The 57,522-nt window shown below is 72.9% G+C and carries 46 protein-coding genes (2 of these 46 running past the window's edge); 24 read left to right on the top strand and 22 right to left on the bottom strand.

Translation table 11 applies throughout. The features are described from left to right. On the bottom strand, window positions 1-1,815 hold the 5' portion of the coding sequence (locus tag ACGF07_RS03025; RefSeq protein WP_392894843.1) for a hypothetical protein. It extends 1,002 nt beyond the left edge of the window; the window shows 1,815 of its 2,817 coding nt (coding positions 1-1,815); its start codon is at window positions 1,813-1,815; the stop codon falls past the left edge of the window. Further along, the gene (locus ACGF07_RS03020) at window positions 1,812-5,255 is read right to left on the bottom strand and encodes an FtsX-like permease family protein (protein ID WP_392894841.1); all 3,444 of its coding nucleotides are present in this window, start codon (window positions 5,253-5,255) and stop codon (window positions 1,812-1,814) included. The genes ACGF07_RS03025 and ACGF07_RS03020 overlap by 4 nt, the downstream gene beginning before the upstream one ends. A gap of 402 nt (window positions 5,256-5,657) precedes the next feature. Between ACGF07_RS03020 and ACGF07_RS03015 the strand changes: the two genes are divergently transcribed. Further along, window positions 5,658-6,395, top strand: coding sequence for an ABC transporter ATP-binding protein (locus ACGF07_RS03015; RefSeq protein ID WP_392894839.1), 738 nt, complete (start codon window positions 5,658-5,660; stop codon window positions 6,393-6,395). A gap of 717 nt (window positions 6,396-7,112) precedes the next feature. Here the strand turns inward: ACGF07_RS03015 and ACGF07_RS03010 are convergent. Then, a complete protein-coding gene (locus tag ACGF07_RS03010; protein ID WP_392894838.1) occupies window positions 7,113-8,735 on the bottom strand; it encodes an alpha/beta hydrolase in 1,623 nt (540 codons plus the stop codon). Window positions 8,736-8,984: 249 nt separating this feature from the next. Further along, on the bottom strand, window positions 8,985-9,317 hold the full coding sequence (locus ACGF07_RS03005; RefSeq protein WP_350736167.1) for a hypothetical protein: 333 nt from the start codon (window positions 9,315-9,317) through the stop codon (window positions 8,985-8,987). Between the two features lie 128 nt (window positions 9,318-9,445). On the opposite strand from ACGF07_RS03005, the gene ACGF07_RS03000 reads away from it, so the two are divergent. After that, on the top strand, window positions 9,446-10,174 hold the full coding sequence (locus tag ACGF07_RS03000) for a TetR/AcrR family transcriptional regulator C-terminal domain-containing protein (protein ID WP_392894836.1): 729 nt from the start codon (window positions 9,446-9,448) through the stop codon (window positions 10,172-10,174). Window positions 10,175-10,384: 210 nt separating this feature from the next. Here ACGF07_RS03000 and ACGF07_RS02995 read toward each other — a convergent pair whose 3' ends face one another. Both ACGF07_RS02995 and ACGF07_RS02990 read right to left on the bottom strand, forming a co-directional pair. After that, window positions 10,385-11,017 (bottom strand): MBL fold metallo-hydrolase, encoded by a 633-nt coding sequence (locus tag ACGF07_RS02995; protein WP_392894835.1) that lies wholly within the window; start codon window positions 11,015-11,017, stop codon window positions 10,385-10,387. A 314-nt stretch (window positions 11,018-11,331) separates the two neighbouring features. After that, complete coding sequence (locus ACGF07_RS02990) at window positions 11,332-11,895, bottom strand: hypothetical protein (protein ID WP_392894833.1); 564 nt, start codon at window positions 11,893-11,895, stop codon at window positions 11,332-11,334. Window positions 11,896-12,212: 317 nt separating this feature from the next. On the opposite strand from ACGF07_RS02990, the gene ACGF07_RS02985 reads away from it, so the two are divergent. After that, window positions 12,213-12,572: a hypothetical protein gene (locus ACGF07_RS02985; RefSeq protein ID WP_392894831.1), complete on the top strand. Its 360-nt coding sequence runs from the start codon at window positions 12,213-12,215 to the stop codon at window positions 12,570-12,572. Window positions 12,573-13,180: 608 nt separating this feature from the next. Here ACGF07_RS02985 and ACGF07_RS02980 read toward each other — a convergent pair. Then, window positions 13,181-13,825, bottom strand: a complete 645-nt coding sequence (locus tag ACGF07_RS02980; RefSeq protein ID WP_392894829.1) for a TetR/AcrR family transcriptional regulator — start codon at window positions 13,823-13,825, stop codon at window positions 13,181-13,183. Window positions 13,826-14,159: 334 nt separating this feature from the next. On the opposite strand from ACGF07_RS02980, the gene ACGF07_RS02975 reads away from it, so the two are divergent. The 6 genes from ACGF07_RS02975 (at window position 14,160) to ACGF07_RS02950 (ending at window position 25,124) form a co-directional block, all read left to right on the top strand. After that, window positions 14,160-15,410: an FAD-dependent monooxygenase gene (locus ACGF07_RS02975; RefSeq protein ID WP_392894827.1), complete on the top strand. Its 1,251-nt coding sequence runs from the start codon at window positions 14,160-14,162 to the stop codon at window positions 15,408-15,410. Window positions 15,411-15,838: 428 nt separating this feature from the next. Continuing rightward, complete coding sequence (locus tag ACGF07_RS02970; protein ID WP_392894825.1) at window positions 15,839-19,930, top strand: Pls/PosA family non-ribosomal peptide synthetase; 4,092 nt, start codon at window positions 15,839-15,841, stop codon at window positions 19,928-19,930. 149 nt (window positions 19,931-20,079) lie between these two features. Beyond that, window positions 20,080-21,465 carry a M1 family metallopeptidase gene (locus tag ACGF07_RS02965; protein ID WP_392894824.1) on the top strand — a complete coding sequence of 462 codons (1,386 nt, stop codon included), beginning with the start codon at window positions 20,080-20,082 and terminating at the stop codon, window positions 21,463-21,465. A 103-nt stretch (window positions 21,466-21,568) separates the two neighbouring features. Beyond that, complete coding sequence (locus tag ACGF07_RS02960; protein ID WP_392895527.1) at window positions 21,569-22,990, top strand: serine hydrolase domain-containing protein; 1,422 nt, start codon at window positions 21,569-21,571, stop codon at window positions 22,988-22,990. A gap of 335 nt (window positions 22,991-23,325) precedes the next feature. Next, entirely contained in the window at window positions 23,326-24,156 is an 831-nt protein-coding gene (locus tag ACGF07_RS02955) for a GNAT family N-acetyltransferase (protein WP_392894823.1), read from the top strand. Beyond that, window positions 24,153-25,124, top strand: a complete 972-nt coding sequence (locus ACGF07_RS02950) for a lysophospholipid acyltransferase family protein (RefSeq protein ID WP_392894821.1) — start codon at window positions 24,153-24,155, stop codon at window positions 25,122-25,124. The genes ACGF07_RS02955 and ACGF07_RS02950 overlap by 4 nt, the downstream gene beginning before the upstream one ends. Window positions 25,125-25,356: 232 nt before the next feature. Here the strand turns inward: ACGF07_RS02950 and ACGF07_RS02945 are convergent, their stop codons facing one another. Together ACGF07_RS02945 and ACGF07_RS02940 are read right to left on the bottom strand one after the other, a co-directional pair. Beyond that, entirely contained in the window at window positions 25,357-26,136 is a 780-nt protein-coding gene (locus ACGF07_RS02945) for an SDR family oxidoreductase (protein ID WP_392894819.1), read from the bottom strand. 328 nt (window positions 26,137-26,464) lie between these two features. Further along, complete coding sequence (locus tag ACGF07_RS02940; RefSeq protein WP_392895525.1) at window positions 26,465-27,385, bottom strand: NADP-dependent oxidoreductase; 921 nt, start codon at window positions 27,383-27,385, stop codon at window positions 26,465-26,467. Window positions 27,386-27,467: 82 nt separating this feature from the next. Here ACGF07_RS02940 and ACGF07_RS02935 point away from each other — a divergent pair, with 82 nt between their 5' ends. Together ACGF07_RS02935 and ACGF07_RS02930 are read left to right on the top strand one after the other, a co-directional pair. After that, complete coding sequence (locus ACGF07_RS02935; RefSeq protein ID WP_392894817.1) at window positions 27,468-28,037, top strand: TetR family transcriptional regulator; 570 nt, start codon at window positions 27,468-27,470, stop codon at window positions 28,035-28,037. Window positions 28,038-28,268: 231 nt separating this feature from the next. After that, complete coding sequence (locus ACGF07_RS02930) at window positions 28,269-29,120, top strand: ribosome-inactivating family protein (protein ID WP_392894815.1); 852 nt, start codon at window positions 28,269-28,271, stop codon at window positions 29,118-29,120. A 367-nt stretch (window positions 29,121-29,487) separates the two neighbouring features. On the opposite strand, the gene ACGF07_RS02925 is transcribed toward ACGF07_RS02930, so the two are convergent. Next, complete coding sequence (locus tag ACGF07_RS02925) at window positions 29,488-30,234, bottom strand: MBL fold metallo-hydrolase (protein WP_392894814.1); 747 nt, start codon at window positions 30,232-30,234, stop codon at window positions 29,488-29,490. Next, window positions 30,231-31,211, bottom strand: coding sequence for a saccharopine dehydrogenase NADP-binding domain-containing protein (locus ACGF07_RS02920; protein WP_392894812.1), 981 nt, complete (start codon window positions 31,209-31,211; stop codon window positions 30,231-30,233). Before ACGF07_RS02920 ends, ACGF07_RS02925 begins: the two co-directional genes overlap by 4 nt. Before the next feature lie 243 nt (window positions 31,212-31,454). Here ACGF07_RS02920 and ACGF07_RS02915 point away from each other — a divergent pair, with 243 nt between their 5' ends. After that, window positions 31,455-31,934, top strand: a complete 480-nt coding sequence (locus tag ACGF07_RS02915; RefSeq protein ID WP_392894810.1) for a MarR family winged helix-turn-helix transcriptional regulator — start codon at window positions 31,455-31,457, stop codon at window positions 31,932-31,934. 455 nt (window positions 31,935-32,389) lie between these two features. Here the strand turns inward: ACGF07_RS02915 and ACGF07_RS02910 are convergent, their stop codons facing one another. Beyond that, window positions 32,390-32,890, bottom strand: a complete 501-nt coding sequence (locus ACGF07_RS02910; RefSeq protein ID WP_392894809.1) for a hypothetical protein — start codon at window positions 32,888-32,890, stop codon at window positions 32,390-32,392. 454 nt (window positions 32,891-33,344) lie between these two features. Here ACGF07_RS02910 and pip point away from each other — a divergent pair, with 454 nt between their 5' ends. Continuing rightward, on the top strand, window positions 33,345-34,307 hold the full coding sequence (gene pip, locus ACGF07_RS02905; RefSeq protein ID WP_392894807.1) for a prolyl aminopeptidase: 963 nt from the start codon (window positions 33,345-33,347) through the stop codon (window positions 34,305-34,307). Window positions 34,308-34,468: 161 nt separating this feature from the next. Here pip and ACGF07_RS02900 read toward each other — a convergent pair whose 3' ends face one another. The 3 genes from ACGF07_RS02900 to ACGF07_RS02890 form a co-directional block, all read right to left on the bottom strand. Then, on the bottom strand, window positions 34,469-35,017 hold the full coding sequence (locus tag ACGF07_RS02900; RefSeq protein WP_350736226.1) for a PaaI family thioesterase: 549 nt from the start codon (window positions 35,015-35,017) through the stop codon (window positions 34,469-34,471). 77 nt (window positions 35,018-35,094) lie between these two features. Continuing rightward, entirely contained in the window at window positions 35,095-35,988 is an 894-nt protein-coding gene (gene mca / locus ACGF07_RS02895; protein ID WP_392894806.1) for a mycothiol conjugate amidase Mca, read from the bottom strand. Between the two features lie 121 nt (window positions 35,989-36,109). Then, the gene (locus tag ACGF07_RS02890; protein WP_392894804.1) at window positions 36,110-37,483 is read right to left on the bottom strand and encodes an MDR family MFS transporter; all 1,374 of its coding nucleotides are present in this window, start codon (window positions 37,481-37,483) and stop codon (window positions 36,110-36,112) included. Between the two features lie 288 nt (window positions 37,484-37,771). On the opposite strand from ACGF07_RS02890, the gene ACGF07_RS02885 reads away from it, so the two are divergent. From ACGF07_RS02885 to ACGF07_RS02870, 4 genes are all read left to right on the top strand, one after another. Continuing rightward, the gene (locus tag ACGF07_RS02885) at window positions 37,772-38,419 is read left to right on the top strand and encodes a TetR/AcrR family transcriptional regulator (RefSeq protein ID WP_392894802.1); all 648 of its coding nucleotides are present in this window, start codon (window positions 37,772-37,774) and stop codon (window positions 38,417-38,419) included. A gap of 146 nt (window positions 38,420-38,565) precedes the next feature. Beyond that, complete coding sequence (locus tag ACGF07_RS02880) at window positions 38,566-39,246, top strand: DUF6445 family protein (protein ID WP_392894800.1); 681 nt, start codon at window positions 38,566-38,568, stop codon at window positions 39,244-39,246. 124 nt (window positions 39,247-39,370) lie between these two features. Continuing rightward, window positions 39,371-40,345 carry an N-acetylmuramic acid 6-phosphate etherase gene (murQ, locus tag ACGF07_RS02875; protein WP_392894798.1) on the top strand — a complete coding sequence of 325 codons (975 nt, stop codon included), beginning with the start codon at window positions 39,371-39,373 and terminating at the stop codon, window positions 40,343-40,345. A gap of 332 nt (window positions 40,346-40,677) precedes the next feature. Beyond that, a complete protein-coding gene (locus ACGF07_RS02870; protein WP_392894796.1) occupies window positions 40,678-41,508 on the top strand; it encodes an MBL fold metallo-hydrolase in 831 nt (276 codons plus the stop codon). A 232-nt stretch (window positions 41,509-41,740) separates the two neighbouring features. Here the strand turns inward: ACGF07_RS02870 and ACGF07_RS02865 are convergent, their stop codons facing one another. Together ACGF07_RS02865 and ACGF07_RS02860 are read right to left on the bottom strand one after the other, a co-directional pair. Beyond that, on the bottom strand, window positions 41,741-42,253 hold the full coding sequence (locus tag ACGF07_RS02865) for an isochorismatase family protein (protein ID WP_392894795.1): 513 nt from the start codon (window positions 42,251-42,253) through the stop codon (window positions 41,741-41,743). A gap of 5 nt (window positions 42,254-42,258) precedes the next feature. Beyond that, window positions 42,259-42,945: a TetR/AcrR family transcriptional regulator C-terminal domain-containing protein gene (locus ACGF07_RS02860; RefSeq protein WP_392894793.1), complete on the bottom strand. Its 687-nt coding sequence runs from the start codon at window positions 42,943-42,945 to the stop codon at window positions 42,259-42,261. Between the two features lie 185 nt (window positions 42,946-43,130). Here ACGF07_RS02860 and ACGF07_RS02855 point away from each other — a divergent pair, with 185 nt between their 5' ends. Continuing rightward, window positions 43,131-44,426 carry an MFS transporter gene (locus ACGF07_RS02855; RefSeq protein ID WP_392894791.1) on the top strand — a complete coding sequence of 432 codons (1,296 nt, stop codon included), beginning with the start codon at window positions 43,131-43,133 and terminating at the stop codon, window positions 44,424-44,426. A gap of 328 nt (window positions 44,427-44,754) precedes the next feature. On the opposite strand, the gene ACGF07_RS02850 is transcribed toward ACGF07_RS02855, so the two are convergent. Then, window positions 44,755-45,450, bottom strand: a complete 696-nt coding sequence (locus ACGF07_RS02850; protein ID WP_392894789.1) for an NADPH-dependent F420 reductase — start codon at window positions 45,448-45,450, stop codon at window positions 44,755-44,757. A gap of 74 nt (window positions 45,451-45,524) precedes the next feature. Between ACGF07_RS02850 and ACGF07_RS02845 the strand changes: the two genes are divergently transcribed. Continuing rightward, window positions 45,525-45,905 carry a winged helix-turn-helix transcriptional regulator gene (locus ACGF07_RS02845; protein ID WP_392894788.1) on the top strand — a complete coding sequence of 127 codons (381 nt, stop codon included), beginning with the start codon at window positions 45,525-45,527 and terminating at the stop codon, window positions 45,903-45,905. Between the two features lie 111 nt (window positions 45,906-46,016). Here ACGF07_RS02845 and ACGF07_RS02840 read toward each other — a convergent pair whose 3' ends face one another. Continuing rightward, window positions 46,017-46,781, bottom strand: a complete 765-nt coding sequence (locus tag ACGF07_RS02840; protein ID WP_392894786.1) for a class I SAM-dependent methyltransferase — start codon at window positions 46,779-46,781, stop codon at window positions 46,017-46,019. A gap of 446 nt (window positions 46,782-47,227) precedes the next feature. Between ACGF07_RS02840 and ACGF07_RS02835 the strand changes: the two genes are divergently transcribed. The 3 genes from ACGF07_RS02835 to ACGF07_RS02825 all read left to right on the top strand — a co-directional run bounded on the left by ACGF07_RS02835 (window position 47,228) and on the right by ACGF07_RS02825 (window position 50,777). Further along, complete coding sequence (locus ACGF07_RS02835) at window positions 47,228-47,986, top strand: ASCH domain-containing protein (RefSeq protein ID WP_392894784.1); 759 nt, start codon at window positions 47,228-47,230, stop codon at window positions 47,984-47,986. Between the two features lie 308 nt (window positions 47,987-48,294). Beyond that, window positions 48,295-49,965, top strand: coding sequence for a TolB family protein (locus tag ACGF07_RS02830; protein ID WP_392894782.1), 1,671 nt, complete (start codon window positions 48,295-48,297; stop codon window positions 49,963-49,965). A gap of 227 nt (window positions 49,966-50,192) precedes the next feature. Beyond that, window positions 50,193-50,777, top strand: coding sequence for a hypothetical protein (locus ACGF07_RS02825; protein ID WP_392894780.1), 585 nt, complete (start codon window positions 50,193-50,195; stop codon window positions 50,775-50,777). Between the two features lie 33 nt (window positions 50,778-50,810). Here the strand turns inward: ACGF07_RS02825 and ACGF07_RS02820 are convergent, their stop codons facing one another. Further along, window positions 50,811-52,421: a glutamate synthase subunit beta gene (locus tag ACGF07_RS02820; RefSeq protein WP_392894778.1), complete on the bottom strand. Its 1,611-nt coding sequence runs from the start codon at window positions 52,419-52,421 to the stop codon at window positions 50,811-50,813. 165 nt (window positions 52,422-52,586) lie between these two features. On the opposite strand from ACGF07_RS02820, the gene ACGF07_RS02815 reads away from it, so the two are divergent. Both ACGF07_RS02815 and ACGF07_RS02810 read left to right on the top strand, forming a co-directional pair. Beyond that, window positions 52,587-53,267, top strand: coding sequence for a response regulator transcription factor (locus ACGF07_RS02815; protein ID WP_350736272.1), 681 nt, complete (start codon window positions 52,587-52,589; stop codon window positions 53,265-53,267). Next, complete coding sequence (locus ACGF07_RS02810; protein ID WP_350736275.1) at window positions 53,264-54,649, top strand: ATP-binding protein; 1,386 nt, start codon at window positions 53,264-53,266, stop codon at window positions 54,647-54,649. Before ACGF07_RS02815 ends, ACGF07_RS02810 begins: the two co-directional genes overlap by 4 nt. Window positions 54,650-54,907: 258 nt before the next feature. Here ACGF07_RS02810 and efeB read toward each other — a convergent pair whose 3' ends face one another. Next, window positions 54,908-56,281, bottom strand: a complete 1,374-nt coding sequence (gene efeB, locus ACGF07_RS02805; RefSeq protein ID WP_392894775.1) for an iron uptake transporter deferrochelatase/peroxidase subunit — start codon at window positions 56,279-56,281, stop codon at window positions 54,908-54,910. Next, a protein-coding gene (efeU, locus tag ACGF07_RS02800; protein ID WP_392894773.1) for an iron uptake transporter permease EfeU crosses the window boundary here: on the bottom strand, window positions 56,281-57,522 show its 3' portion. The gene runs 930 nt beyond the window's last position; 1,242 of the gene's 2,172 nt are visible here — the last part of the coding sequence; its start codon lies beyond the right edge, outside the window — the gene reads right to left on this strand; it ends in the stop codon at window positions 56,281-56,283. The genes efeB and efeU overlap by 1 nt, the downstream gene beginning before the upstream one ends.

The raw sequence follows: 57,522 nt of genomic DNA, 5'->3' as shown, positions 1-57,522 counted from the left end.
GGCCCCGGTCGCGGCCCGGACGCCCGGCAGCCCGGCGGCGGCCTTGGTGAACGCCTCGGTCAGGCTGGCGTACTGAGGGAGGGAGACGGCGACGTCCCCACCCGTGGCGATGCGTGCGGCGCGGGTCCGGACGTGGTCGACCGTGTCGAGCACGGTGGCGCCGAAACCCGTCGTGGTGACGGCTATCAGCAGGGCGAGCAGCGGCAGGGCGGAGGGCCGGCGGCGGCTCGAGGCGTCGCGGGCCGCCCGGGCCAGGCCGAGGAAGCCGATCAGGCCGCGCCCGCGCCTCGCGACGGCGGCCAGCCAACCGACCACCACCGGCTCGATCCGTGCCAGCAGCAGCCCGCCGGTGACGGCGAGCAGCAGGGGGGCGGCGATCAGCAGCGGATCCGATCCTGCGTCCGTCACTCCGACGCCTCGGCGGCGGACCTCGGCGACCGCCGCCGCGGTGACGGCCAGGACGACGAGCTCACCGACGATCCGGCGCCAGCCCCCGGCCCCCCGGCGGCGTGGCCGCAGCAGGGCGGCGCGGGCGGGGAAGGCCAGCAGGGCCAGCAGGGTCGCGGCGAGCGCCGCCAGGACCGCGTGGCCCCACCGGGGGGTGGGCAGCAGCACCAGCGCGAGGACCGTGCCGACGACGGCCGCGGGCAGGACGGTGGCGGCGCCTTCGCCGAGCAGCCGCGCCAGCACCCCGGTGCGGGAGCCACCGCGGGCCCGCAGCAGGCGGATCTCGGCGGTGCGCCGGTCGGTGGTGAGGGCGGCGGCCAGGCACAGCACCACGGTGCCCACTCCCGCGACACCGGCCGGTCCGATCGCGCTCAGCGGCAGTGATGCCCGGTAGCGGTCGTCGGCACGGCTGAGGATGTCGGGCAGGTTCGAGCTGGTGTGCAGGTCGGAGCGGCCGGTCGCGGAGGCCAGGGCCGTGGCGCCGGGGCCGGCGAGGAACGAGCTGACGGCGCTGCGGGTCCGGTCGAGGCGGTCCGCGCGCAGGGAGGCGGGGTCGACGGGAAGCCGCCAGAAGTCCTCGCCGCCGGCGCCCCAGCGGGCCAGCGCCGGCAGGCTTCCGCCGTCGACGAAACCGCTGGTGGCCCAGTGCTCGTGCTGCGGATCGGGCTGGAGGCAGGCGCGGGCCGGGCAACCGAGGTCGTCCCAGAACGGGTCCTGGGGCTCGTTGACGCGGTAGAACCCGACCACCACGGTGCTCCGCCAGGTGCCCTCTCCCAGGGTGCCGTTGTCGACGACGTCGCCGAGTTCGACGTGGAGGGTCTCGGCGGCCTTCTTGCTCAGGACGATCGGCAGCGGGCCGTCGGGAGGGGCGGGGGTCGGCCAGGTGCCGTCGGTCAGGGTGGCCCGGGCGGTCAGGTCGCTCAGGTAGTAGAGGGTGAGGAGGGAGGGGTCGCCGGAGATCCGGGCGTACCCCGGATTGAACATGCCGCGCGGGTTCAGGGCCCGGGCGCCGGTGGCCAGGCCCGACGGAGCGAGCGTCAGCTCCCGGCCGACCTCCGCGGTGAGCTTCTGCCGCACGGCGTCGAGGTCGGCGGCTGTCCCGGCGCCACCGGTCCGGGCGGTGGAGTGCAGGCTGGTCGGGTTGAGGCCCTTGTGGCGCACGAAGTCCTGGAGGGCGGCGTCCGCGCCGCGGTCCTGGAGCCGGGGGAAGGCCGCGGCCAGGAACACGGTGACGAGAGCGAGGGCCGCGGTGAGCAGGGCGGCCAGCGGCATCGCACGCAGTCTGGTCCGGACCCAGGGCGCCGGGCGGTGGCCGGGTGCCGGGGCGGGCGTGGGCGTGGGCGCGGTGGTCCCGGCCTTGGTGGTCACATCTCCTCCACGTGGCGCAGCCGGGAGGCCACGTCTCGACGACGGCGTCCGATGAGGAAGGCCGCCAGCAGCGGGACGACGGCGATCGCGGCCGTGAACAGCACCGCCTGGCCGGCCGGCAGCTCGATCCGGGCTCCGGGCACCGGTCGTCCGGCAGCGGGGGTCAGGACGACGAACGGCACGATCAGATGGACGAGCAGGGTGCCGAGCCCGATGCCCACGGCTGCGCCGAGCCCTACCAGCAGCGCCTGTTCGGCGGCCACGGTGCGGGTGACCTGTTTGCGGGGCGCGCCGAGGGCGAGCAGCAGGGCGGAGTCCCGGGCGCGCTCGTGGGCGGAACCGGCCACGGCGGCGGCGAAGCCGATCGCGGCGAGCACCGCGGTGACGATCGCGATGGCCATCAGCGCGGTCTGCGGGGCGGCGCCCACCGGGTCGCTGAGCAGGCCTTCGGAGACCTCGTCGGCGAGCTGGACGTCCTGGGAGCCGGGGGCCGACCGCAGCACGGCCGCGGCCCGGGCCGGAGTCGGGTCCCCCGGTCCGGTGGCGGGTAGCCACCACTCGGCGCGGCTGGGCAGGGAGCGGCCCTGGGCGGCCAGCAGGCGCGCGGTCGTGTCGAGGTCGATGACGAGCGCGTTCCGTCCTGCCACCGGGAGGGCCTCGACCACCCCGGTGATCGTGACCGGGAGGACGGTGCCGTCGAAGGGCACCTGCACGGTGTCGCCGACCGACGCGCCGACGAGTTCGAGGTAGCCGCGGGCGGCGACACCGGAGACGGCGGTCGGCGCGGTCGCCCCGGCGGGGCCGAGGACGGCCCGGTAGCTGCTTCCGATGCCGCCCGCCATGCGGTAGTCGACGGCGAACAGCCGCTCGGCGTCGACCGGTTCGGGGCTGACGGTGGCGATCGGCCCGGTCGTGGCGCCGAGTGCCGGGGCGTCGACCACGGTTCCCTTCCAGGACAGGCCGGTCGGCGGCGGGACGGCGGTCGCGGGACCGTCGGCGGTGTCCGACACGGCCAGTCGGCGGACGGTCACCTCCCCGCCGGCCCGGGCACCGAAGGAGACGGTGGCCCCCACCAGGGTCAGTGGCGCGGCGGCGGAGCCGGTCGGGGCGTCGACCAGCGCGCTCAGGGGAGCCGAGGCGCGCAGCTCGCCGTTGAGCGGAAGGTCGGTGAAGGGGGCCTTGTGGACGTAGCCGAAGCGGTCCCGCAGCAGCAGCGTCACTTCCGGCGCGGACGGGATCGACGGCGATCCGAACGCCGGACGGCCGAACTCCTGGCGGACGGACAGGTCGGCGTCGATCCGCCTCGGGCGGCCGGGCAGCGGGAGCCCGGCCTGCGCGCCGGTCGGTGCCGACTGGGCGAGCGGGCGGAACAGTTCGCCGGCGGTGTGCCCGCCGAGCAGGTCGCTGCGGATCGGGAGGCGGTCGGCGAGGGCGGCGGTGTCCACGGCCAGCAGCTGGCCCGTACCGGTGGGCAGCGACTGTTCCTCGCGGACGACCGGGATCAGCCGATCGCCGCCGGGCAGGGCCGCGAACCGGCCGCCCTGCCCCATCACGGAACCGTGCACGGCGCTGATCCGCAGGCCGCCGCCGGTGCTGAAGGCCGCCTGGTCCCGCTGGGAGGCGGTCCAGGTGGCGTGTTGGCCGATGGCGAGCACCCCGGTGGCCACGGCCAGGACGAGCAGCAGCACCGGGCCGGCGGCCCGGGCGGGTTGACGGGCCAGCTGCCAGCCGACCAGCGCCGGGCCGAGGCCGCGTCCCCGGGCCGCCACCCGGGCGCCCAGCTTGGCGGCGAGCGGCAGCAGGCGCAGCACCACCAGGGTGCCCGCGCACAGGGCCAGGGTGGGGGTGGCGACCAGCAGCAGGTCGACGCCCAGTCGGCCGGAGGAGTCGGCGGACAGCCCGCCGCCGTACTGGTCGAGTTGCTGGTAGGCGAGCGCGGCCAGGCCGAGCACGGCGAGGTCGCCGCCGTTGCGGGCGATGCCGGAGACGAGGGCCTGGCGCCGGCCGCCCCCGATGTGCAGGGCGGCGCCGGCTCCGCGCAGCAGGCTCGGCGCGGTGGCGAGCAGGATGCAGGCGAGGGAGCAGAGCACGGCCACCGGCCAGAGCCCCCAGCCGATGCCGGTGTCCATGGCCACCTGGTGGGACCGGCCGAGGCCGGCCAGGACGCGGACCAGGAAGGGGGTGAGCAGGGGCGCGAACGCCGCGGCGGGGAGGGCGAGCAGCACCAGTTCCAGGGCGGTCAGGCCACCGAGCCGGAGGCCGGAGGCGCCACGGGCGGCGAGTAGTTCGTTCTCGCGTTCCTGGCGGCCCGAGATCAGCCGGGCGACCAGCATCAGGGCCGCTGCGGCGAGTACCGCCAGTTGGAGGGCGCCGATCAGCAGGGTGGACCGGGCGACCACCAGGCCGGCCGACAACTCGCGCACGACCTCGGGGAGTTCGGTCGTCGCCGTGAGCGACGAGCTCTTCCGCAGGTCCTCACCCAGTCCCCCGGCGCGGTTGCCGATGGCTTCCACGGCGGCCTGGTCGACGCCCGCGAAGTCGGCGTCGAGCAGCCACCCGCGGCTGCTCTGCAGCAGGCCTCCCACGGTGAAGGCGCTCTGGTCGACCATCATCGGGCCGAGCGTGGTGAAGCCGCCGGTCGCGACCTCCCGGCCGCCGACCGGGTCGATCCGCCAGTACGGGTCGGCGGGGTCGGCGGCGCGGTAGGCCCCGGCGATCCGGACGGTGAGCGGCTTGCCGTCGATCCGGTCGGTGAGTTGGACGTCGACGGGCAACGCCTGCTCGTTCAGGCCCAGTCGGGTCAGCACGGCCCGGGGAACGGCGACCTCCGGGGCGGTGGACCGGACCGGTCCGGCGGCGACGCCCGGCCAGGCACCGGCGATCAGCCGGACCCGGCTGCGGTCGAGGTCGGCGAGGACCGTCAGGTCGACCTTGGCCCCGGGGGCCTGACCGCCCGGCCCGGCGGCGCCGGGGGTATTGGCGGAGCCAGCGCCGGGGGAAGCGGCAGAGCTACCGGCGGGGGCAGTGGCGGAGGTACCGGCGGGGGCAGTGGCGGAGGTACCGGCGGGGGCGCCGGCCGCGGTGGCCGAAGCGGCCTCGCCGGCCGGAGCGGCTGAGGCTCCGGGGGCCGGGAGGCCGTAGGAACGGCTGCGCAGGAGGCTGTCGGTGTGCACGGGCAGAGCGCCGAAGAGCTGCTGCCGGTAGGCGGCGACTGCTTCCTCGTCCTTGGTCCGCTGGTCCAGCCCGTGCTCGGCGGTCACCACCACCGCGGTCCGGGCGTGGCCGGGGCCCTGGAGCGCCTGCCGCAGACCGGCCTGACCGACCCCGCTGTTGAAGGTCACCAAGGCGGTCAGGACCGCCGTGGTGATCAGCACCGTCAGCAGGACGGCGGCAGCCAGCGGCAGTCGCCCGCGCAGTCTGCGCACGACGAAGCCGAGCATCGAATTCCTCCCCCGGTGGCGTCCCAGCCGTGTCCCGGCCCGCCCCATCGACCCGGTCCAGGCACGAAACGGCCACAGACGGACACCCCACGGGCACACCGGTGCAGTGATCACCGGCAACGGCTCGCCGGATAGCGGACGATGCTGTCAGATTCGATCCAGAAACGGAAGGGACTTGCGCGAATCAAGTAACCAATGAGCAAATTCCATGTATTGGTAGCATCCCCGTCCCGGAGTGCCGCCTTGAATGCCATGAACACTTCACAATTTCAGCTTCGCCCACTCCTTTGACCAGGGGATTCCGCCTTCTCGCACCTCCTGCCCGGACACCTGAGCCCGAGCAGCCACCGCACCCGTCGACCCGGACCGAACCGGGTAGCCACGCCCACAGGGGGATGCCGAATGACGCAGCACCAGGCCGACACCGCAACCGCCACGCCCGCCGGGCCGATGGTGTCCGTGACCGAACTCCGGCGCAGCTTCGGCTCCGGCGAACGGGCCGTCCACGCGCTGCGCGGCGTCAGCTTCTCGATCGAGCGCGGTGAACTCACCGCGCTGAAGGGCCGATCGGGCTCCGGCAAGACCACCCTGCTCAACCTCGTCGGTGGCCTGGACGACCCGACCGCCGGCGCCATCGCCCTGGACGGCATCGACCTCTCCGGGCTGGACGAGGACGGCCGCCTCGCCCTGCGCCGCGAGCGGCTCGGCTTCGTCTTCCAGTCCTTCGGGCTGATCCCGATGCTCACCGCCGCCGAGAACGTCGGCATACCGATGCGTCTTCGCAAGGTGCCGGCCGCCGAGCGCGAGGAGCGCGCGCACACCCTGCTGGCCCTGGTCGGCCTCGCCGACCACGCCAACCAGCGCCCCGGCGAGCTCTCCGGCGGCCAGCAGCAGCGCGTCGCCATCGCCCGCGCACTGGCCAACGACCCCGGCCTGATCATCGCCGACGAACCCACCGGCCAACTGGACTCGGAGACCGGCCGCTCGATCATGGAGCTGCTGCGCGCGGTGGTCCGCAGCGAGGGCGTCACAGTACTGGTGGCGACGCACGACCCGACGCTGATGGAGCTCGCCGACCGGGTGATCGAGCTCCGTGACGGCCGGATCGTCGAGCCGGAGTCGGCGGACCGGGCGGCATAGCGCCGGTTGGGCGGATGCGGGTGAGGTGGGTGCCCCGGGCCATGCACGGCGACAGGCGCACTGCGACAGGTGCATTGGGACAGGTGCATTGGCACAGGCGCATTGGCACAGGCGCATTGGCACAGGTCCACCGGGCCCGACGCGGTGAGCCAGTCGCGGCGCGCCGGATGCCGTGCCCACCATCACCTGAACACGATGGAACACCTCCTCCCCGCCCCGACGGGCCGTGGCCTGCCGCAGTCATGAGTAGTTGCCCGGAAGCTCTGACCCACCGTCCGGTAGCGGGGATCGCCCGGCAGGATCGTGCGCCCGGAGAATTCGTGTCGCATGGCTGTCCTCCACTTCCCAGGTTCGAGAGAGTCCGGCGAGCCGCACGCTAACACGGGCATCCAGCTGTGTGAATTCATTGACGAATTAGTGTGACAGTACGCCATTTCCTCGGGCATGGGAGATCCGTGGAGAACTCCCCGCGAGTCGATTGTCAGTGGCATCGGATACGGTCCTCGACGACTCAGCAGAATCCGCTCCGCAGGAGATTCGATGACGATCCTCTGTCGCATTTTCCGCACGATCCCGGGCACCGGCCCGGAAGCACGGGCACGGTGGTCGACACGACTGTGGTGGCCGGCCCGGTGGTCGACACGACTGTGGTGGCCGGCAGGGCCACCGGCCACCACAGCCCCGGCCTCAACGGCCGGGCGTACGAGGGGTGATCCCTCAGACCGCCGGGAAGATCTCCGCGTCCGGCTTCAGCAGCTGCCCGGGCTGCGGCGCGGTGCCGTCCACCAGGTAGCGGGTGACGAGGGCGTTCAGCGCCTTGCTGCGGCCGACCGCACAGTGCTCGATGGCGTCGACGCTGACCAGCACGGCGTTGCCCAGCTCCTGCTGCATCCGCTGGGCGAACTTGTACTGGGTCGCCGGGTCGTAGAGGTTGCCGATCACCATCACGGTGTTGGAGGTCTTCTTGTTCCACGGGCCGCTGAAGCGCTCGGCGTCCCGGGCCGGCGCCGGCCAGCTCGCGCAGGCGGGCGCGTCGAAGGCCTGGTAGCGACCGAAGGTCGGGGAGTCCTTCTCCCAGGCCCGGGCGGCGTTGGCGAACACCCGGTCGTTGGACGGGTACGGCTTGTCCTGGCAGTTGACACCCATGTAGGAGTCGTCGGCCGTGTACTCGGAGTCGGCCGGGGCCTCGCGCAGCGCACGCGGGACGTTCACCGCGAGCTGGTTGGCCTCGTCGTCCGGGACGTTCGCCTTCGGGGCGAGCAGAGCGGTCGCGGCCGGCTTCTGCATCACCTGGTAGGTGGCCTGCAGCGACTTCGCCAGCGGAGCCAGCTTGGCCTGCGAGTACAGGGCGCTGGCCACCTCACTGGTGAAGCTGCTCAGGGTCACCTGGGTCCCGTTCGACAGCGTGATCGGGCTGGTCCGCAGGTGGTCGCGGAGCGCATCGAACTTGGCGCGGGTGTCACCGTCGCCGAAGGCGCAACGCGGGGCGCCGGCCGCCTGGCAGCGCTTCAGGAACTCGTCCAGGGCCAGCTCGAAGCCGCCTGCCCGCTGGCGGTCGTACTCGAGGCCGTTGTGCAGGCGCAGATTGGGGTCGACGTTGCCGTCGATGATGATCGCCCGCACCTTGTTCGGGTACATGTTCGCGTAGGTCGAGCCGATCAGGGTGCCGTAGGAGAAACCGGCGAAGGTGAGCTGGGAGTCACCGACGGCCCGGCGCATCCGGTCGAGGTCGCGCACCACGTTGATGGTCGACATGTGCTCGATCAGCGGGCCGGCGTTCTTGCTGCAGGCGTCGGTGTAGTCCTGGTCCGCGTCCAGGGTCTCGTCGACCTCGGCCTTGGTCACCGGCACGCCGACCATGCGGTTGTTGACCGCGTCCGCTTCTTCCTGGGTCTTGAAGCACTTCAGCGGGTTGCTCCGGGCCACGCCCCGGGGGTCGAAGCCGACCAGGTCGAACTTGGACTGCACCTCGGCGCCGAACCGGGTGGTGGTCGCCCACAGGTATCCGCTGCCGCCCGGGCCGCCCGGGTTGAGGAACAGCGAGCCGATCCTCTTCGACGGGTCGCTCGCCCGCCGCCGCATCATGGCGATGCCGATCTTCTCACCCGACGGGTTGTCGTAGTCCAGCGGCACCGGGTAGACGGCACAGTCGTAGATGCCGGGGTCCGGCTTGCTCGGGTCCGGGTTGCACGGCTTCCAGTCGACGGGGTCGACCTTCGCCTCGGCGGCCGCGGCACCTGGCGCCGGATCGAAAGGCGCGGCCGACGCGGCGACGGCGGTACCGGTGACAAGGGCGAGCGCGCAGGTGACCGCTCCGGCCAACGTGGTTATGCGGGACAAGGAACCTCCTCCGTACTGAAAGGGCGGCCCCAGCCTGTCAGTCTGAGATCTCCCTGTGAAGACCTCGACGCGGCGTAAATGTTCCGGACGCCATGTCATACCTGGTCGGAATATTCTGTGAATGAACCGACTTGACGATGCGTTGACCTTGAAGCCAGGGGTATTCGGCCGACGACTCTCCCCGCCGGTGGACGTCGGCCGGCTGCGCCGGCGGCGGATTTCCGGATACCGCCCGCACGGGCGATTCCCCTACCGGGCGATCGGCTGCGACAGGTTGTCCTCGGCGACGACCTGGTACACGGCGTTCAGGGTCGGCGGACCGACCAGGTCCTTGATCCGCTCGAAACGACGCTCCTCGACCGGGGCGAGCTTCTCCATCCACGCCTGGATGGACTCCGGCCCGTGGTCGCCCTCGATGAGCGCGATGGTGACGATCTCCCGCGAGTCCTCCATCGCGGTGGCAGTGATCACCCGGGTGCGCGGGTCGTCGGGGAACACCTCGTCAGGGATCCACGCCTCGCGGAACTCCCCGTACTCCACACCTTCGTTGAGCTTGCGCACCATGACGGCGACGAGCTGCATGAGTCCCCCTCCGAGTCAGTTTCTTGCAGTGCAAGAAGACGATGGCGCTATTGTTTTCTTACACCGCAAGAGTTGTCAAGGGTCCAGCCGGACGTCCCCCGAGCTGACCCGGTACCAAGGAGGAGCCGATGCCGAGCCGACGCACACGCCCCAGGACGGGCCTGACCCGCGAGAAGGTCATCGACGCCGCCATCGCCTACGTCGATGAGCACGGCCTCGCCGCGCTCTCCAACCGCAAGCTCGGCGCGGCGCTCGGCGTCGAGGGGATGACGCTCTACTACTACGTCCCCAGCAAGGCCGCCCTCCTGGACGGCATGGTCGAGCGCCTGCTGGAACTCTCCGCCGGGGACCTCTTCGCCGCGCCCAGCGGACCGTGGACGGACGTGGTCCGCGACTTCGCCGTCGCGCTGCGTCGGATGCTGCTGGACCACCCGGCGATGCTCACCGTCCTCGCCACTCGCCCGGCCGCCACCCCGGCCTCACTGGCCCTGCTCGAACGCGGCATCACCGTGCTGCGCGACGACGGCGTTCCCCTGGCCGATGCTCTCGACGTGCTGAACTCCGTGGTCCGCTGGACCCTCGGACACGCCCTGGCCGAGGTCGGCGAGACACCCCATCACGAGGGCACCGAGCCCCAACCCGAAGAGTTCTCAGCCCTGGACCGCGACACCTATCCTCACCTGGCGCGGGCCTTCGCCACCGGCGAGGGCCTCGACTCCGAGCAGTGCTTCCACCGCACCCTCCGCATCCTGCTCGCGGGCTACGCCGCCGAGTTGGAGCGCGCGAAGCAGGGATTCGCCGAATCGGAGTCCGCGAAGGGACCGCACCCACGACCAGCTGGGAGCGCGGGTCAATAGCGAGCAGGCCACTCTGCTCCAGGGCGGCGGCGGCCCCTGCCTTGCCTCGGCGCGGCGGAAGACCTGGCGGAGACGACGGCAGGCGCTGGCAGGGCCGGGGGCGCAGTTCATGTGCCCTCCACTCCGCGCGCGTGCCGGTCACCGGTTGCCGCTTGCCGCTTGCCGCTTGCCGCTTGCCGCTTGCCGCTTGCCGCTTGCCGGGACACGCTCCTATCGGATTGCCACGGACTCCCCGACCGGGATGCGCGCGTACGCGGTGCCGCCCTTGAAGTCCAGCCAGCCGTCGAAGTACTCCTGGCCGAGCTCGTTGAGCGTGGCGTCGTGGATCGGGAACGCCCGCTCCGGCCGCACCGCCCGCACGAAGTCCAGCGCCTCGGAGAGCTTGAGCCAAGGTGCGGCGGCCGGCACGAGCAGCGTCTCCACCGGCGACGGCGGGACGAACAGCGAGTCGCCCGGGTGGTAGAGCGTGCCGTCGATGACGAACCCGACGTTGGCGCAGCCGGGCAGCCCGTCGTAGATCTCGGCGTGCGTCCCGCCCACGACGTCGACGGCGAAACCGGCCGCCGTGAACCGCTGCCCCACCTCGACCGCGACCGCCGTGCCACCCAGCTCGGGGGCCGCCTCGATCGCTGCCGACGGCAGGTACACCCGGAACGCGGAGTTGCGCCGACCCGCCGCCACGAGCTTGGCGACGTCGAGGTGGTCGGGGTGCTCATGGGTCACCAGCACCTCGTCGACGCCGTCGAGCGCTTCGGCCTCCGAGAACGTCCCCGGGTCGATCACCAGAACCCGGTCGTCCGCCTCCAGGCGCACACAGGCGTGGCCGTACTTGGTCAAACGCATGCGCCCACTATCGCAGGGACAGTCGAAGGCGAGACCCCGTTCGACGAAGTCCGCCGCGAAGAGATCAGGCCCTCCCGCAGCGTGACAACCAGCTCGAACCGCTTGCTTCCCACCACGGATATCGGTCCTGCCATGGCATCCCATGGCAGGACCTGTCGGGGCGCTACGGGCCATGGGGGACGGCCGACCGGGCTTGACGCTCTGAGGCAGCAGCGCTTCCAGCACGGCCCATGGGGTGGCCGTCAGATCTCCTCGGGCCATGGGGCACGATCATCGCACGACCTTGATCCACTTCTGGCGGCGGGCAGCTTCCCTCAGCCGCTCGTCGGCGACGGCTCCGCCGGTGGCGGCTCGGGTGAGTAGCGAGCGCCACGGGCGTTGAAATGCGCCAGGTGGTAGGTGACACCGTCGAGGCGCAGTTCCATGGGGGGAGGATCGGTAACCAGGTGGGCCCGACCGCGCTGGCCGTCCACCTGAGCCGCCATCTTCGGCGTGTTCCAGGAGCGCGCCCAGTTCTCTGCCTGTTCCGGGGACCACAGGGAGCGGGTGCCGAACTCCTTCTCGTCGCCAGGTTCTGCTGCCGTCAATGCCCTTACCAGCGCTGGGCTGTAGACGGCGCGGACCCGGAAGTTCACGAGAAATCGACTTTTGATCACGATCCGCATGTAACGACGGCTGTTGCCCCGACGGCGTCCAGCCACAATGACGCTCTCGCCACCGTCTCCCCAGGCCGGCGGTGCGATCCACACCTTCGCCCCCGGCGCGAAGTGCCGGATCCCCCTGCGAATCTCGAGCCCGCCTTCACCGTGGCTGGTCTCCGGGGCGACATTTGCCACAACGCACACGCCCAGCGGCTCGGGTCCGGTTCCATCCGTCATGGTTGCCATCATCGCCCAGCGCACGCGTAGTGGCGTGACCTTTTCTGTGGGCCGGGTTCGCGGCACAAGGTCATCACGATACTGGGACCGTGCTGGTCACAGCCATCAACGAGTGGCTTTGACCAGCACTTTTCAAACGCGCCCCAGGTGCGGGCGGGCTGTCCTGCCTGGCATCATGGATCCCATGATCATGTGTCGAAAGGCCGATGCCGCATAGACGGCCACGCGCGCTGCGCGCTGAACGACCGGTCGCCCGCGTCTGGGGGCCGGCTCCTCCGCTCCGGATTCACGGACTCTCCGCCGAGGCGAGCTTGGCTGTGCACCGGGTCGAGTACCTGAGCAACAGCTTCTACCTACACCTGGGCGCCACCGACCGGGCATTGCGGCGATACCGCATGTTCCTGCACCCGCCGGGACGACGTCCTCTGTACCCGCAGGAGTCGCATTGCTCGTGCCCGTCGTGTTCCTTCGACGATGTCCGGCATGCGCGCGACGTGCTGGAGGAGATCCTGGAGAGACTACCGAAGCGGGCTCACGCCGAACTCGGCCTGCTTGTGGAGCCTCTGGATACGGTGTTCTTGCGCCGCACCCTGCCCGACCCGTTCGCCTACCGGCGTGAGTGGCGCACGGAGTTCTGGTGGTACCGCCGCCTGGCTGACACGTCGGAGTGGGGATGAGCGGACCCTCGATCGGCCCCGTACCGAAATGGGGTGATCACGGCCACGGCTGTTGTGATCACGGCGCACCTGTTCCTTGATAGCCCCTTCGCGCGGGGCCGAGCCCGCGCGAATTTCCACAAGCTAATGACAGTCCTCCCCGGGACGGCGCTGACACCGCGTGGCTGGGCGGCCCTGGAGTCCTCCGCTGAAGGATCGGGTCCTGCTGGTTGCGGCGTACCGACGGACCAACCTGACGCTACGACCGCTCCTGCCACTCTTCAGCGTGTGCGAGTCGGCGGCCGACCGCATCATCGACCTCGTCGACCCCTGCTGGCTCTCAAGCCCCGACGCCGGTTCCCCACGGACGCAGGGCTGATCGTCGAGGGCACCCCGCCCCCACCCCCGACCACGCCATCGCGGAGAAGTCGAAGAACCACGGGTCCTCCACCGATCACCGGGTCGTCGTCGACGCCCACCCGGCTGGTCGTCGCGGTCGCACACGGTTGCCGTTTTCGGGCAGCCGGAACGGCCGTAGAGCATGGGCCGAGTTCGGCGCCAAGGCCTTCTCCAGGCCGCACGGTCCAGGTCTGCCGCGATGGGCGAGACTGCTCAGCCACTGCCGAAGATCAACTGCGGAGCAGCCCTTGGCCTCCGGTCGCGCCACGCAGGGCCGCAGCCACCAGTCCGTGGATCTCGTCCGCCCCGGTCTCCCCGCCGCCCACCAGGCGGTCGAAGACCAGGCCATCGATGCAGGCCAGCAGCGTGGTGGTCCGTCCGTCGGGGTCGGCCACTCCCTGGTCCGCGAGGAAGGTGCGGACGACGGCCCGCCCCGCGTTCTCGCGCGGCACGAGGATCTCCCGCAGTTCGGGGTCGCGTACGCTCTCCACCGCGCAGGCGTACCGCGCGAGCGAGCGCCGGCGGCCCTCGCCGGTCAGCCGGTGGTGCATCAACTCAAGGATGCCGCTGACCAGTTCGTCCGTGGTGCGGATCACGGCCCGCTCCCCCATGGCCTGCAGCTCACCCTGGTCCAGTTCGACCAGCCGCCGCACCAGGGCGGTGAGCAGCGCCTGTCTGGTCCGCAGATAGGCGGAGGTGGTGCCGACCGGCAGTCCGGCCGCCGCATCCACCGCCCGGTGGGTCAGTCCCCGCACACCCGCGTCCGCCAGCACGGCGATCGCCGCGTCCGCCAGCGCGGTCCGGCGGTCCGGGCGACCGGCCCGACCCACAACACCCCGGCGCTGCCCGCGCTCCTGCTCCTCATCTCGCCGCATCCCTCCTTTCTACCGGGTCCGGCCTGGGCATCGCCCTTCCCGGTGCTGGCGGGGCCGTCGGCAGACCTCCCGCTCGGCCGCATCGGGCCGGTCGACGCCGCGGCCTCGCGAGGGTTCACCGGTGGACCGGCGGCGCGAGGGGCCGGGGGGCCCTGTCATTTCGGGGTGGTCGGGCGGACGAACGGCTACCGCGCAGCCCTTCTCCGCGACCGGTTGCCGGTACCGGCCGAGCCCCGCCCGGTCCACCCAACCCCCGCCCGGCCGTCGGACGAGCCCGTAGTACGCTCCTTCTACAGGTGTAGAAAACACTGCGACGACACGGGAGGGACCGGGCATGGGCAGCAGCAACGCGGTGGTGGTCGGCGGCGGGATCGGCGGGCTGGCGGCCGCGATCGGGCTCCGACTCGCGGGGTGGGACGTGACCGTGATCGAGCGGGCCGCCGTTCTGGACGACGCCGGCGCCGGGATCTCCCTCCACGCCAACGGCATGCGGGCACTGGCGCTCCTCGGCGTGGACAAGGCCGTCGAGGCGGCCTCACGGCGCCAGTACACCGGCGGGACCCGGACGCCGGACGGCCGTCGGCTCGCCGTGATGGACGGCAGGGCGCTGGAACGGGAGCTGGGGTCACCGATCGTCGGCATCCCGCGCGCCGACCTGCACCGCATCCTACGCGAGGCCCTTCCCGCCGAGTCCCTGCTCATCGGCGCCGAGGTGACCGAGGTCGACACCTCCCGGCCCGGCCGGGTCGCAGTGACCTCCACCCGCACCGCCTCGGCGGCCGGCTCCGCGAGCACCGACCCCCTGAACGCCGGCTCCCCGAACACCGGCCATCCGGCTGCCGATGTCCTGGAGGCCGACCTCCTGGTGGCCGCCGACGGCATCAACAGCCGGATCCGGCGCCGCCTCTTCCCCTCCCACCCCGGCCCGGTGTACAGCGGCTCGACGGTGCTGCGGGCGATCACCGAGCGCGCGGTCGACGGGTTGTCCGCCGACTTCGAGCTGACCTGGGGCCACGGCGCCGAGTTCGGCCACATCGCCTTCCCGGACGGCCGGGCGGAGTGGCACGCCGTGCTCAACGCCCCGGCCGGGGTCCGCTACCGGGATCCGCTGACGGAGGTGCGCCGCCGCTTCGCCGGCTGGCACGCCCCGATCTCCGATCTGCTGGCCGCGACCCGCCCGGAGGGCGTGCTCCATCACGACGTCAACGAACTGGTCACCCCGCTGCCCTCGTACGTCTCGGGCCGGATCGCCCTGCTGGGCGACGCCGCGCATGCCATGACCCCGCATCTCGGACAGGGCGCCTGCCAGGCCCTGGAGGACGCGGTGACGCTCGCGGCGGCGGTCGCCGAGGGGCCGACGGTCGAGGGCGCGCTCGCCCGCTACGACGCGGTGCGCCGCCCGCGCAGCCAGGCCGTGGCCCGCGACGCCCGCCGGGCCGGTCGGATGGGTCAGCAGCTGGCCAATCCGCTGGCGGTCGGCCTGCGCAACGCCGCGATCCGGCTCACCCCGCCCGGGGCGATGGTCCGAACCGTCCTGAAGCACGCCGACTGGACGCCGCCCCGGATCGCTCCCCGCGCCGCCTAGCCATGGCATCGCGCCGCACCGCAACGCGCCGCACCACCCCGTACGGCGAGGCGCACTGCACCCCCTTCCGACACGGCGGGCCCGGGAAATGGCCGAAATGCCGGGCCCGCCACTCGAAGGGAGCAGCATTCCCTGTGGCATGGATCACGCACCGAGATGCCACCTGACTGTCCGTCAATATCGATGACGCCTCGTCACATCAAGCCCCGTGCGCCGATTTTGGGTGCTGATGACTCGTCAGATCGAGCCACTGCGAGCCCAGTTGGACCGAAGCTGCGTTCCTGCCGGACCGGATGGGCGGAGCTACCATCGGTCGGGTTGTCCGCTCCGGCCCTGGAGTGGGGTCACCCGGCCGAGCGGTGCTCCCACCGCCCCAGGGGCCGGGCATCGGTCGGAACGGGGCGAGGACGAGGAGCGCACGGGCTGCCATGACCGCTGAACCGATCCATCTGGAGCAGTACACCGGGCCGCCGCAGGCCGAGCCGACGCGCGCGCTGTTCCCCGGGCCGCCGCAGGCCGAGCCGACGCGCGCGCTGTTCCCCGGGCGTCCGGCCGCCGCGCCGCGCACCCTGGTCGACGTCCTGGACACCACCGTGCGCGCCCACCCCGACGAACCGGCCCTGGACGACGGCCGCACCGTGCTGAGCTACCGCGCCCTGGCCGCCGAGGTGGAGCAGCTGCGCCGCCGACTGGCCGCCGCCGGAATCGGGCCGGGAGACCGGGTGGGCGTGCGGGTGCCCTCCGGCACCAACGACCTGTACGTCTCGATCCTCGCCGTGCTGGCCGCCGGGGCCGCCTACGTCCCGGTGGACGCGGAGGACCCGGACGAGCGCGCCCACCTGGTCTTCGGCGAGGCGCAGGTCGCCGCCGTCCTCGGCGCCGAGCGCGCCATCAGCATCGCGCACACCTCGAACGACGCCATCGGCGTCACGGGCACCCCGAGCGACGCCACCGGCATCACGGGCACCCCGAGCGACGCCACCGGCGTCACGAGCACTCCGACCGCCGCCACCGGCATCACGAGCACCCCGACCGCCGCCAGGAGCACCCCGGCCACCACCGGTTCCCGGGAGCCCCTGGCGCCCGCGCGCCGCCCCACCCCGGACGACGACGCCTGGATCATCTTCACCTCCGGCTCGACCGGGAAGCCCAAGGGCGTCGCCGTCACCCACCGCAACGCCGCCGCCTTCGTCGACGCCGAGGCCGCGCTCTTCCTCCAGGAGGAGCCGATCGGCCCCGGGGACCGGGTCATGGCCGGCCTGTCGGTCGCCTTCGACGCCTCCTGCGAGGAGATGTGGCTGGCCTGGCGGCACGGCGCCTGCCTGGTGCCCGTGCCCCGGTCCCAGGTGCGCAGCGGCGCGGACCTCGGCCCCTGGCTGGCCGAGCAGGAGATCACCGTGGTCTCCACCGTCCCCACCCTCGCCGCGCTGTGGCCCGCCGAGGCGCTCAACGAGGTCCGGCTGCTGATCTTCGGCGGCGAGGCCTGCCCGCCCGAGCTGGTGCAACGGCTGGTCACCGAGGGCCGGGAGGTGTGGAACACCTACGGCCCGACCGAGGCCACCGTGGTGGCCTGCGCCGCGCTGCTGACCGGCGCGGGCTCGGTGCGGATCGGCCTGCCGCTGGACGGCTGGGACCTCGCGGTCGTGGACGAGGCCGGCGAGCCGGTCCCCGTCGGCGGCACCGGGCAGCTGGTGATCGGCGGGGCCGGCCTGGCCCGCTACCTGGATCCGGAGAAGGACGCCGAGAAGTACGCGCCGCTGGCCTCGCTCGGCTGGGAGCGGGCCTACCGCAGCGGCGACCTGGTCCAGGCCGATCCGGCCGGCCTGCTGTTCCTCGGCCGCACCGACGAGCAGATCAAGCTCGGCGGCCGCCGGATCGAGCTCGGCGAGGTGGACGCGGCGCTGCAGGCGCTGCCGGGCGTGGCGGGCGCCGCCGCGGCCGTCCGGACTGCACGCGGAGGCAATCAGCTGCTGGTCGGCTACCTGGTGGTCCAGGACGGCTTCGACCGGGAGCGGGCGGTCGAGCGGCTGCGCGCGGAACTGCCCGCCGCCCTGGTCCCGCTGCTCGCCCCGGTGGACGCCCTGCCCACCCGTACCTCCGGCAAGGTCGACCGGAACGCGCTGCCGTGGCCACTGCCCGATCTGGAGGCCGCCGGGCCGAGCGAGCAGCTGTACGGCACCGAGGCGTGGCTCGCCGAGCAGTGGGCCGAGATCCTCGGGGTGCAGGTCGCCAGTGCCCGGGACGACTTCTTCGCGATCGGCGGCAGCAGTCTGGCCGCCGCCCGGCTGACCACCCTGCTGCGCTCCCGCTACCCGAGCGCCGCCGTGCTGGACATCTACCAGCACCCCACGCTGCGCAAGCTCGCCCGGCACCTGGAGCGTACGGCCCCCGAGGGCGGCGAGGCCCGTACCGTCACCCTGGTGCCCACCCGGGCCAAACTGCTGCAGCTGCTCCTGCTCGTCCCGCTGTTCACGGTGGTCGGCCTGCGCTGGACGGTCGCCCTGCTGGCCGCCGGGAACCTGCTCTCCCACCTGGGCGACTACCCGTGGGCGCCCACCGCCTCCTGGTGGGCGGTCGGCGCGGGTGTGCTCGCGCTGTACACCCCGCCGGGGCGCCTCGCGATCGCGGCTGGCGGCGCCCGGCTGCTGTTGCGCGGTCTGCGCCCCGGCCGGTATCCGCGCGGCGGCGCGCTGCACCTGCGGCTCTGGGCGGCCGAGCGGCTGGCCGAGCTGAGCGGTGCGACCTCGCTGTCCGGCGCCTGGCTGGTGCGCTACGCCCGCGCGCTGGGTGCCAAGGTCGCGCCCGAGGTGGACCTGCACTCGCTGCCGCCGGTCACCGGGATGCTCAAGCTGGGCCGGGGCTGCGCCGTCGAGGCCGAGGTGGACCTGTCCGGCTACTGGCTGGACGGCGACCGGTTGGAGGTCGGCCCGGTCAAGGTCGGGTCCGGCGCCGTGGTCGGCACCCGCTCGACCCTGCTGCCGGGTACCCGGATCGGCAAGCGCGCCCAGGTGCTGGCCGGCTCCAGCGTCACCGGCCAGGTGCCGACCGGGCAGCGCTGGGGCGGGGCGCCCGCGGTCAAGCTGGGCCGGGCGGAGCGCACCTGGCCCAAGGAGCGTCCGTCGCGCCGGGCCCATTGGGCCGCCCTGTACGGCGCGGGCGGCGCGGTGCTCAGCCTGCTCCCGGTGCTGCCGGCCGTGGCCGCGCTGGCGGTGCTCTCGTGCTTCGTCGACCAGGGCGCGGACCTCGGCCGGGCACTCGGCGGCGCGCTGCTCGGGCTGCTGCCGGCCACCCTGGCCTTCGGTGCCGGGTACGCCGCGCAGCTGGTGGTGCTCGTACGGCTGCTGAGCATCGGGCTCGTGCCGGGGGTGCACCCGCTGCACGGCCGGGTCGGCTGGCAGGCGTGGGTGGTCACCCAGCTGATGGACCGGGCCCGCGAGGTGCTGTTCCCGCTGTACGCCGGGCTGGTCACCCCGCTGTGGCTGCGCGCGCTGGGGATGCGGGTCGGCCGGGGCGCCGAGGTGTCCACGGTGCTGGCGCTGCCCAGTCTGACCACGGTCGGCGACGGCGCGTTCCTCGCCGACGACACCCTGATGGCGCCGTACGAGCTGGGTGGCGGCTGGATGCGGCTCGGCGAGGCGAAGGTCGGCGAGCGGGCCTTCCTCGGGAACTCGGGGATGACCGCCCCGGGCCGCTCGGTGCCCAAGCGGGGCCTGGTGGGCGTGCTGTCCGCGACGCCGGAGAAGGCGAAGAAGGGCGGTTCGTACCTGGGCATGCCGCCGATGCGACTGCCGCGCGCGGCGGACGAGGCGGACCAGAGCCTGACCTACGAGCCGCCGGCCCGGCTGCTCTGGGCGCGCGGGCTGGTCGAGCTGGGCCGGCTGGTGCCGGTGCTGGCCTCGGGCGCGTTGGGTCTGCTGACGGCGGCGACGCTGGCCCGGCTGGCGACGGCCTGGTCGCCGCTCGGCGCGGCCGTGGTCTCGGGGCCGGTGCTGCTGGCGGCCGGCGGCGTGGCCTGCCTGGTCGCGGTGGCGGCGAAGTGGCTGCTGGTCGGACGGTTCCGCGCGGTGGAGCACCCGCTGTGGAGCGGCTTCGTGTGGCGCAACGAGCTCGCCGACACCTTCGTTGAGGTGCTGGCGGTGCCGTGGCTGGTCGGCGCGGTGCCCGGCACCCCGGTGCTGAACCTGTGGCTGCGGGCGCTCGGCGCAAAGGTCGGCCACGGCGTGTGGTGCGAGAGCTACTGGCTGCCGGAGGCCGACCTCGTCACCCTCGGGGACGGAGTGAGCGTCAACCGGGGCTGCGTGCTGCAGACGCACCTCTTCCACGACCGGATCATGCGGATGGATACTGTGGTCCTCCGCGAGGGCGCCACCCTGGGCCCGGGCGGGATCGTGCTGCCCGGCAGCACGGTCGGCGCGCGCAGCACGCTGGGCCCGGCGTCGCTGGTGATGCGCGCCGAGTCCGTCCCCGCGGACACGCGGTGGCTGGGCAACCCGATCGAGGCGTGGCAGGCGACGTCGTGACGGCCCCTCCGCCTCCGGCCGGCCCGACCACCACGGCGTGGGCCACCCGCACGACCACGTCGACGACCACCTCGACGACGACTTCGACCACAACTCCTCCGACCACTCCACCGACCACCCGTCCCGGCCCGCAGGGAGCGCCCGTCCCCGTGAAGTCCAAGCACGTCCCGCCGGCCGTCGGCGGCCCGGACCCGTACTTCCCCACCAGCGGCGACCACCGCTACCGGGTGCACCGCTACGAACTCGCGCTGGACTACCGGCCCGGGCCCAACCGGCTGGCCGGCTCGGCCCGGCTGAGCGCGGTGGCGAACACGGCCCTGGCCGAGTTCGCGCTCGACCTGGCCGAGTTCCGGATCGGGCGGGTGCTGGTGGACGGCAAGGCCGCCCGCTACACCCACCGCGGCGGCAAGCTGCGGATCCGCCCGGCGAAGGCGCTCGGGGCAGGCGCCGTCTTCACGGTCGAGGTGCACTACACCGGCAACCCCCGGCCGGTGCGCAGCCCGTGGGGCGGCCTCGGCTGGGAGGAGCTGACCGAGGGCGCGCTCGTGGCCAGCCAGCCGGTCGGCTCGCCGTCGTGGTTCCCGTGCAACGACCGGCCCGCGGACAAGGCGACCTACCAGATAGCGGTCACCACGCCGTCCCCGTTCACCGTGGTGGCGAGCGGACGGCTGCTCACCCGGACCACCCGGGCCTCCAGCACCACCTGGGTGTACGAGCAGAGCGCGCCGACCTCGCCGTACCTGGTGACGGTCTCGATCGGGCACTACGTGCCGGTGCCGCTGACCGCGCGCCCGGCGCAGCCCGGCACCGGGCAGCACCCGCACGCCGGCGCCGGGCACCTCCCGCAGGCCGGGCACGTGTCCCAGTCCGGCTACGTGCCGCGGCCACTGGTCGAGGCCTTCACCCGGGACTTCGCCCGGCAGCCGGAGATGATGGCGTACTTCACCCAGGCCTTCGGGCCGTACCCGTTCGGCGAGTACGCGGTCGTGGTCGCGGACGAGGAACTGGACGTCCCGGTCGAGGCCCAGGGCGTGGCCACCTTCGGCACCAACCACCTCGGCGGCGGCTGGGACCGCGAGCGGCTGATCGCCCACGAGCTGGCCCACCAGTGGTTCGGCAACAGCGTCTCGATCGCCGACTGGCGGCACATCTGGCTCAACGAGGGCTTCGCCAAGTACGCGGAGTGGCTCTGGTCGGAGCACGCCGGCGGTCCGGCCGCGGCCGTGCACGCCGCCGCCGCGCACCGGCTGCTGGCCGGGCTGCCGCAGGACCTCCGGCTCGTTGACCCGGGCCGCAAGCTGATGTTCGACGACCGGCTGTACCAGCGCGGCGGCCTGGCGGTGCACGCCCTGCGGCGGGCACTCGGCGAGGACGCCTTCTTCGCCATGCTGCGGGACTGGACGGGGGCCAATCGACACGGTGTGGTCGCCACCGCCGACCTGCTCGCCCACGCCTCCCGCTACACCGCGGCTCCGCTCGGCCCGCTGTTCGAGGCCTGGCTGGAGCGTCCCGAGCTCCCGGCCCTGCCCGCCTGAACCTGAAGCGGCGTCCGCTCCTGTGGCTTTCACGGCTCCTCCTGCTGCTCCGGGGCACCGCGGCTTCGAAGCTCCGGGGCTGGGCTACTGTCCGTCCATGTCGATGACCTCAGACGATCAGACGGCCGACCAGCCCGCTGTCCAGCTGGACGATCAGCTCGACGAGCTGCTGCCCGCCACCCGCCGTGCCCTGCTGCACCGCATCGCCGTCGCCCAGCGCGAGGGCCGTACGCCCTCCCTGGTCGCCGGGGTGGTCCGGGACGGGCGGCTGGTGTGGAGCGGCGCCCGGAGCATGGTCGACGGGCACGCGCCGACCCCGGACGTCCAGTACCGGATCGGTTCCCTCACCAAGACCTTCGTCGCCGTGCTGGTGCTGCGGCTGCGCGACGAGGGCCGGCTCGGCCTCGACGACCCGCTGGGCCGCCACCTGCCCGGCACCGCGGCTGACGGCGTGACCATCGCCCAGTTGCTCGCCCACTCTGCCGGGCTGGCCGCCGAGACGCCCGGCCCCTGGTGGGAACGGACCGAGGGCACGCTGCGGCCCGAACTCGCCGACCTGCTGGAGCCGGAGGGCTCGCTCAAGCACCCGGCCGGCCGACGCCACCACTACTCCAACCCCGGCTACGCCCTGCTCGGCGCCCTGGTGGAGGAACTGCGCGGCGAGCCCTGGGGCGAGGTGCTGCGCCGGGAAGTGCTGGCGCCGCTGCGCATGGACCGCACCACGCTGCTGCCCCGGCACCCGCACGCCGGCGGCTTCGCCGTCCACCCGTGGGCCGACGTCATGCTGCCCGAACCGCTCACCGACACCGGCCGGATGGGACCCGCCGGCCAGCTCTGGTCCACCGGCGCCGACCTGGCCCGTTGGGCCGCCTTCCTGGCCGGCGGCAACGACAAGGTGCTGGGCGCCGAGTCCCTCGCCGAGATGCGCCGACCCGCCGTCGGACCGGACGACGCCGCCTGGACCTCCTGTTACGGCTTCGGTCTGCAACTGCGCCGCGAGGGCGGCCGGTTGCTGTACGGCCACTCCGGCTCGATGCCCGGCTTCACGGCGGGCCTGTGGGTCAGCGAGGACGACGGCCTGGCCGGGTTCGCCCTGTCCAACGCCACCAGCGGCGCCAACGCCCCGCAACTGGCCGCCCAGCTGATCAGCATCACCGCGGAGCACGAACCCCGGCTGCCCGAACCCTGGCGGCCGCTGCCCGACGTGGACGACGAACTGCTCGCCCTCACCGGCCCCTGGTACTGGGGCGCCGCGCCCCACCTGCTGCGGCTGAAGGCCGACCGCGTCCTGGAGCTCACCGAACTGACGGGCGGCCGCCGGGGCTCGCGGTTCCGGCCGCGGCCGGACGGCACCTGGATCGGGCTGGACAACTACCACGCGGGCGAGACCCTGCGGGTGGTCCGGCGCGCCGACGGCACGGCCGGCCACCTGGACGTCGGCTCCTTCGTCTACACCCGCGAGCCCTACGGACCGGCCGAGGCCGTCCCGGGCGGCGTCGACCCCCAGGGTTGGCAGGCGTTCTGAGCCCACCGGGCGCCGCTGGGACGGCTCCCCGACGGCTCCCCGACGGTGGTGACGGCGGGGGTGGCGCTGACGGCGGGGACGTGCGATGCAGGTGTGCGCCCCCGTTGTCCACCTCGCGCCAACGACCAGCCGGTGCCCGGCAGATGACCGGCAGGCCAAGGGTGGTCCCATTCAACAGGTGCACATCTGCGCTCCGCCGGGCCGCAACGTGAATGCCAACCGGCTCGGAGAGACATACGGTGACCGGTTCGCGTCCATGCCCAACCCCTGCGGGCCGGGACGGTGCCCTGGTACATCCACGGCACCGCCGACCGTGCTGCCCTGGAGGGTCCGCCATGACCACCGTCCCCACGTACGCTCCGTCCGCAGTCGTCCCCGCCCACGACGCCCCGGCGGTCCCCGCGCCTCGCCGCCGGCCCACCACGGCCGCCTACACCGTCGGTCTCGCCCGCGACGAGGACGACGTGCGCGCCGCCCAGCGGCTCCGGCACCAGGTCTTCGCCGCCGAACTCGGCGCCGTCCTGCACAGCCCGGTCGCCGGGCTCGACGTCGACCCCTTCGACGAGTACTGCGACCACCTGCTGGTCCGCGAGGGCGACGCCGGCGCCGTGGTCGGCACCTACCGGCTGCTGCGCCCGGAGGCCGCCCGACGCGCCGGGCGGCTCTACTCCGACGGCGAGTTCGACCTCTCCGCGCTCGCACCGGTGCGCCCCGGCCTGGTCGAGCTCGGCCGCTCCTGCATCCGCCCCGACCACCGGGGCAACGGCGCGGTGATCAACCTGATGTGGGGCGGCATCGCCCGCTACCTCGCCGACACCGGCAACACCTGGGTCGGCGGCTGCTGCTCGATCGACCTTGAGGACGGCGGTGCCACCGCGGCCCGGGTCTGGGACACCGTCCGCACCAAGCACCTCGCCCCCGAGCAGTACCGGGTCACCCCGCACCGCCGCTGGGACGCCGAGGGTGTTCCGCGTGCCGAGCGCGGCGCCCTGCCCGCCCTGCTCCGCGGCTACCTGCGACTCGGCGCCTGGGTCTGCGGCGAGCCCGCGTACGACCCGGACTTCGGCTGCGCCGACCTCTACGTGCTGCTGTCGCTGGAGCGCACCGACCCCCGCTACCTGCGGCACTTCCTCTCCGGAGCCCCCGCGTCGGGCGCCTCGTCATGAGCGTGTGGCTGCCGACCGCCCCCTGCCGGCCGGAGACCTGCCTGAGCGAGCGGGCACCGGAGGTCTCCCACCTCCGCCGAGTGCTGCGGCTGGCCGCCTGCCTGACCGCGGTACTGGCCGGGCTGGTGCTCAGCCTGCCGGTACGGCTGCTGCCGTACGGCGCCCGGGAGGGGCTGATCCGGTGCTGGGCGCGGGTACTGCTGCGCACCCTCGGCGTGACCGTCCACCTGAGCTCGTCCGGCGCTCACGGTTCCGCCGGTTCCGCTCATTCCGCTGATTCCGTCGGATCCGCCGGTCCGGTCGGATCCGCGTGGTCCGTTGGATCCGCCGGTTCCCTCGGATCTCCCGAGCCAGGCGGATCGGGCATCAGCGGACGCACGGCCCGCGGCGCGGCCAGCGGCACGGTCGGCGGCGGCGGAGCGCTGGTGGTGGCCAACCACGTGTCGTGGCTGGACATACCCCTGCTCGCGGCCGGGCGGCCCGGTCGGTCGCTGGCCAAGACCGAGGTCCGGCAGTGGCCGGTCCTCGGCCACCTGGTCGCCTGGGGCGGCACCGTGTTCCTGGAACGCGACCGGCTGCGGACCCTCCCGGACACGGTGGCTGCGGTGGCCGAGGTGCTGCGCTCGGGGCATTCCGTGATCGTCTTCCCGGAGGGCTCGACCTGGTGCGGCCGGGAGAGCGGACGGTTCCGGCCGGCCCTGTTCCAGGCCGCGGTGGACGCGGGTGCGTTCGTCCAACCGGTGACGATCCGGTACCGGCTGGCGGACGGACAGCCCACCAGCGCGCCCGCCTTCGTCGGCGACGACGGACTGCTCACCTCCCTCGCCCGGGTGGTCGCCGTGCGCGGCCTGGTCGCGGACGTCACGTTCCTGCCGCCGATCCCGCCGCCCCGGCCGCAGTCCACCCGGGCGGGAGCCCGACGGGAACTGGCCCGCGCGGCCCAGGCCGCCGTGGAGGGCATCCGGTGACGGTGTTCCGCCGGGCCCCCGCAGACTGGTGACGGTCGCCCGGGTCGTTCCGGTCCGCGCCGGGCGCGAGGCCGGACCGGTCCCGCCCGGCGGTCGACCCGGTCAGCATGCCCACCCTGAAGGGGGCAGCTGACCGGACCGGTGCCGACCGACGGTGGCGGGAAGCGATCGCGGACACCACCTGGTCGCCCGACGGAATACCGCGGGCGGGAGGCAGCTCCCGAGCGGCGGATCAGCCGCGCGCGATGGGCCCGAGGTAGGTGCCGCCCGAGACGTCGATGATCTGGCCGGTCACCCACCGGCCCTGCGGACCCGCCAGGAAGCCCACCACGTCCGCGATGTCCTCCGGCTCGCCGAGCCGTCCGAGCGCGGTGAGCGACTCGAGTCCGGCCACCGCCTCGGGAGCGTTGGTCCACCCGGCGGTCATGTCGGTCCGGACCACCCCGGGGTTGACCGTGTTCACGGTGATCCCGCGTCGACCGAGCTCGTTGGCGAGTGGTGCGCCAAGAGCTGCCAGCGCCGCCTTGGTGACGGTGTAGCCGATCTGGACGGGGGCCGCGATCCGGGTCGCCGCCGAGGCCATGTTGATGATCCGCCCACCGTCCCGCAGCAGTGGCAGCGCCCGCTGGATCACGAAGACCGGCGTTCGCACGTTGACCGAGAGCAGCCGCTCGAACTCCTCCTCGGTGAGCTGCCCGATCGAACCGACCGAGTGGATGCCCGCGTTGTTGACCAGGACGTCCAGGCCGTTCGCGCCGTGGTCCGCCAGGCCGGCGGCGAGCGCCTCGAACAACCGATCCACCGCGCCGCTGTCGCCGAACCTGGCCTGCACCGCGAACGCCCGTCCGCCGCCCTTCGCGATCAGCGCCACGGTCTCCGCGGCGGCCGCTTCGTTGGCGCCGTAGTGGACCGCGACCAGCGCCCCCTCGGCGGCGAGCCGCAGGGCGACCGCGCGCCCGATCCCGCGCGAGCCGCCCGTCACCAATGCGGTCCTGCCGTCCAGTTCCCCCACGATCGTCTCTCCCTTCGTCTCGCCCGGGTCGAATCCGGGACCGACCTCGAGTAGATCCGAAGTTCCGCCCCGGCAAAAGAGAGGAGGACGTACAGGATCAGTTTGTGACGATCGAGCTGAACACCTCCTCGACGCACGGTACGTGACGAGACGATCGACGGCGAGATCGGAAGAACGGGACGGCTGGGCCGCCCACCTCCGCTCATCTCGGCACCCGGCACCCGGCACCCGGCACAAAGCGACGAGATCCGACGCACCGTCCGATCCGCCACCCAGGGCTGCTGCGAGCCGCGTCACGCCGGGCAAGTCACCGGGCCGGTAGGCCGGTTCACAGCGTGATCACGATCTTCCCGTGAACGTGCCGCGCGGCCTGCGTCGTCACGGCTTCGTGAATCCGCTCGACCGGGAAGGTCGCCGCGATCGGCACCGCGATCGCGCCGGAGCCGATCGCCTCCGCGATCCGCTCCAGGGCGCCAGGGTCCGCATCGAGGGCGCCCGTCCTGCGCACGCCGGGCGGCGGGGCGGGGCCGTCGGCGACGACGGAGATCCGCTCGGGTGCCACCCCGAGCTCGAGCGCGGTCCCGACCGCCTCCCGCCCGAACAGGTCGGTTGCGGCGGTGATCCCCTCGGGTGCCAGGGCCCGCACCCGGTCCGCCAGGCCAGGGCCGTACGCCACGGGTTCGGCGCCCAGCTCGCGCAGGAATCCGAACGTGCCCGCGGAGGCAGTACCGATCACCCGGGCACCCGCAAGCTTCGCCAACTGTACGGCGAAGACGCCGACGCCACCCGCCGCACCTCCGATCAGAACGGCGTCCCCGGCGCGGAGCCCGATCGCATCGAGCGCCGCGGCGGCCGTCAGGCCGGACACCGGAAGCGTGCACGCCACCTCGTCCCCGACCCCCTGCGGGGTGTGCCACAGGTGCGCCGCAGGCGCCTTGACCAGCACGAACTCGGCGACCGAGCGGCCGATCGCGGCCCCGTACACCCGGTCACCGATCGAGAACCCGGTGGCGTGGGCGCCCACTTCGTCCACCACTCCGGCGAAGTCGCTGCCGAAGCCGGCGGGCAGGGTGATGCCGAACCGCGCAGCCATGTCGGGCTGAGTGGTGATCTGCCAATCCATCGGATTCAGCCCGGCGGCCGCGACACGGACGCGAACCTCGCCCGGCGCGGCGTGCGGCTCCGGTATCTCCTGAAGCTCGAGCACCTCGGGACCGCCGAATCGCCGGTAGCGGACAGCTTTACTCATCGTTGGCCTCCCTGGCCAGTGATGGGACTTGGTCTCATCGACCGTACACCAGTGATGGGACGAAGTCCCGTACACTGCTCGCATGGCTCGCTGGCAACCCGACGCACCCGGACGACTCGCCGCCGCCGCCCTCGACCTCTTCGAGGAGCACGGCTACGAGAACACGACCGTGATCGAGATCGCCGAACGTGCGGGGCTCACCAAGAGCACGTTCTTCCGGTACTTCCCGGACAAGCGCGAAGTGCTCTTCGGCGGGGGCACGGTGACCGGTCTGCTCGTCGAAGCGATCGCCTCGGCGCCCCCGGAGGCCGGGCCGCTCGACGCGGTGGCACACGCCCTCGACGCGCTCGGCCGGACGTTCTTCACCGCCGACCGCCGGGAGTTCAGCCGCCGGCGCCAGGCCGTACTGAACGCCAACACGGAACTGCGTGAACGCGAAGCCCTGAAGAGGATCGACCTCACCACCTCGATGATCGAGGCCCTCGACCGCCGCGGAGTGCCGATCCTCACCGCGCGCGTGGCCGCACAACTCGGCACACTCGCCTGGGAGATGGCCTACGACCAGTGGATCGGCACCGACAGCACGGAGGGCTTCGGCCCGCTGGCGCGGCAAGCGCTCGCCGAGGTGCGCGCAGTCGGAGCAATGGGGTAGGCGCAACAAGGTAGGCGTAACGAGGTAGGCGTACCGGTCACGCGGGTCGGTGACGGGGGCTCACGGCCCGTCCGGGCACCGCACAGGGCAAGCCCGTCCACCGTGCACGGACAGGCGCTGACGCGTGCGCGATCGGAATGATGGGGCGGGGACGGGGTTCCTAGGCTGAGCCGACCTCACCGAACGGGCCGTCACCAGGCCCGGACCTCCTGACGGGAGCCCCTGAATCCTGTGAACCCCCTGAAGAAGCTGCACTCCGCGCTGATCTGCGTCGCCCTGGCCCTCGGGCTGGTGACCGGTCTCAGCGGCACCGCGTCGGCCACCAACTACCGGATCGTCGACTGGGACATCTCCCGGATCACCGACGGCGGCCAGGAGCACGCCGCGCGGTACTACCACGCGGTCGACGGCCTGCACCAGAACACCTACGGGAACGCCACCCACGAGAACGCGGTCATGCAGACCACGACCGACCGCTCCCGCATCGTCCAGATCCGCATCCGCGACACCGGCGGCAACGAGCTCGTCTCGCTCTACTTCTGGGCCGACAACCTCTACCTGGCCGGCTTCTACGCCCCGTACGGCGGCGACGCCGGCTCCGGCCGGCACCACTTCTCCTTCGCCGACGGCCGCGACATGGCGGCCTCACTCGGCGTCGGCACCCGCAGCCCGGTCCGGACCGGCAACTACACCAGCCTGCCCGGCGGCAACAACCGGGAGAACCTCCGGATCACCCCGGCCACCCTCTACAACGCGGCCTACGTGCTCGGCCACGCCACCGGCTACAACGACAGCGTCGGCGCGTCCCTGCTGCTCATGATCCAGGCGTTCTCCGAGGCGGCCCGCTTCGGCCCGATCTTCTCCCAGGTCTACAACAACATCTACAACCACAACGAGACCCCGCTCGGCCGGGACCTCGCCGGGCTGGAGAACCAGTGGGACGAGATCTCCCGGTTCGCCCACGACGTCCGTCGCAACGGTTCGTCTTACCTCGACCTCTTCGGACACACCGTCCGCAATTTCAACGACCTGCGCACCCGGCTCTCCTTCGTCGAGGTGATGGGTTCCGTCGCCCAACTCTGATCCCTCACGGAGGATCTGAGGCCTGACTATCCCGAGGGACCGGCGCCACCACGGCGCCGGTCCTCCGCGGCCCCTGCACGGCCACCCGCCCCGGTCCGGTGCGGCCAGGGCAGCCGCGGGCTACCGGCGCACCGCCGGTCCGCCGGCTCCTGGCCGGAGCCGGTCCGGGCGGTGGTCGTCGAGGTCGGCGTCGGCGGTCGCGGTAGTCCCGGTGCAGGTGACCGGAGTGGTTCCCGACCACTGTCGTTCGCCGGGAGGGCAGGACACGCCTCCGCGTCCAGGCGCGGACCGGCGGTGGCGGCGTTTCCCCTCGCGTGGCACCCCGCATGTCCCCTCGCGTGGCCCCCGGAGCCGCACGACCGGCGCTCTAGCGGATGCCGCCCGCCACCGCCTGCCGTGCGGCCTGCGTCAAACCGTCCGTCCAGGGCTCGCCATGCCCCGGCAGCACGGTGGTGAGCTCGTGTTCGGCGATCTTCTCCAGCGACGCCAGCGCGGCCTGACTGTCCTGGGTGAAGGCCCGGCAGATGACGCACGGTCCGACCCGGCCGGCCACCGAGTCGTGGGTGACCAGGGCGTCGCCGGTGAAGGCGATCGAGGCCTCCGGGAAGAGGTAGCTGCTGCTGCCGTGCGTGTGGCCGGGCGTGTGGACCGCCAACGGAGCTCCGGGCAGGTCGAGTTGCTGGTCACTGCCGAAGGTGCGGACGGAGCGCACGGCCGGGACGCGCAGGGCACCGCCGCGGACCAGGTGCAGCGGCGCGCGCAGGCCGCTCGGGCGGCGGGCCGCGTAGCCGAGCAGCGAACGCTCCGGCGTCCAGAGCTCGTTCAGCCGCCGCGGCTCGGTGAGGATCGGCGCATCGGACTCGTGCACCCAGACCTCGGCGCCGGAGGCCGCGCGGACCCGCTCGGCGACGCCCGTGTGGTCGGGGTGGCCATGGGTGACGAGGACCGCCGCGATGTCGGTGACCGGGCGGCCGAGGTCGCGCAGTGCGGTTCGGAGGGCGTCCCAGTGCCGGGGCAGCCCGGCGTCGACCAGCACCAGGGCCGGTCCCGTGTCGACCAGGTAGAAGTTCACCAGGTGGTCGCCCAGACGGTGCACGGTGATCACGGCGCTCACCGGCCCAGCTGGATCTTGGTGCCGGGCAGGGATGCGATCAGGTCGGCGCCGAGCAGCCGCGCCGCCGTGAAGGCGCCGGGCGGAGGGCTCGTCAGCAACCGGGCAGCGGCCGCGGCGGCCACGGCCGTGGTGAACGCGAACCCCTCGCCGGTACTCAGCTCCGCGGTGCGCACCTGACCGTCCGCGCTGATGAGCTCCGCGTAGGCGTAGGAGCCGGCGTCGCCCGCCCCGCCGCTGTCGAACCCGGCGCTGTCGACCCCGCCGCCGCGCGGCACCGCGTACGCGGTGACCTCCGGTGCACCGGTGGCCTCCCGCGCCGCCTCCAGGTCGCCGACCGGCACCGGGATCACGGGACGGGCCGCGCCGCCGAAGGTGAGGACGGTCGCGCCCTCACCGAGCGGCGCGCGCACCAGCTCACCCGCCCGGTAGCTGGTGGCACCCTCGGCCATGGCCTCGGCGACGGTGCCGCGCACGCCGTCGGTGTCGTAGGCGCTGTGCGCGGCGGCGGCGACCTTCACCGAAGCCGCGTCGGCGCCCGTCTCGAGCAGGGCGAGCACCAGGGCCTCGGTGGCGGCCGGACCGAACCCGGCGCCGGTCACCAGGGTGGCGCCGCGTTCCCGCGCCTCGGCATCCCGGTCGAGCAGGGCGCGCACGGCGGCCCGCTCGTTGGCGAGGTCGAGGTAGGCGGTGCCTGCCTCCAGGCAAGCCGCCACCACCGGCGCGGCGAGCCGGGCGAACGGACCGACCGTGTTGACCAGCACCTTGCCCGCGCCGGCCGCCGCGGCCAGCGACGCGGGGTCCGCGAGGTCCACGGCCAGGACCGAAACCGCCCCGCCCTCGAACCGGGCCGCTGCCCGCGCCAGCCGCGCGGCGTCCCGGCCGGCCAGCACGACGCGGCCGCCCTGCCGGACGAGCTCCTCGGCGATCAGTCCACCGGTGGTGCCGGAGGCACCGAGGACTACGAAGTCACTGCGCATGACCATGCCCCTTCCCGCTGGCGGGGCGTTCCCGTCAGCCAGGAACATCATGACACAACATCGATGTTACGTCATCAATGCTTCGTCATCGATGTTGGGACATCGATGTTGAGGCATCGATGACGCCCCATTGATGTCGATGCATCAATGCTGGATCATCGATGTCGCGTCATTGATATGCTCGCTCCAAGCGCCCGGGTCGGACAGGCCGAGACCTGGGCCCGCCGAAGCGAAGGAGTGCACGTGACCGCCGACCGCAGCCGCTCACCCCGGGCAGCCCACGACGAACTGCGCTATCTGCTGCTGGCCGCCCAGCGCGAGGGAAGCCGCCGGCTCGGCGAGGCCCTGCGCCCCCTGGGCCTGACCCCGGCCCAGGCCGAGGTGCTCGAAGTCCTGGCGGACCACCAGCCGGTCACCCTGGCTGCGCTGGGGCGCCTGCTGGTCTGCGAGCAGGGCAGCCCGAGCCGACTGGTCGAGTCCCTGGTCCAGCGCGACCTGGTCAGCCGCGTCCCGCACGAGCAGGACAAGCGTGCCGTCCTGCTCGAACTCACCCCCGCCGGCCAGTCCCTGGCCGCCCAGCTCGGCGAGACGATCGGTCGGCTCACCAGCGCGATGGCCGAACCGCTCTCGGCGGCCGGCATCACGACCCTCTCCGGCCTGTTGTACAGCCTGCTCGAAGGCACCGACGCCGAGCAGACCCTGCGCAACCGCTTCCCCCGGTAACCGCCCGCCCGGCCGGATCCGTCGCCGCCGGGCGCTCCCCATGGCCCCCCGCACCCCGAGCGGGCCCGCCACACGGTCCGCCGCAGGCCGAACCGGTCCTCCTTGGGTGCTTCCCGCCGTGGACCCGCGAGTGAGCCGGGCCAGAGGGTCCGGCGGGGTTGCGCTCCTCCAGACAGCAGAGGCGGAGAGTGCCCTGCGGGTCGGCGAGGAAGGCGCGATCGAGCACCCAGCCGTGTCCGGCGGCGGTCCGGAGGACGGTCCCGGCACCCGCGCCCCGGTGATCCGGTCCGTTGAGGTCACAGACGCCGCCCCGGCCGACGCCGTGGGCCGGCGCTGCGGCGCCGAGTCCGCCGCTGTGACGTCGACGGGTGGTTGGCGAGTCCGGCTTCTGCAAAATGTCGCCGGCGACCGTCAGGGACGCCGGGGACATCGTGAACGCGGTGACGCTTTCATGCTCATGGTGCCGCGCGGGTCTTGGCGGCAGCCACGCACTCGTGTTGGTGGGGCTGCGGTCCCGCGATGTTGAGGACGGGGTCTTCTCCTTCGGGGATTTCGAAAACGAAGACGACGCCGGAGGAGATGGCCTGTATGGCGCATTGGTTGTCGAACGTCAGGGGCGTGTAGGGCTCCCAGGCGCAACCGGCGTCGTCGAGAGCTGCAATCACGTCCGCGTACTTGGGGTGGCCGGGGAACGTCTGCTCGGTAGCCAGGCCCGCGGGGAGCTCGACGACGTCCCGCCAGGTCTGGAGGCAGATCAAGATGATCTTCTGGCAGCGGCAGACGCTGAGCTCAAGGTCGCCAAAAGCGAGCAGCCACGGCCAGGATCGCCGCTTCCCGACGACCACCTCGAAGGGCTCGCCGAGCACCTCGGTCACCGCGTTCCAGTCGGCGCCGTTCGCGACCGGGCCCAGCTGTCCCGAGCGGGCAAGTTCCGTCAGAACGTCGAGTAGCTCCATGAGGCGGGAGCCTGTCACCTGCGGAGATGGACTGTCCAACGGCTTTGGATGGCTGCAGGTGCCCGCCCCCGGCAACGGCCGATGGCTAATCGCTCGTGTGGGTCTCGGTGATGGCCGGTCGAGCGGAGGACTTGTCGACGATGCCCTTCTCCTGGGTGAAGGGCGCGATCAGGTACCGCTAGGCAATGGTGTTGACCGAGCGGGCGGGTGAGGTGCCAGTGCCAGGTCCTGAGCCGAGCGCGCTGGGTCATCGCTGGCAGCGAGGCGTTCCACGGCATGTGCGCGGTCCGGGACGTCAGTGCCCGCAAGGTGGTTGCCGGCTCCGTCGACGACGCGCCTCTTGGAGATAGGCCTTCTTCGAGGCTGTCATCGGGCTGGATTTCCGAATCCGACGGAACCGACCGCGGGTAGGCTCGCGCGGCGCCCATCCGAACTTTTGCGGAGGAGTTCCCCCGTGCTCGAGCTGTATACCCACGACAGCCCCTACGAAGACGGCCTGTTGGACGTCGGCGACGGGCAGCGGATCCACTGGAACTCCTCCGGCAATCCGGCGGGCACGCCGGCCGTCGTGGTGCACGGCGGGCCGGGCTCCGGCCACCATCCCGGGTCCCGGCGGTACTTCGACCCCGAGCGCTTCCGCGTGGTGCAGTACGACCAGCGTGGCTGCGGACGCAGCCGGCCGCATGCCGCCGACCCGTCGACCGGGCTGGAGCACAACACCACCGCGCATCTGGTCGCAGACCTGGAACGGCTGCGCGAGCACTTGGGCATCGAAAAGTGGATGCTGTACGGCGGCTCGTGGGGCTCCACGCTGATCCTCGCCTACGCACAGGCCCACCCGAAGCGGGTCTCCGCGATCGTGATCTGCGGGGTGACCATGAGGAGCCGCGAGGAAACCGACTGGCTCTACCGGGGTGTCGGACGCTTCCTTCCAGGCCCGTGGGAGGCGTTCCGGGCCTTCCCTCCGGGCGCCGACCCGGACGGTGACGTGTTCGACCTCCTCGCTGCCTACAACCGGCTGCTCAACGACCCCGAGGAGACCGTCCGTCGGGCCGCCGCCCGGGCCTGGGCCACCTGGGAGGACGCCGTCATCTCGCACGAGGTGCTGGGGAAGCCGAACGCGTACACCGACCGGCACTCCGATGCCCTGATGGCCTTCACCCGGATCACGGCGCACTACTTCTCGCACCAGGCCTTCCTCCAGGACGGCCAACTGCTGCGCGACACCGACCGACTGGCCGGCATCCCGGGCGAACTCATCCACGGGCGGCTCGACCTCGGTAGTCCGCTGCGCACCGCCTGGCGGCTCGCCCAGGCCTGGCCCGACGCCAACCTGACGGTCGTCGACGAAGCCGGGCACACCGGCAGCCCGCGGATGACGGAGGCGGTCCTCGCGGCCGTCGAACGGTTCGCCTGAGAACAGATGTCCCGAGTGCGCCTGTGTCGTCCAGGCGGCCAATCGGTGGAGCCGTCGCGGCAGACCGGCGCGCCCGGCGCAGCCGGCAGGCGGGCCGCAGTCGCCACCGAACGACCGAACGACCGGAGCGCCGACCGTTCGGCGGCGGATCGGGTGACCGGTCAGACCGCCGGACGGGGCGCGAGGATCGCGCAGGTGGTCGTGGCATGGGCGTAGAGCTTTCCGTTCTCTGCGCCGACCACCCTGGCCTCCGCGGTCGCCATCGTCCGGCCCAGGTGCAGCACCACGCCCTCACATCGCAGCAGACCCGAGTCCGCGAACAGTGGGCGCAGCATGTGGACGTTCAACTGGGTGGTCGTGTAGCCGGTCCCGGCCGGCAGCTTGCTCAGCACGGCGCTGCCGAGCGCCGAGTCGAGCAGGGTGGCCAGGTACCCGCCGTGCACGGTGTTCATCGGGTTGAAGAGGTGGTCACCCGGCTCCCCCTCGAACACCGCCGTGCCCTGCTTCACCTCGACCAGGCGGAAGCCCATGGTGCTGCAGATCGACGGCTCCGGGATCCGACCCGCGATCCATTCCAGCAGGATCTCCTCGCCCGTGAGGTGCGGGTACTCGGCGATCGGCGAACCGACCGTCCAGGTGTGGGTACGGGACCGCAGCTCCTGACCGGACGGTGACCCCTGCTCCGAGTAGGTGCGCTGATGATTCGTCATGGGATCAACGTGCCCTGTCTGGTCCCATGGCTCAAGCTCTGGCCGTTGAGAGGGCCCGCCCCTTGTCAACTCCTGGCTCATTTCCTCCCCTCTGCCGCGCGCAGCCCGGCGAACAAGTCGGTCTCGACCGCGCCCGGAGCGGGGCCGCCCACGAAGCTCCGGGCCAGGTGGTAGTCCTCCGTGGGCCAGACCTGGCGCTCGATGTCCCGGGGGTGGGCCATGAAGGCGACGCCCGCTTCGACCTGGGTGGCGTGGGCCAGCATCGCCGCGTCCCGTACGGCGAAGTATTCCGAGCAGGCGATTCGGGTGGTCGTCGCGAGCGCCGGCGGGGTGTCGGGCCAGTCGGCGAGCAGTTCGCCCATGGCCGATGGGACTCCGCGCGCCGTCATGGCGTCGTACATGGTCTGGAACCAGGACCGGGAGAGCGCCAGGTGGTAGTAGAGCTTGGCCGCCTGCCAGGGCTCGCCCGCCTCCTGGTGACGGTCGGGGTCGGCGGCTGCCTCGAAAGCCGCCACGGTGACCCGGTGGGTCATCACGTGGTCGGGGTGCGGGTACCCGCCCGTCTCGTCGTAGGTGATCACCACATGCGGGCGGAACTTCCGGATCAGGGCGACCAACGGGGCTGCAGCAACCTCCACCGGCTGGGCGGCGAAGCAGCCCTCTGGCAGCGGCTCACCTGGACCCGGCATCCCCGAGTCGATGAAGCCGAGGAACTGCTGCCGCACGCCGAGGATTTCACGGGCGGCCTCCATCTCCCGACGCCGGATCCGGGCGAGATCTTCCCACACCTCGGGCCGGTCCATCGCCGGATTGAGCACCGAACCGCGCTCGCCGCCGGTACAGGTGGCGACCAGGACGTCCACGCCCTCGGCCGCGTAGCGGGCGAGAGTGGCCGCGCCCTTGCTCGATTCGTCGTCGGGGTGAGCGTGCACGGTGAGCAGGCGCAGGCCGCCCGGGTGCTTGGTGAACATGAGTGCCTCCGTGGTGTGTGGGAGTCGATACGTAGGTGATTCGCGATCAGGTGGTCAGCGTCCAGCGTTCAGCGGCCGGTGGTCGGTGGCCGGCGGCAGGCGGCAGGCGGCCGGCGGCCGGTCAATCTGCCTTACGGGCAGTGCCCGGGTAGAGCAGGGCCGGTGCGATGGCAAGTGCTGACAGCGCCAGCACCCACCAGAAAGTCGCCCCGAAGGCGGTGCCCGGGCGCCCAGGGTGCCCCGCCTGCGCATATTGGAGGACCAATGTCAGCGCCGCCGTACCGAGCGCCCCGCCGAGCCGGTTGAGGACGTTGATCGCACCTGCGGCCGCAGGAACCCGGGACTTCTCGACGCTCCCGTACAGCGCCGCCATGCCGGGGATCATGACGATCCCCATACCTGCCCCTCGCAGCGCCAAGGAGGCGGCGAGCAGCCAGTCCGCCGGGCCGGAGCCCGTTCCCAGCCGGGTGAACGCGAGCGTCCCGAGCAGCGAGCAACCGATGCCGAGCAGGATCAGCGGCCGCGGCGCGACGCGGTCGGCTATTCGGCCGGCCAACAACGAGGTGACTGCCGTGCCGAGCGCCTGCGGTGCGAGCAGCAAGCCCGCCTCCACCGCCCCGGCGTGCTCCACCTGCTGGTAGTAGAGGGGCACCAGGAACATCGAGCCGTAGAGCACGGCGCCCTGGAGGAAGCTGTTCGCCGTCACCACCGCGAAGCCGCGCCGCCCGAACAGCCTCAGGTCGATCAGCGGCGGGCGAGCCGCGTCCCGCCCCACTCGCAACGCGTGCCGTCCGTACGCCGCCAGCAGCAGCACACCCGCCGCGATCGCCGCCGGTCCGACCGAACCGCCCTCCCCGATCGTGGAGAGCCCGTAGACCAGCGCCGTCAGGCCCGGGGACAGTTGCACCAGCCCGGTCACGTCCAGCCGGGGCCCGGGACGTCGGGACCGCTCCGGCGCCGGGAGCCACCGAAGCGCCAGGAGCAGGGTGAGCAGCCCCACCGGGACGTTCAGCAGGAACATCCAGCGCCACCCCAGGTGGTCCAGCACCAGCCCGCCGAGGACCGGCCCGAGGACCGGCGCCAGGCTGATCGGAAGCAGCATGGTGCCCATGACCCGGGCGATCCGGGACCGACCGGCCGCCTGCACCATGATCGTCTGCCCCAGCGGCTGGATCATGGCACCGCCGACCCCCTGCAGGACCCGGAAGCCGATCAGGCTGCCCGTGGACCAGGCCAGGCCGCACAGCGCGGAACCCAACACGAACAGGACGACTGATCCGAGCCAGGCGCACCGGGCACCGAACCGGCCGGCGGCCCAAGCGGAGAGCGGCATGGTCAGCGCGATCGCCAGCAGGTACCCGGTGGCCACCCACTGCACTGCCCCCATCGAGCCGCGCAGATCTCGGGCGACGGAGTCGACGCCGACGTTGACGATCGTGGTGTCCAGCAGGGCCAGGATCGGCCCCAGCGCGAGCACCGTGGCCGTCTTCCACAAGCCGGGTGGCAAGGGCTCCGACCGCTTCGGTCCTGCCGCCCGACACCCGCCCCGCGCCTCGCCCTTCCCCCGGCCGCTGTTCAGGGCCCCTTTCCCCTCGTCGTTCTCACCGCTCAACTCCACCGCGCTCACCGCGGCCTGCGTTCCGACCGATGCGGTCATGAACCCTCCCCGGACCGTCCCTCTGCCGACCGCTCCGGCCGACGCGACAAACTTAGGACGGACCCAGTGAATGGGTCAAGCATAATTCCTGTGCTCGACCCAAGGATCTGCGCTAAGCTCACCACCATGACCGAGACCGGGACCCCGCCGAACCTGCGCGAGCTCAACAAACGCCGCACCCGCGAGGCGATCTCACATGCCGCGACCAGGCTCTTCATCGAGCGCGGCTTCGACCGGACGACGATCGCCGAGGTAGCGGCCGCCGCAGGCGTCGCCAAAATGACCGTCACCAACCACTTCCCGCGCAAGGAGGACCTCTTCTTCGACATCCACGAGGAACTCGTCGGCCGGCTGGCCCGCACCGTCACCGAGCGCGAGCCCGGCGAGTCCGCCCTCGCCGCACTGCGCCGCGACTGTCTGACCGGGCTCGACCGGCACGACCCCTGGCTCGGCTTCTCGGGTGCCGACTTCGCCCGCACGATCGCCGACAGCCCGGCCCTCGGCGCCCGACTGCGCGAGCTGAACGAGCAGGCCGAGGCCGCGCTGGCCGAGGCGCTGGCCGACGCCGTGCACGCGATACCCGTCGACTTCGAGAGCCGGGTCGCCGCCGCCCTGCTCGCCGCCGTCGACCGGGCGGTGTCCACCGAGGTGTTCCGCCGCACGCTGGCCGGCGAGGACCACGCCGCGATCACCGCCGCGGTACGCCCGTGGGCCGCCCAGGCCTTCGACCGATTGGAGGGCGCCCTCGGCAACTACGCCGTCCGCGAGGGTTGAACCTCACCCCGAGGACCCCTTGGGGCCGGGCCTCGCACCGGGCTCTGCCATCCGCTGGAAGAAGAACACTGCCCCCGAGGGCCCTTGACGAAAGGTTGACCCGTTCACGGCAGAAGGTTGACGATCCCCGCCCCTATGGTCGGCCCATGCCCTCACAGCCCATCAGGCCCACCGCCCTGCCGGTGCTGCCGTACCGCAAGCCCACCCGCGGCAGGGACTACTGGGTCCTGGACAACGTCCTGCCCGATCCGGACGCCGTCCGCGAGCGTGTCCTGGCACGCGGCGACTGGACCGAGGGCTACCCGTACCGCCCCGAGACCTGGCCGGGCCTGCGCACCATGCCGGGTCTGGAGCCGGACGAGCTGTCCCGGGTCGAGTCCCTGGTCCGCAAGGCCACCGGCGCCTCCCGGCTGTGGGTACAGAGCACCCCGGGCGGTGGCACGCTCAACCACAACTGCGTCCAGGTCGTCGGGGCCGTGGAGTCGGAGTCCCGCCCACACACCGACTCCCGTGCGCTCTGCCGCTACGCCGCCGTGCTCTACCTCAGCCCGGGTGCGCCGAAGGACGCCGGCACCAGCTTCTACCGGCAGCAGTTCCCCGGCGGCCGCCTCGGCGGAAACCTGGTCAGCGCTCCGCACAACAACCTGGTCGAAGCGCTCGGCACCCGCCACGTGCCCGCCGACCACTTCACCGAGGACGTCCGCGTCCCCAACCGCTACAACCAGTTGCTCCTCTACCACGCCAACCTGATCCACAGCGCCACCGGCTACTACGGGGGCGAGCTGGCGGACCGCCGGATGACCGCCGTCTTCTTCTGGATGGCCTGACGACCCGTCCGTCGGCAGTCGGGCGGATACAGCGGACACAGAAGCGCCGAGCGTCGCCGCCGCATTCGCCCGACCACGTCACCGCCCCTGGTTCAGGCCGCCCGCACGTGGGGACGCTCGCCGCATGAACCCCGACGCTTCATCCGCACCGCCCCCGCCGCCCCTGTCTCCCTCACCCCTGTCACCACCGACACCCACCACGACCACCACAACCACGACCGAGACGATCCGCCCCGAGTGGGCCGGAATCGACCGGCTGCCCACCCTCGACCTGCTCCGCCTCATCAACACCGAGGACCGCTCCGTCCCCATCGCCGTCGCCGGCGAACTGGAGCGGATCGCCACCGCCGTCGACGCCGTGGCCGCCCGGATGGCGCGAGGCGGACGGCTGGTCTACGCCGGGGCGGGCACCGCCGGGCGGCTCGGGGTGCTGGACGCCGCTGAGTGCCCGCCCACCTTCGGGACCGATCCCGGCCTGGTCGTCGGCTTGATCGCCGGCGGCCGGACGGCCGTGACGGAGGCCGCCGAGGGAGCCGAGGACAGAGCGGACCTCGCCGAGGCCGACGTCGCCGCGCTCAACCTCACCCCGGCCGACGCCCTGGTCGGAATCTCCGCCTCCGGCCGTACGCCGTACCCCCTCGCGGCCATCCGCGCCGCGCGGGCGGCCGGAGCGCTGACCATCGGGCTGGCGTGCAACCGGGGCTCGGCGCTGGCGGCTGCGGCGGAGCTGGGCATCGAGGTGGAGGTCGGCCCCGAGGTGCTGGCCGGGTCCACCCGGCTGAAGGCGGGTACGGCCCAGAAGCTGGTGCTCAACATGCTGTCCACGGCCGTGATGATCCGTCTCGGCCGGACGTACGGGAACCTGATGGTCGACCTCCGGGCCACCAACGCCAAGCTCCGCGAGCGCGTCCGGCGGATCGTCGCCGAGGCCACCGGCGCCGAGGCGAAGGCGGTTGACCAGGCCCTGGCCGCGACGGACGGCCGGACCAAGGACGCGATCCTGTCCCTGCTCGCCGACGTGGACGCGCCCACCGCCGCCCGCTTGCTCGCCGCTTCGGCCGGACGGCTGCGCGAGGCGCTGGAGCTCGCCAGGCGCTAGGAACACGTCCCCGTCCAGCCCGCCCCCGCGCCGACGCGGCGCCGTCCAGCCTGCCCGCACCGCCGCGCCCTCGCGCCCGCCCCCGCGCCGACGCGGCGCCGTCCAGCCTGCCCGCACCGCCGCGCCCTCGTGCCCGGCCCGCCCCGCGCCGCGCTGCCGCCCGCCGCGCCGCCGCCCGCCGCACCGCGTCGCCGCCCACCCGGAGAACGCCCCGGGGTTCGCCAACCAGCAGAAAGGAAGAAGCTGCCGCAGAGCACTGGGCCGGTCGCAACCGTGCGTCTACAGTGGATTTCGACGGCTGCGAGCGATCCCACTCTGGAGGGAGAGCACCCATGTCCGTCCACCGAGTCCGACCCGATGTCAGCGTCCTCAGCGACAGCCTCGAGGTCCCGGGGATCGGCCACATTCCCGTCAACGCCTTCGTGCTCCACGCGGAGCAACCCGTCGTCGTCGACACCGGCCTCGGGTTGCCGGACCGCAGCTTCTTGTCCACGCTCGCCGAGGCGCTCGATCCGGCAGATGTGCGCTGGATCTGGCTCACCCACCCCGACCGCGACCACACCGGCGGAATCCACACGCTCCTGGAGGCGGCGCCGAACGCGAAGGTGGTGACCACCTTCATCGCGGTGGGGATCATGTCCTGTGAGCGTCCGCTGCCGCTGAACCGGGTGCACCTGCTCAACCCCGGCCAGTCACTCGACGTCGGCGACCGCACGCTCAGCGCGTTCCGGCCGCCCCTGTTCGACAATCCCGCCACCGTCGGCTTCTTCGACGACCTCACCGGCGTCTGCTTCAGCTCGGACTGCTTCGGCGCCCCGATGCCCACCGCGGACACCGCGGAGGGACCGGACCTCGCCGGTGTCCCGGCGGAGGACCTCCGGGCGGCGCAGCTGTTGTGGGCCAGTGTGGACAGCCCCTGGGTCGAGAACGTCGATCCGAAGAGATTCTTCGACACCTTCCGCCTGCTGCGGGACCGCGAACCCGAGCTCGTCCTGTCGACCCACCTGCCGGCTGCGGTCGGGATGACCGAGCGGATGATCGACACGCTCGGGTCCGCAGCGGGAGCATCGCCCTTCGTGGGCCCTGACCAGGCGGCACTGGCACAGATGCTGGCCGGTTTCGAACCTCCCGCAGCCGCTGATCCGGGCCTCCCGGTCACCTAGCACCCGACCGGATCAGCGCCGTTCTCACCAGCGGGCGCCCTCAGTCCGCCGACCTCCAGCCAACCGACCCGGTGAGCCGCTCACCTCACCAGGTCGCTCCACCGGGTCGCCTCACCCGGGTCGCTTCACCGGATCGGCCAGCACACGTCCTCCGGCCGAGCCACGCCAGCCCAACTGAGATCGACCATCAACTCAACCTGCCCGTTCGGGCCCGGACCCGCCCGGAACGCCTCTAGCCCAGGCGCAGGTCGGCCGCCGCCACGACCTCGCCCAGGCGCGGGAAGTCGAGTTCCACGGAGGCCTTGTGCTCCGCCTCCGTCAGGGCGGTCATCGCGTCCTCGACGAACACCAGCCGGTACCCGTGGTCGGCCGCCGCCCGGGCGCTGGACTCCACGCCCAGGTTGGTGGCGATTCCGGTGAACACCAGCGTCTCCACGCCCCGGGCCTGGAGGAGTTCGTGCAGCCCGGTGCCCTGGAAGGCACCGATGGTGCGCTTTACCACGACCTCGTCGGCAGCCGCCGCGACCTCGGCCAGCAGTTCGCTGCCGGGCGGCTGCTCGGCGACACCGGGCCGCTCGACCCGCACGGCGATGACGGGGGCACCGGCCGCGCGGAAGGCCCGGGCGAGGTCCAGCGAGGAGGCCACCACCTCCGGACCGGGGCGGGGTGCGAGCGGGTTGGCGACGATCCGGTCCATCAGGTCGATCAGGACCAGAGCCGTGCTGCGGGGATCGAGGGTGGTCATGGCGCTCACGCTAGCTCATGCCCGTCAGCGCCGGCCGCCGCTGCACCGGGATCCGCCTGCCCCTCCCCGGCCTCGCGCGCGATCTCGACCCGGAAGCCCTCGATCAGCACGCGCAGCCCGTACTCGAAGTCGGCGTCGTGGTCGGTCATCCGCAGTACGCCGACCGCCTCGCTCAGCAGCGGCAGATCGCGCAACGCCTCGTCAGGGAAGAGCGGTCGGGCGCGATCGGCGGCGTCCTGCCGCCAGGCCTGCTCCTCGGTGACCCAGCCCATGATGTACCGGTCGACGGTCAGCAGCAGCCGCAGTGCGGTGCGCGGTCTCAGCCCGGCTTTGCACAGCGCACTCAACTGCGCTTCGACGGCCGGGAGTTCGTCGTCCGTCGGTAGGGTCCCGGCGTGCACCCGGGCGCCGTCGCGGTAGGCCAGCAGGGCGCGGCGCTTGGCCCGGGCGTCGGCGGCGATCCAGTCGGGCCAGTGCTCCGCGTCGGGAGTGCGATCGGCCGGGAGCGCCTCGGCGAGCATCGCCTCGGCCATCAGGTCGAGCAACTCCCGCTTGTTCTTGAAGTGCCAGTAGAGCGCGGGTGACTGCACACCGAGCTCGCGGGCCAGCCGGCGGGTGGTGAGCCCGTCGATGCCCTCCTCGTTGAGCACGCGCAGCGCGGTGCGCACCACGTCCTCGCGTCGCAGCGCCATCGATCGGCCTCCCGGAATTCGCTTGCGAGGGCCCACCTTATCGCCGATAAATTCCGAACCCGCCGCTTATCAGCGATAAGGACGAACACGGACGCCCGCCCCGCACCCCACCCCGGGCCCACGGCCCCCGCCCCCCCGCCCAAGGACGCCGACGACGCGACCGCCACGAAGGGACCACCCCTTTCATGACCTCAGGAACGGACCGACTCCGGTCCCGACTGCTGCCGAACACCGCCCCCTGGCGATCGTCCCGGGACTTCCGGTTGACCTGGACCTCCGGTGCGGTCACCCTGCTCGGCTCGATCTTCACCATGACGGCGATCCCCTTGCAGATCGCGGAGCTCACCCACTCGCCGCTCGCCGTGGGCGCGGTCGGCGCGGTCGAGCTCGTGCCCACCGTCCTCTTCGGCCTCTACGGCGGCGTACTCGCCGACCGCGCCGACCGCCGCACCGTCGTCCTGCTGACCGAAGTCGCACTGGCCGGGCTCAGCGCCCTGCTGCTGGTCAACGCGCTGCTCGGCGCGCCCGCGGTCTGGCCGCTCTACCTCGCCGCCGGGCTGACAGCGGCGGTCCACGGCCTGCAACAGCCCTCGGTCGAGGCGATGGTCCCCCGGTTGGTGCCCCACGACCAGTTGGTCGCGGCCGGGGCACTGCTCTCGCTGCGCTGGAGCATCGGCGGTGTCGCCGGGCCGGCCGCCGCCGGACTGCTGATCGCGACCGCCGGGGTGCCGGCGGCGTACCTGGTCGACCTCGCCACCTTCCTGCTGTCGATCGCCCTGCTCGCCCAGGTCCGGCCGGTCCCCTCGGAGCGCGACGCCGAGGCTCCCCGTCTGCGGGAGTTCACCGACGGCTTCCGGTACGCGGCGCGGCGCCCCGACCTGGTCGGCACCTACCTGGCCGACCTGGCGGCCACCGTGTTCGCCCTGCCGACCGCACTCTTCCCCTTCCTGGCGCAGGAGCTGGACTCGCTCTGGGCGCTCGGGCCGCTCTACTCGGCCACCGCCACCGGCAGCCTGATCGCGGCTGCCACCGGCGGCTGGACCGAGCGGGTGCACCGGCACGGACGGCTGGTCCTGCTCTCCGCAGCCGTGGTCGGCGCGGCCACCGCTGCGGCCGCCTTCGCGCCAGGCCTGTGGGCCGTGTTGCTCTGCCTGGTCCTCACGGGCGCCGCCCACTGGGTCGGCGACACCTTCCGCGGCGCCATCTGGAACCAGTCCATTCCGGACGAACTCCGAGGCCGCGCCGCCGGACTGGAGATGCTGATCGGCTCCGCCGGACCCGCGCTCGGCGACCTGCGGGCAGGCGGGCTCGCTGCCCGCCAGGGCGTCCGGGCCGCGCTGCGCACCGGCGGCCTGCTCTGCCTGGGCAGCAGCGCCCTCCTGTCCGCCGCACTCCCGGCGCTCTGGCGCTACGACCGACGCGACCACCGGCCGCACGAACGGCACGGGCGACAGACTCCGGCCCAGGACGCCACCGCATGAACAGCGGAAGCACCCCCGCTCCCCCTGCCCCACCACCCCTGCCGGATGCGCCCCGCCCACGCGCAGGCCGCCATCTGCCGCCGTGACCGCCCTAAGGCGCGCCTCCCCACGGCGCCGAGCCGCTGATCGGACGCGTCGGCCCAGTTGACGATCAGTGACGCGACGCACGACCGGATCGGCCGGCATCAACGGCTCGACCCGGACCGCGCGCGCCGGCGAGCGGACCACCGAGAACGCGGGACTGTTCTGGACCGCGCACAAGCGGTCGTCGCGTTGCGCAGTAAAGGGCGGGCTGTCTGCCGGTGCTACTGCTGAATGGCATGCGAGTTCAACCTGAGGAGCGAGAAGACCCCGCCCCGCCTTCTGCCTCCCCGTGACTCGGTCCGGCCGCATAGGCCAGCGGCGGTGCGATCGCCTGCGCGTCCGCTCCCTCGCCGACCCACAGGGCGATGAACAGCGCGGCGGTCGCTTCCAGAAGTCCCGCACGTTCGAGACCGCCGCCGGCCACGGGCTCGCAGCCCACGTCGCGCACCAACTCCCGTACCCGGGCGAGGGCAGTCTCGTCGTCCCCGCAGACCGGCACGGCCAGTGGGCGCCCGTCGAAGACCGGCGGCCGCATGCGCCACACGTCCTCGTGGCAGAGGTTGAACGCCTTGACCACATGGGCTCCCGGCGCCGCCGCAGCCAGTTGCTGCGCGGCCGAGGGGCCCCCTTCCGTCAGCAGCCGGAAGCCCGGCCCGACCGGGTTCGAGCAGTCGACCAGCACCTTGCCCTCCAGGGCCGCGTGCAGATCCCGTGCCACCTCCACCCCCACCCCGAAGGGCAGCGCGGCCAACACCACCTCCTGACCGGACTCCGCCGCCGCGCGCAGGCCGGCGGGCTTCACGCCACCTCCGATGCGCGCCGCGAGCCGTGCCGCCTTGTGTGCGTCCCGCCCCCCGATGGTCACCTGGTGCCCGGCCCGCACCCAGTGGGTGGCGAGCGCATCGGCCATGTTTCCCGTCCCCAGCACGCCGATCCTCATCACACGTTCCCTCTCCGCGCCTGTTCCGATCGTTCACACCGACGCTAGACGGCGGTTCGGGCACCATGTGGTACGTGACGACAGACACCTTCCTCGCCGACTGCCGCGCCCGCCTCGCCTTCGACCTGCTCTCCAACACCTGGAACGCCGTGGTGCTCTGGGCACTGCGCGACGGCCCGAGGCGCCCGGTCGAGCTACGGGAGCGGATCGGTGGCATCAGTTCCAAGGTCCTCACCGAGACTCTGCGCCGGCTGCAGTTCAACGGACTGGTCGACCGGCTGGCGGACCCCAACGCACCCACACGGGTCGAGTACCGACTCACCGCTCTGGGTCGGACGTTGCTGGCGCCCATCGACGCCGTCGGCGCCTGGGCCTTCGAGTACGGCGACGAGGTGATGGCCGCCCAGGAAGCAGCAGGCACTCCTAACCCGAAGTCGCCTCGGCCGACCAGCTAGACGGGTCAACCGCGCGAGCTCAGTGACCGCTCTGCTCTTCCGATCTTGAGTGTCACTCGAACGGGAGTGACAGTCTCGGCTGACTGCGGTGAGTGCCAGGCTGAAGTCACCCTACTCGGGTCGCCGGCGTGCGAGATGGACAGTGATGTCGGCAGCGACCTCGACTGTCTCGGGCAGGACCCGCGTGATCGCGTCATACGCCTGCTGGCGCGTCGATTGCGGCAGCTGGAGATAGGCCGAGACGGTCGACAGGTAACCAAGGTAGTCAGCAGAGCACATCGTCAAGCGCCGCTCGATGACGACCTGCTGAACGTCACGGAACAGCTGAGACCGTTGCAGTTCCGTACCCGGCCACTGCATCTCCTCATCCGGACCGGTTCCGTCGGGAGAGGGGAACTCATCGCTTTCCAGGAACGGCGCCCGGGCCGCATGCACCGACTCCTCGAGAGCTGGGTCAGCCAGCTGGACCGGCCCACCGCATGAAGCGAACACACCCTCCGGTTCAAGGAGCGCCGCCACCCTGGACCATCGCCCATCCTGGCGTGTCCAATGCAGGGCAGCCGCCGCATAGACCAGCCCATATGGTTCGCTTGGCCGCAGGTCTTCGAACACGGTTCGCACGGGCGTCACGTTCGCAGGCACGGTCTTGCTCAGTTCGGCAAGCATGGCAGCGTCCGGGTCCGTAGCTGTCACCATGACCCCGTGCCCCGCGAACAGACGGGTAGCTTTGCCTGTCCCTGCACCGATCTCCAAGGCGGTCCGAACCGGTCGGCCCGCATACGTCATCACCAAGTCGAAGAGCTCATCGGGGTACCCCGGCCGGAACCTTTCGTAGGCTTCGGCGATCGCGCCGAAGCTCAGTGCACGAGCAGACATGCCGAGCATCCTGGCACGGCCGGGACAGGCCCCAGCAATAGCCAGTGACCCTCGGCCTTCCGAGCTGAGGCGCATCACACGCTGGCCCTGGTCGGGCCGACGGCGGCTACACCGGCAGCCTTGTCGAGTACTACTCCGCCGTCCTCGCCCTGATCCGCGCGATCGTCAGCCGCAGCGACGACATGCACGCCGTCGTCGCGCCTCCCGAGCGCTGGAACGTGGCGGCACTTCACCCACCGATCGCCATTCGTGACCACGGCCAGCCGCCGCGGTGCGCCACCCCGCCCTTCCGACCACTGCAGAGGTCCGGGCGCGGCGAGCCGAAATCCCGTGGAGCCCACCTGCGCAGCATGGAATGATCTTGGGCGACTGCTGACGGAAGGGAAGGTCGCAAGGTGTACGTCCCGCCATCTGCTCGAGCCCTCGATGACGACGAGCGTGAGCTCGTGGAGCTGGCGCGCCGCACCATCGACGCGCACACCGACGCGGGGCCCGACGAAGACGGGGTCCACACGGTGGGCGCCGCGGTCATGGGCGCCGACTACCGGATGTTCGCCGGCGTGAATCTCCACCACTTCACCGGCGGACCCTGCGCCGAACTCGTGGCTCTGGGAGCCGCGCGAGCCCAGGGCATGCGCCAGCCGCGCTGCATCGTTGCCGTGGGCAACCACGGGCGCGGGGTCATCGGCCCGTGCGGGCGCGATCGACAGGTCTTCGTCGACTACTACCCCACGATGCGTGTCATCGTGCCCACGCCCGAGGGGCTCCGGTCCGTGCTCGCCGCCGACCTGATGCCGCTGGCTCAGCGATGGACCGCGGAGGCGGGCATGAACGGTCTCGACCCCTCGCTCTACCAGGACCCGGAGACAGCCGGCCCGCCGATCATCCGGTTCAACCCCCGCTACCTCGAGGCCGTCCGCTCCGGCGCCAAGACCGGAACCACCCGCTTCCGGGACCCGGCACGACTCGGGCCGGCACGGTTGGTGTTCGAGAGCGACCCCGAGGTCGTCCTGTCGGCGGAGGTGACCGGCATCAGGCACTGCCTGGTCGACGACCTCACCGACGACGACGCCCGAGCCGAGGGGCTGACGACCGCAGCCGAGCTCAGGGAAGGCCTCAAGGGCCACTACCCGGATCTGGCGGGAACCGACGAGGTCGACGTCGTCTCCTTCCGGATCAACGACGGGCGGACACCTCCGAGCTGAGCTGACGCGCGGCTCGGACGCGCCGGCGCGTCGACACGGCGGCCGACCGGGCCTCCGAAGCCGCTGCCGCCGCACGGGTAGCGGCGGCTCGGTCCAGCGCCGCACCGTCGCCCGATAGCGACCACGGCGGCCCGCTCCGCCCCTCCCCTGACGCGAAACCGCCCCTCCCGGCCAACCGCCATTGACCGCCCGCCCCGTCCGGCGGTTGGCTCGTTCCGAGCCGGCCGCCGGGGAGTGCGACGAACCGTCACTCGACGCCAGGAGGCGTCACCGTCGGGGCGGTCCGGCCGTTCCCAGGGGAGGGACCGATGACCCGCACGTCCACCACCGCCCACCCGTCCGGTCGCCCCGCCCGGCGCCCCGAGCGGCAGTCAGAACGACAGCCGGCGTGGCAGTCGGAACGACAGCCGGCGTGGCAGTCCGAACGGCAGCCCGCGCGGCAGTCGGAACGGCGCCCCGCTCCGAGCCCCGCACGCCTGCTGCGCGCCGTCTGTGCGCTCGGCGCGGCCGCCGCGCTCGCGCTCACCACCACGCCGTCGGCCCAAGCCGACCCGCACCGTGGCCCGGGCACCGAGCGGGTGTCCTCCGGCATCGGCGGGTCGCAGCCCGACGGCGCCTCGTTCGCCGGCGGTCTGAGCGCCGACGGCCGCTACGCCGTCTTCACCTCCAGCGCCACCAACCTGGTGCCCGGCGACACCAACGGCAAGTCCGACGTCTTCGTCCGCGACCTCTGGTCCGGCCGCACCGAGCGGGTCGACACCGGGCCGGACGGCGCCCAGGCGAACGGGGACTCCTTCGAGGCCGCGATCAGTGGCAACGGCCGCTACGTCGCCTTCAGTTCCGGCGCCACCAACCTGGTGCCGGGCGCGAACCTGGGCTTCGAGGACGTCTACGTCCACGACCGCTGGACGGGCAGGACCACGCTCGTCTCCGTCGGCCAGGACCCCGACAGGCCGGGCAGCCAGGCCCCGGGACGTCCGCACGGCCGGACCCCTGACACGCCGCAGGGCCGACCGGCCCCCGGCACACCGCAGACCGACCGGCTCTCCGGCCACCCGTCGCTCAGCCGGGACGGCCGCTACATCGCCTTCCAGTCCAACCGCACCGACCTGGCCCCCGGCACGGTCACCTGGCAGGGCGGCAACATCTACGTCCACGACCTCTGGACCGGCGGGAACGGCCTGGTGAGCATCGGCGCGGACGGCAAGGAGGCGAACGGTTCGTCCGCCTCGCCCGTGATCAGCGCCGACGGCGGCTCCGTCGCCTTCGTCTCCAAGGCGACCAACATCACCGCCCCGGACCAGCCCGGCGCCCTCTCCCCGGAGGCCGCCGCCGAGCTGACCGCCGAGGCCGGCCAGGAATCGGACGAGCAGTTCTTCCGGGACTCGTTCCGAGCCGATGCCCGGCCCCGGATCCTCAAACCGCGCCTGTACCCGCTGTACGTCCGGGACCTGCGCGCCGAGGAGACGAGGGTGGCCAGCACCGACGACAAGGGCGGCGCCCGAGGGGCGGACTACCCGTCGCTCGGTCCCGACGGCCGGTACGTCGTCTACTCCGCCTTGGTCCAGCACGGCGACAGCGGGTGGGACCGGCACTTCGAGGTGTACCTCCGCGATCTGGAGGAGGGCACCGAGACCCTGGTGAGTGCCGGCCTGCCGGGGACGAAGACCACCGGCGACTCCTCCGACGGCCGGCTGACCGCGGACGGCCGCTGGGTGTACTTCGACTCCACGGCGGAGAAGCTGGTGCCCGGCGACACCAACGGCGCCTCCGACGTGTTCCGGCGCGACCTGCGGACCGGCCGAACCGAGCGCGTCAGCCTCTCGGACGACGGCTCGCAGAGCCCCGGCGCCTCGTTCGGTCCGTACGTCGACGCCCATGGCACGACGGCGGTGTTCAGCTCGGAGGACGGCACCCTCACCCCCGGGGACACCAACACGGCAACGGACGTGTTCCTCCGCCGCTCCACGCGCCGCTGACGAGGCCCCGGCACCATCCGCCCGCACGCTGTCACCGTGCTCCCACCCGAGGCCGTCACCACCGTCACCGTCATCCGTCGCGGCGTCAAGCGAACACTTGCCCCACCAAGGGACTGACGCTTCGGCAGCTGTTCACCGAACCCGGTCTACTCGCATAGACCTGCCGATGGTGACATGGACACACCGCCCCGGCACGCCCGTGCCGGGCCCGTGCCAGGGAGCTCCCCATGCTTCGCGCCCACCGCATCGCCCCCGCCCTCGCGACCGCCGTGCTCACCGCGGCGGCGCTCACCACCGCCGGCACCGCACACGCCGCCACCGCCAGCGCGCACGCCACCACGGCCCCGCACACCCGCGCCGCCCTCGCCGCGACCTGCTCGCAGTCCTACCTCCCGCTGCCCGACCCGGTCTGCACCCCCGGCGCCACCAACCCGGACGTCACCCAGGACACCATCGACGACACCATCTGCGTCGGCGGGTACAGCACCTCGATCCGCCCGTCCACCAGCTACACCAACCGCCTGAAGGTCCAGCAGATCGCCCAGTACGGCTACGCCGACACCAACACGGCGGACTACGAGGAGGACCACTTCATCCCGCTGTCGCTCGGCGGCCACCCCACCGACCCGCGCAACCTCTGGCCCGAGCCCCGCTACGCCGTCGGCCCGGACAGCCAGGCCTCCACCGACAAGGACAGCGTCGAGTACAAGCTCTACCGGGCCGTCTGCAACCACCAGGTGGACCTGGTGCCCGCCCAGCGGGCCATCGCGACCGACTGGACCACCGCGCTCTCCGTCCTCGGCCTCGGCTGAGCACCCGGCCGTCCGGCGCCGGCGCCCGCGCCCTCACAGCGTGAGCGCCCGCGCCGAGGCGCTGACCGGCGACGGGAGTTCGGTGCTCCCGCGCAGGTAGCGGTCCACCGCCGCGGCCGCCGACCGGCCCTCCGCGATCGCCCAGACGATCAACGACTGGCCGCGCCCGGCGTCCCCGGCGACGAACACGCCCTCCACCGCGGTGCGGTACCCGTCGTCCCGCTCCAGCGTGCCGTCCAGGCCGACGGTGAGCCCGAGTTGGGGGAACAGGGGCTGGTCCGGCTCCGGCCCGACGAAGCCCAGGGCGAGCAGCGCGAGCTGCGCCCGTACGGTCCGCTCGGTGCCGGGCACGGTCCGCGAGGCGCCGGGCACGGTCCGCGAGGCGCCAGGCACGGTCCGCGAGGCGCCGGCCCCGGACGGCGAGGCGCCGGCCCCGGACGGCGAGGCGCCCGACGCACCCCGCCCAGCACCCGGCGAGCTCCGCCCACCACCCGGCCGGACCCCGCGCTCCCCCGGCACGGCCTCGGCGAAGCGCACGCCCGCCAGCCGCCCTTCCGGACCCGGCTCGAAGCCGACGGTGGCCGCCCCGAACACCCGGCAGTCCGCCCCCGCTTCCTCGTGCGAGGTGGTCTCCCGGTACACCTTGGGGTGGACCGGCCAGGGCTGCCCGGCCGCACGGCGCTCCGGCGGACGCGGGTTGATGTCCAGCTGGGTGACGGAGGCCGCGCGCTGGCGCAGCGCCGTCCCGAGGCAGTCGGCCGCGGTGTCCCCGCCACCGACGATCACCACCTCGCTCCCCTCTGCGGTCAACGGCGGGTCCGTGCAGTCGCCCTCGTCCACCCGGTTCGCCCAGGTCAGGTACTCCATCGCGGAGTGCACCCCGGGCAGCCGGGCGCCGGGCACCGCCAGCTCCCGGGCCGCCGTCGCGCCCACCGCGACCACCACCGCGTCGTACCGGGCCCGCAGTTCCACACCGGTGACGTCCGATCCCACCCGCACCCCGGTGCGGAACTCCGTCCCCTCGGCCCGCAGTTGGTTCAGCCGCCGCTCCAGCCGGTGCTTCTCCAGCCGGAACGGCGGGATCCCGTAGCGCAGCAGGCCGCCCGGGCGGTCGGCCCGCTCGAACACGGTCGTGGCGTACCCGGCGCGGGTCAGCTGCTGGGCGGCAGCCAGGCCGGCCGGGCCCGAGCCGACCACCGCGACGCGCAGTTCCCGGCCGCGCCGCTCCGGCGGGTGCGGGCGGTCCCAGCCCTCCTCCCAGGCCCGGTCGGCGATCGCCAGCTCGATGTTCTTGATCGTCACCGCGGCCCCGTCGATCGCCAGCACGCAGGCGCTCTCGCACGGTGCCGGGCAGAGCCGTCCGGTGAACTCCGGGAAGTTGTTGGTCGCCAGCAGCCGCGCGGCCGCCGCCTGCCAGTCCCCGGCCGCCACCAGCGCGTTCCAGTCGGGAACCAGGTTCCCGAGCGGACAGGCGGCGTGGCAGAACGGCAGCCCGCAGTCCATGCACCGCCCTGCCTGTCCGCCCACGACCGGCAGCAGCGCCCCCGGCCGGTACACCTCCCGCCGGTCCGCCAGCCGTTCCCGTGCGTCCCGCCGCGCCCGCTCCGCGCGCGGGGTGGTGAGGAAAGCCATCCGGTCTGCCATCTCGGCCTCCGGCGGGGCGTGCCGACACGGATCCGGCGGCCCACCCGGCGGCGCGCCACCGTGTGGCCACCGTACGCCCACGAAGCAGCGCGCGGAACCCACCCGGTCCGGGAAATCCCGCGCCCCGCCCTCCCCTGCCGTGGGCACGCCAGGGAGAATCCCCGCATGACTCACACCGTGCTGATCGCCGAGGACGACCGCGCCATCCGCGACTCGCTCTCCCGCGCCCTGACACTGGAGGGCTACCGGGTGCGGATCGCGGCGGACGGCACCCAGACCCTCGCGGTGCTCGCGGAGCAGCGCCCGGACGTCCTGGTGCTCGACGTGATGATGCCCCAGCCCGACGGCCTGGAGGTCTGCCGCCGACTGCGCGCGACCGGCGACCGCACCCCGGTGCTGATGCTCACCGCCAGGGTCGAGGTGCCCGACCGCATCGCCGGACTGGACGCCGGGGCCGACGACTACCTGGTCAAACCCTTCGACGTGGACGAGCTGTTCGCCCGCCTGCGCGCCCTGCTGCGCCGCCGCCCGCCCGGGCCGGCCGAGGACGTGCTGACCGTCGCCGACCTGCGGGTCGAGCCGGCCGCCCGGCGGGCCTGGCGCGCCGGGGAGGAACTGGAGCTGTCCCGCACCGAGTTCGACCTGCTGGAGCTGCTGACCCGGCACGCCGGTGCGGTGCTCGACCAGACCACCCTGTACGAGCGGATCTGGGGCTACGACTTCGGCCCCGGGTCGAAGAACCTCGCGGTGTTCATCGGCTACCTGCGCCGCAAGCTCGACCGCCCGGGCCTGGTCCCGCTGATCCACACCGTCCGCGGCGTCGGCTACACGCTGCGCGAGCCGTGACCGGCCCCGCGCGGCTGAGCGACCGGCTGCCCCGCCCGGGTCTGCGCACCACCTTGTCGCTCGCGTTCGCCGCGATGGCTGCCCTGGTCGCGGTGGTGATCGGCACGCTCGGCTACCACGCCGCCGCCCGCCTGATCCTCGACGACGAGGCGGACGACTTCGGTTCGGCCGTGCGTGCGGTGAGCAGCCAGGTGCAGCGGGAGAAGCTGTTCCCGGGGGACTTCAACGGTCCCAGCGGGCTGAGCGAGCAGTTGCTGCACCCGATCCGGGTCACCGCCCAGGCCCTGGACTCCGACGGGGTCCCCCTCGCGGGCACCACCCGCCTCGATCTCCCGCCGACGGCGGAGGACCGCCAGCTCGCCCGGGCCGACGTCCCCGGCCGGACGGTGACCGAGGACCGGCGCCTCGACGGCGAGACCTGCCGGGTGGGCGTGGTCTCGCTGGGCGGGGGCCGGGGCGCCGTCCAGATCGTCCAGCGGCTCGGCGACATCGAGCAGTTGTTGGCGAAGCTGCGGCAGCAGATGGTGTCGGTGGTGCTGGCCGTCGTGCTGATCGCGGGGGCGGTCGGCTGGCTGCTCGCCCGGCGGATCACCGGTCGGCTGGTGCGGCTCACCGAGGCGGCCGAACGGGTCGCCGCCAGCGGCCGGTTGGACGTGCCGGTGCCTGCCGCCGGGTCGGACGAGGTGGGCCGGCTCGGCCGCGCCTTCCACCGGATGCTGGTGCGCCTCGCCACCGCGAAGGAGAACCAGCGCCGTCTGGTCCAGGATGCCGGGCACGAGCTGCGCACCCCGCTGACCAGCCTGCGCACCAACCTCTCGGTGCTGCCCAGCCTGGACCGGCTGCCGCCCGCCGAGCGCACCGCTCTGATGGCCGACCTCGCCGAGGAAGCACGGGAGTTGACCCTGCTGGTGGACGAGCTGGTGGCACTCGCGGCGGACCGCAAGGCGGACGAGGAGCCCGTCGAGGTGGCGCTCGCGGAGCTGGTCCGGGAGGCCGCCGCCCAGGCCCGCAGGCGCAGCGACCGGGCGATCACGGTCGACGCTGACGACACGGTGGTGACCGCCCGCCCGGACGCGCTGGCCCGCGCGGTGGGCAACCTGCTGGACAACGCCGCCAAGTTCGACCCGGCCGGGACCTCCCCGATCGAGCTGGTGGTGCGCGGTCGGCGGGTCGAGGTGCGCGACCGGGGTCCTGGCATCGACACGGTCGATCTCGACCGGGTCTTCGACCGCTTCTACCGGGCCACGGCCGCACGCAGCCTGCCCGGTTCGGGCCTCGGCCTGGCCATCGTGGCCGAGGTGGCGCGCTCGCACGGCGGGGCCGCGTTCGCCGCGAACCGGGAGGGCGGCGGCGCGGTCATCGGTTTCACCCTGGGCTCCTGAGCCCGCCCCACCCGGGGGGAGCCGACCACGGCCGGAACAACTGGCCACGGCCGACCAGCCGACCACGGCCGGAGCAGCCGACCACGGACAGCCGACCAGGGACAGCCGGACACAGCCGGCCACGTCCGGCCACGCCTGGTCGCAGCCGGAGCCGGCCGGGACGCCACCGACCGCGCCGAACGCACCGCAGCCGGCCCGGTGGGACGGACGCGACGGCGGGCCGGTGCTCCCGGCACCGGCCCGCCGTCGCACCCGCCCTCAGACGGCGGCGAGCAGTCCCCGCCCGAGCCAGTCGGCCTCGTCCTTCACGCCCGGCAGGACGAAGAAGTACCCGCCGCCGGTCGGCGAGATGTAGTCGACCAGCGGCTCGTCGATCAGCCGGGTCTGGGTGGCCTCGAACTGCCGCACGACGTCCTGCTGGTAGCAGCAGAACACCAGGCCCATGTCCAGGTTGCCGGCCTTGTCGACGCCCCGGTCGTAGTTGTAGCCGCGGCGCAGGATGCGCGAGGTGTCGGTGTCGGCGGTGCGCGGGTTGGCGAGGCGGATGTGCGCGTCCAGCGGGATCGCCTTGCCCTCCGGGTCCTTGCCGTAGTCCGGTGCGTCGGTCTCCCGGTGGCCGTCCAGCGGGGCGCCGGTGTCGCGGCGGCGGCCGAACATCTTCTCCTGCTCGGTGAGGGTGACGCGGTCCCAGAACTCGATCAGCATCCGGATGATCCGGATGACCTGGTAGCTGCCGCCGGTCGCCCAGCCGGGCTCGCCCGTCCCGTCGGTCACCCAGACCAGTCGGTCCATCTCGCGGGAGGAGGTGGTGTCCGGGTTGACGATGCCGTCCTTGAAGCCGAGCAGGTTGCGCTGGGCGCCGTCCGGCCGGGACTGGTTCTGGAAGCCGTCGATCCGCCAGAGGATCTGCAGCGCACCGCGGGTGTGCCGGGTGATGTCGCGCAGCGCGTGCAGCACGGTGTCCTGCCGGTCGGCGCAGATCTGCAGCGAGAGGTCGCCGTGCAGTTCGGCGGCCTGGAGGTTGTCGTTGGGGAAGGTCTTCATCGGCGTCAGCCGGACCGGCTTGGCCTTGGCCAGTCCGTACCGGTCGTCGAAGAGCGAGGCGCCGACGCCGACCGTGACGGTCAGGTTGTCGGTGGGCACCACCGGGCCGAGGATGCCGCTGTCGGACGGCGGAGCGCCGACGCCGAGGTCGGGCGGGGTCCCGCCGGCGGTGAGGAAGCGGATCCGCTCGGTCAGCGTCCTGAAGAGGTCCTCCAGGCCCTTGCGGTCCTGGGCGATCACCTGGCAGGAGACGAAGGCGGCGTGGGCCGGGGCCGGGGTGGTGACACCGGCCTGGTGGTCGCCGTGGAACGGGACGGCTCCGGCCTTCGTCTGGTGGCTGTCCCCGGCGGAGGCCGGGCCGGCGCCGAGGGTGAAGGCTCCGCCGGCGAGGACGGCGGCCCCGGCGCCGGCGCCGAGTGCGGCCCGCACGAAGCTGCGCCGGGCCGGTCCGGCCGGGCAGCCGCCCTGCGCGGCGCCCGCGCCGGCGTGGGCTTCAGCGCCGGCGGCCCGAGCAGCCCCGAGGGCCCCGGCCCCGGCGGCGGCGTGCGGGAACGGGCAGGACCCGGTGGCTGCGGTCTGGTCGGTCATCAGGCGGCCTTCCGGATCTCGAGGAGTGCGGGGATGGGCGAGAGGTCTTCGAGCAGCTGGCCGGTGGCGCCGTTCAACCGGCGGCGGTCGTCGGCGGGCAGCTTGTCCAGCGGGGTCCAGCCGTCGGCGGTGCGGGCGGCGGCGAGCAGGTCGCCCACCCGCTTCATCCCGGCGTCGACCCGGACCAGCACCTGCGGGTCCCGCTCGTCGAGCAGCGGCTTCAGCAGGGTCAGCAGTTCCTGGGTGCCGGCCAGGTTGGCCTGGGCGGTGGCCAGGTTGGTGCCGCTGCCCATGTCGGTGTCGCCGGTCAGCTCGAACTGCAGGGTGTTCTCGAGGATCTCGTGCGCGCGCAGCGGCAGGTCGCCCGGGTTGAAGTCCTGGCCGGGGAAGTCGTGCACCAGCTTGGCGACGTTCTGGGCGAGTTCGTCGGCGACGGGCGTCAGGTCGGCGGCGGACTGGCCGTGCCAGAGGCCGTACTCCAGCCGCAGGAAGCCGGTGAAGTCCTTGTCGTCGGCCTTGTCAGCGAATCCGTCGGCGCGGCCGTCGATCTTCTTGTCGAGGTCGGCGAAGGTGCCGTAGGCGGCGCCGAGCGAGGCGTACTGCAGGTGGGCGGTGAGCCAGTCGGCCTTGGCCGCGGTGAGGTCGCCGCCGTGCACGTCGGCCTGGAGCTTCTGGCTCTGGGTCATCAGGGTCGCGAGGCCCTGGACGACGTAGTCCTTGTAGCCGTCCAGCGGCCCCTTGAGGTCGTCCTCGGAGACCGGCTTGACGGCCTTGACCTCGGCACCGCCGCTGACGTGGACGGCGGAGGAGGTGACGGAGTTCCCGCCGGTGGGCACGCAGCGCCAGGCGTAGTCACCGGAGCCGATGGTGGCGGTGAGCGCACGGGTGGTGCCGGGGGCGAGGCCCTCGATCTCGCCGTAGACGGCGCCGGTGCCCGGGTTGACGAGGTAGACCTCGGAGACCTTGTCGCCGGTGTTGTGCATCTGGAACACCTGCTGCCCGGGCTTCGGGGCGGCGAAGCCCTTGCCGCACTCCTGCTCGGACACCGAGACGGTGGCGGCGCTGTCCTGCTTGCCGTCGCTCGCGGCGATCACGACGCCGGCCACCACGACCGGCACGGCGACCAGCGCGGTCGACAGCACCCAGCGCGGACGGCCCGAACGCACCGGCGCGGCCTTCCCCCCGGTCGCCGCATCAACAGTCGCGGCCTTCGCCCCGGTCGCCGCCTCCCCAGTCGCAGG

The organism is Kitasatospora sp. NPDC048194 (genome assembly GCF_043202455.1).
GTDB lineage: Bacteria > Actinomycetota > Actinomycetes > Streptomycetales > Streptomycetaceae > Kitasatospora.
The sequence above is the reverse complement of the archived record's forward strand: the minus strand, read 5'-3'. Positions and strand labels throughout refer to the sequence as shown.

Excerpts from the sequence above, each read along its gene's own strand:
- ACGF07_RS03020 (WP_392894841.1), bottom strand. The coding sequence starts at position 5,255 with ATGCTCGGCTTCGTCGTGCGCAGACTGCGCGGGCGACTGCCGCTGGCT.
- ACGF07_RS03015 (WP_392894839.1), top strand. The coding sequence starts at position 5,658 with ATGACGCAGCACCAGGCCGACACCGCAACCGCCACGCCCGCCGGGCCG.
- ACGF07_RS03005 (WP_350736167.1), bottom strand. The coding sequence starts at position 9,317 with ATGCAGCTCGTCGCCGTCATGGTGCGCAAGCTCAACGAAGGTGTGGAG.
- ACGF07_RS03000 (WP_392894836.1), top strand. The coding sequence starts at position 9,446 with ATGCCGAGCCGACGCACACGCCCCAGGACGGGCCTGACCCGCGAGAAG.
- ACGF07_RS02995 (WP_392894835.1), bottom strand. The coding sequence starts at position 11,017 with ATGCGTTTGACCAAGTACGGCCACGCCTGTGTGCGCCTGGAGGCGGAC.
- ACGF07_RS02990 (WP_392894833.1), bottom strand. The coding sequence starts at position 11,895 with ATGACGGATGGAACCGGACCCGAGCCGCTGGGCGTGTGCGTTGTGGCA.
- ACGF07_RS02980 (WP_392894829.1), bottom strand. The coding sequence starts at position 13,825 with ATGCGGCGAGATGAGGAGCAGGAGCGCGGGCAGCGCCGGGGTGTTGTG.
- ACGF07_RS02975 (WP_392894827.1), top strand. The coding sequence starts at position 14,160 with ATGGGCAGCAGCAACGCGGTGGTGGTCGGCGGCGGGATCGGCGGGCTG.
- ACGF07_RS02970 (WP_392894825.1), top strand. The coding sequence starts at position 15,839 with ATGACCGCTGAACCGATCCATCTGGAGCAGTACACCGGGCCGCCGCAG.
- ACGF07_RS02960 (WP_392895527.1), top strand. The coding sequence starts at position 21,569 with ATGACCTCAGACGATCAGACGGCCGACCAGCCCGCTGTCCAGCTGGAC.
- ACGF07_RS02955 (WP_392894823.1), top strand. The coding sequence starts at position 23,326 with ATGACCACCGTCCCCACGTACGCTCCGTCCGCAGTCGTCCCCGCCCAC.
- ACGF07_RS02950 (WP_392894821.1), top strand. The coding sequence starts at position 24,153 with ATGAGCGTGTGGCTGCCGACCGCCCCCTGCCGGCCGGAGACCTGCCTG.
- ACGF07_RS02940 (WP_392895525.1), bottom strand. The coding sequence starts at position 27,385 with ATGAGTAAAGCTGTCCGCTACCGGCGATTCGGCGGTCCCGAGGTGCTC.
- ACGF07_RS02935 (WP_392894817.1), top strand. The coding sequence starts at position 27,468 with ATGGCTCGCTGGCAACCCGACGCACCCGGACGACTCGCCGCCGCCGCC.
- ACGF07_RS02920 (WP_392894812.1), bottom strand. The coding sequence starts at position 31,211 with ATGCGCAGTGACTTCGTAGTCCTCGGTGCCTCCGGCACCACCGGTGGA.
- ACGF07_RS02910 (WP_392894809.1), bottom strand. The coding sequence starts at position 32,890 with ATGGAGCTACTCGACGTTCTGACGGAACTTGCCCGCTCGGGACAGCTG.
- ACGF07_RS02900 (WP_350736226.1), bottom strand. The coding sequence starts at position 35,017 with ATGACGAATCATCAGCGCACCTACTCGGAGCAGGGGTCACCGTCCGGT.
- mca (WP_392894806.1), bottom strand. The coding sequence starts at position 35,988 with ATGTTCACCAAGCACCCGGGCGGCCTGCGCCTGCTCACCGTGCACGCT.
- ACGF07_RS02885 (WP_392894802.1), top strand. The coding sequence starts at position 37,772 with ATGACCGAGACCGGGACCCCGCCGAACCTGCGCGAGCTCAACAAACGC.
- ACGF07_RS02880 (WP_392894800.1), top strand. The coding sequence starts at position 38,566 with ATGCCCTCACAGCCCATCAGGCCCACCGCCCTGCCGGTGCTGCCGTAC.
- murQ (WP_392894798.1), top strand. The coding sequence starts at position 39,371 with ATGAACCCCGACGCTTCATCCGCACCGCCCCCGCCGCCCCTGTCTCCC.
- ACGF07_RS02870 (WP_392894796.1), top strand. The coding sequence starts at position 40,678 with ATGTCCGTCCACCGAGTCCGACCCGATGTCAGCGTCCTCAGCGACAGC.
- ACGF07_RS02865 (WP_392894795.1), bottom strand. The coding sequence starts at position 42,253 with ATGACCACCCTCGATCCCCGCAGCACGGCTCTGGTCCTGATCGACCTG.
- ACGF07_RS02860 (WP_392894793.1), bottom strand. The coding sequence starts at position 42,945 with ATGGCGCTGCGACGCGAGGACGTGGTGCGCACCGCGCTGCGCGTGCTC.
- ACGF07_RS02855 (WP_392894791.1), top strand. The coding sequence starts at position 43,131 with ATGACCTCAGGAACGGACCGACTCCGGTCCCGACTGCTGCCGAACACC.
- ACGF07_RS02850 (WP_392894789.1), bottom strand. The coding sequence starts at position 45,450 with ATGAGGATCGGCGTGCTGGGGACGGGAAACATGGCCGATGCGCTCGCC.
- ACGF07_RS02840 (WP_392894786.1), bottom strand. The coding sequence starts at position 46,781 with ATGTCTGCTCGTGCACTGAGCTTCGGCGCGATCGCCGAAGCCTACGAA.
- ACGF07_RS02830 (WP_392894782.1), top strand. The coding sequence starts at position 48,295 with ATGACCCGCACGTCCACCACCGCCCACCCGTCCGGTCGCCCCGCCCGG.
- ACGF07_RS02825 (WP_392894780.1), top strand. The coding sequence starts at position 50,193 with ATGCTTCGCGCCCACCGCATCGCCCCCGCCCTCGCGACCGCCGTGCTC.
- ACGF07_RS02820 (WP_392894778.1), bottom strand. The coding sequence starts at position 52,421 with ATGGCAGACCGGATGGCTTTCCTCACCACCCCGCGCGCGGAGCGGGCG.
- ACGF07_RS02815 (WP_350736272.1), top strand. The coding sequence starts at position 52,587 with ATGACTCACACCGTGCTGATCGCCGAGGACGACCGCGCCATCCGCGAC.
- efeB (WP_392894775.1), bottom strand. The coding sequence starts at position 56,281 with ATGACCGACCAGACCGCAGCCACCGGGTCCTGCCCGTTCCCGCACGCC.